The 56,980-nt window shown below is 73.4% G+C and carries 52 protein-coding genes and 1 pseudogene (2 of these 53 cut by a window edge); 30 read left to right on the top strand and 23 right to left on the bottom strand.

Annotation, left to right across the window (positions count from 1 at the left end):
* Window positions 1-269, top strand: the 3' portion of a protein-coding gene (locus CLV34_RS14530) for a hypothetical protein (protein ID WP_157803870.1). The gene continues 244 nt to the left of window position 1, outside the view; only the last 269 of its 513 coding nucleotides appear in the window; its start codon lies off the left edge, out of view; the stop codon is at window positions 267-269.
* A gap of 52 nt (window positions 270-321) precedes the next feature.
* On the top strand, window positions 322-1,896 hold the full coding sequence (locus CLV34_RS14525; protein ID WP_100351006.1) for a recombinase family protein: 1,575 nt from the start codon (window positions 322-324) through the stop codon (window positions 1,894-1,896).
* A gap of 32 nt (window positions 1,897-1,928) precedes the next feature.
* On the opposite strand, the gene metH is transcribed toward CLV34_RS14525, so the two are convergent.
* From metH to CLV34_RS14500, 5 genes are all read right to left on the bottom strand, one after another.
* Window positions 1,929-5,501 (bottom strand): methionine synthase, encoded by a 3,573-nt coding sequence (gene metH / locus CLV34_RS14520; RefSeq protein ID WP_100351005.1) that lies wholly within the window; start codon window positions 5,499-5,501, stop codon window positions 1,929-1,931.
* A gap of 115 nt (window positions 5,502-5,616) precedes the next feature.
* On the bottom strand, window positions 5,617-5,877 hold the full coding sequence (locus tag CLV34_RS14515; RefSeq protein ID WP_100351004.1) for a MafI family immunity protein: 261 nt from the start codon (window positions 5,875-5,877) through the stop codon (window positions 5,617-5,619).
* Entirely contained in the window at window positions 5,867-7,657 is a 1,791-nt protein-coding gene (locus CLV34_RS14510; RefSeq protein ID WP_157803869.1) for a polymorphic toxin-type HINT domain-containing protein, read from the bottom strand. Before CLV34_RS14510 ends, CLV34_RS14515 begins: the two co-directional genes overlap by 11 nt.
* A 125-nt stretch (window positions 7,658-7,782) precedes the next feature.
* Window positions 7,783-8,448 (bottom strand): VanZ family protein, encoded by a 666-nt coding sequence (locus tag CLV34_RS14505; RefSeq protein WP_100351002.1) that lies wholly within the window; start codon window positions 8,446-8,448, stop codon window positions 7,783-7,785.
* Entirely contained in the window at window positions 8,445-9,101 is a 657-nt protein-coding gene (locus CLV34_RS14500; RefSeq protein ID WP_100351001.1) for a M15 family metallopeptidase, read from the bottom strand. The genes CLV34_RS14505 and CLV34_RS14500 overlap by 4 nt, the downstream gene beginning before the upstream one ends.
* A gap of 86 nt (window positions 9,102-9,187) precedes the next feature.
* Between CLV34_RS14500 and CLV34_RS14495 the strand changes: the two genes are divergently transcribed.
* Genes CLV34_RS14495 through CLV34_RS14485 form a run of 3 tightly spaced genes read left to right on the top strand, consistent with a single transcriptional unit; the run spans window position 9,188 to window position 12,141 of the window.
* Window positions 9,188-9,901 carry a response regulator transcription factor gene (locus CLV34_RS14495; protein WP_100351000.1) on the top strand — a complete coding sequence of 238 codons (714 nt, stop codon included), beginning with the start codon at window positions 9,188-9,190 and terminating at the stop codon, window positions 9,899-9,901.
* A complete protein-coding gene (locus CLV34_RS14490; protein WP_100350999.1) occupies window positions 9,898-11,019 on the top strand; it encodes a sensor histidine kinase in 1,122 nt (373 codons plus the stop codon). Before CLV34_RS14495 ends, CLV34_RS14490 begins: the two co-directional genes overlap by 4 nt.
* Window positions 11,020-11,070: 51 nt before the next feature.
* The gene (locus tag CLV34_RS14485; protein ID WP_100350998.1) at window positions 11,071-12,141 is read left to right on the top strand and encodes a GNAT family N-acetyltransferase; all 1,071 of its coding nucleotides are present in this window, start codon (window positions 11,071-11,073) and stop codon (window positions 12,139-12,141) included.
* Between the two features lie 350 nt (window positions 12,142-12,491).
* On the opposite strand, the gene CLV34_RS14480 is transcribed toward CLV34_RS14485, so the two are convergent.
* From CLV34_RS14480 to CLV34_RS14470, 3 genes are all read right to left on the bottom strand, one after another.
* Window positions 12,492-12,920 carry a DUF4279 domain-containing protein gene (locus CLV34_RS14480; protein ID WP_100350997.1) on the bottom strand — a complete coding sequence of 143 codons (429 nt, stop codon included), beginning with the start codon at window positions 12,918-12,920 and terminating at the stop codon, window positions 12,492-12,494.
* A gap of 145 nt (window positions 12,921-13,065) precedes the next feature.
* Window positions 13,066-13,332 (bottom strand): hypothetical protein, encoded by a 267-nt coding sequence (locus CLV34_RS14475; RefSeq protein ID WP_157803868.1) that lies wholly within the window; start codon window positions 13,330-13,332, stop codon window positions 13,066-13,068.
* Window positions 13,333-13,637: 305 nt separating this feature from the next.
* Window positions 13,638-14,588 carry a quinone oxidoreductase family protein gene (locus CLV34_RS14470; RefSeq protein WP_100350995.1) on the bottom strand — a complete coding sequence of 317 codons (951 nt, stop codon included), beginning with the start codon at window positions 14,586-14,588 and terminating at the stop codon, window positions 13,638-13,640.
* Between the two features lie 82 nt (window positions 14,589-14,670).
* Between CLV34_RS14470 and CLV34_RS14465 the strand changes: the two genes are divergently transcribed.
* Window positions 14,671-15,189 (top strand): MarR family winged helix-turn-helix transcriptional regulator, encoded by a 519-nt coding sequence (locus tag CLV34_RS14465; protein WP_100350994.1) that lies wholly within the window; start codon window positions 14,671-14,673, stop codon window positions 15,187-15,189.
* On the opposite strand, the gene CLV34_RS14460 is transcribed toward CLV34_RS14465, so the two are convergent.
* Entirely contained in the window at window positions 15,186-15,461 is a 276-nt protein-coding gene (locus CLV34_RS14460) for a hypothetical protein (protein WP_211289465.1), read from the bottom strand. The two genes, CLV34_RS14465 and CLV34_RS14460, sit on opposite strands and share 4 nt — an antisense overlap.
* Before the next feature lie 102 nt (window positions 15,462-15,563).
* On the opposite strand from CLV34_RS14460, the gene CLV34_RS14455 reads away from it, so the two are divergent.
* The 5 genes and pseudogenes from CLV34_RS14455 to CLV34_RS14435 all read left to right on the top strand — a co-directional run bounded on the left by CLV34_RS14455 (window position 15,564) and on the right by CLV34_RS14435 (window position 18,580).
* Complete coding sequence (locus CLV34_RS14455; protein WP_157803867.1) at window positions 15,564-16,061, top strand: hypothetical protein; 498 nt, start codon at window positions 15,564-15,566, stop codon at window positions 16,059-16,061.
* Window positions 16,062-16,565: 504 nt separating this feature from the next.
* Window positions 16,566-16,910, top strand: a complete 345-nt coding sequence (locus CLV34_RS14445) for an STAS domain-containing protein (protein WP_100350991.1) — start codon at window positions 16,566-16,568, stop codon at window positions 16,908-16,910.
* A 68-nt stretch (window positions 16,911-16,978) separates the two neighbouring features.
* A pseudogene (locus tag CLV34_RS17105) lies at window positions 16,979-17,335 on the top strand (lactate/malate family dehydrogenase); the annotation flags it as partial.
* A gap of 88 nt (window positions 17,336-17,423) precedes the next feature.
* Entirely contained in the window at window positions 17,424-18,113 is a 690-nt protein-coding gene (locus CLV34_RS17100; protein ID WP_245859261.1) for a hypothetical protein, read from the top strand.
* Complete coding sequence (locus tag CLV34_RS14435; protein ID WP_100350990.1) at window positions 18,110-18,580, top strand: ACT domain-containing protein; 471 nt, start codon at window positions 18,110-18,112, stop codon at window positions 18,578-18,580. The genes CLV34_RS17100 and CLV34_RS14435 overlap by 4 nt, the downstream gene beginning before the upstream one ends.
* A gap of 35 nt (window positions 18,581-18,615) precedes the next feature.
* On the opposite strand, the gene CLV34_RS14430 is transcribed toward CLV34_RS14435, so the two are convergent.
* From CLV34_RS14430 to CLV34_RS14420, 3 genes are read right to left on the bottom strand one after another with little or no spacing between them, the layout of a single operon-like run.
* Entirely contained in the window at window positions 18,616-19,209 is a 594-nt protein-coding gene (locus tag CLV34_RS14430; protein ID WP_100350989.1) for a potassium channel family protein, read from the bottom strand.
* Between the two features lie 3 nt (window positions 19,210-19,212).
* Window positions 19,213-21,753 carry a DNA gyrase/topoisomerase IV subunit A gene (locus tag CLV34_RS14425; protein ID WP_100350988.1) on the bottom strand — a complete coding sequence of 847 codons (2,541 nt, stop codon included), beginning with the start codon at window positions 21,751-21,753 and terminating at the stop codon, window positions 19,213-19,215.
* 56 nt (window positions 21,754-21,809) lie between these two features.
* Window positions 21,810-22,322 (bottom strand): DUF2510 domain-containing protein, encoded by a 513-nt coding sequence (locus CLV34_RS14420; RefSeq protein ID WP_100350987.1) that lies wholly within the window; start codon window positions 22,320-22,322, stop codon window positions 21,810-21,812.
* A 165-nt stretch (window positions 22,323-22,487) separates the two neighbouring features.
* Here CLV34_RS14420 and CLV34_RS14415 point away from each other — a divergent pair, with 165 nt between their 5' ends.
* From CLV34_RS14415 to CLV34_RS14400, 4 genes are all read left to right on the top strand, one after another.
* The gene (locus CLV34_RS14415) at window positions 22,488-25,244 is read left to right on the top strand and encodes a GNAT family N-acetyltransferase (protein WP_100350986.1); all 2,757 of its coding nucleotides are present in this window, start codon (window positions 22,488-22,490) and stop codon (window positions 25,242-25,244) included.
* An 84-nt stretch (window positions 25,245-25,328) separates the two neighbouring features.
* Entirely contained in the window at window positions 25,329-25,913 is a 585-nt protein-coding gene (locus CLV34_RS14410) for a DUF5998 family protein (RefSeq protein ID WP_100350985.1), read from the top strand.
* A gap of 2 nt (window positions 25,914-25,915) precedes the next feature.
* Window positions 25,916-27,133, top strand: coding sequence for an alkaline phosphatase family protein (locus tag CLV34_RS14405; RefSeq protein ID WP_245859259.1), 1,218 nt, complete (start codon window positions 25,916-25,918; stop codon window positions 27,131-27,133).
* A 19-nt stretch (window positions 27,134-27,152) separates the two neighbouring features.
* Complete coding sequence (locus CLV34_RS14400) at window positions 27,153-27,860, top strand: thymidine kinase (RefSeq protein WP_100350984.1); 708 nt, start codon at window positions 27,153-27,155, stop codon at window positions 27,858-27,860.
* Window positions 27,861-27,873: 13 nt separating this feature from the next.
* On the opposite strand, the gene sepH is transcribed toward CLV34_RS14400, so the two are convergent.
* Entirely contained in the window at window positions 27,874-29,130 is a 1,257-nt protein-coding gene (gene sepH / locus CLV34_RS14395) for a septation protein SepH (RefSeq protein WP_100350983.1), read from the bottom strand.
* A gap of 123 nt (window positions 29,131-29,253) precedes the next feature.
* On the opposite strand from sepH, the gene CLV34_RS14390 reads away from it, so the two are divergent.
* The 3 genes from CLV34_RS14390 to CLV34_RS14380 all read left to right on the top strand — a co-directional run bounded on the left by CLV34_RS14390 (window position 29,254) and on the right by CLV34_RS14380 (window position 31,477).
* Window positions 29,254-29,916: a trimeric intracellular cation channel family protein gene (locus CLV34_RS14390; protein WP_245859258.1), complete on the top strand. Its 663-nt coding sequence runs from the start codon at window positions 29,254-29,256 to the stop codon at window positions 29,914-29,916.
* A gap of 84 nt (window positions 29,917-30,000) precedes the next feature.
* Window positions 30,001-30,888, top strand: a complete 888-nt coding sequence (locus CLV34_RS14385) for an inositol monophosphatase family protein (RefSeq protein ID WP_342747238.1) — start codon at window positions 30,001-30,003, stop codon at window positions 30,886-30,888.
* A gap of 286 nt (window positions 30,889-31,174) precedes the next feature.
* Window positions 31,175-31,477: a DUF4193 domain-containing protein gene (locus CLV34_RS14380; protein ID WP_100350982.1), complete on the top strand. Its 303-nt coding sequence runs from the start codon at window positions 31,175-31,177 to the stop codon at window positions 31,475-31,477.
* A gap of 142 nt (window positions 31,478-31,619) precedes the next feature.
* On the opposite strand, the gene CLV34_RS14375 is transcribed toward CLV34_RS14380, so the two are convergent.
* A complete protein-coding gene (locus CLV34_RS14375) occupies window positions 31,620-32,147 on the bottom strand; it encodes a DUF3093 domain-containing protein (RefSeq protein ID WP_100350981.1) in 528 nt (175 codons plus the stop codon).
* 111 nt (window positions 32,148-32,258) lie between these two features.
* Here CLV34_RS14375 and dut point away from each other — a divergent pair, with 111 nt between their 5' ends.
* The 4 genes from dut to CLV34_RS14355 all read left to right on the top strand — a co-directional run bounded on the left by dut (window position 32,259) and on the right by CLV34_RS14355 (window position 34,806).
* A complete protein-coding gene (gene dut, locus CLV34_RS14370) occupies window positions 32,259-32,720 on the top strand; it encodes a dUTP diphosphatase (RefSeq protein ID WP_245859257.1) in 462 nt (153 codons plus the stop codon).
* A 105-nt stretch (window positions 32,721-32,825) separates the two neighbouring features.
* Window positions 32,826-33,584, top strand: a complete 759-nt coding sequence (locus CLV34_RS14365; protein WP_245859256.1) for a DUF3710 domain-containing protein — start codon at window positions 32,826-32,828, stop codon at window positions 33,582-33,584.
* Window positions 33,581-33,949: an OB-fold nucleic acid binding domain-containing protein gene (locus tag CLV34_RS14360; RefSeq protein ID WP_100350978.1), complete on the top strand. Its 369-nt coding sequence runs from the start codon at window positions 33,581-33,583 to the stop codon at window positions 33,947-33,949. Before CLV34_RS14365 ends, CLV34_RS14360 begins: the two co-directional genes overlap by 4 nt.
* Window positions 33,946-34,806 (top strand): DUF3159 domain-containing protein, encoded by an 861-nt coding sequence (locus CLV34_RS14355; RefSeq protein ID WP_245859255.1) that lies wholly within the window; start codon window positions 33,946-33,948, stop codon window positions 34,804-34,806. Before CLV34_RS14360 ends, CLV34_RS14355 begins: the two co-directional genes overlap by 4 nt.
* Window positions 34,807-34,826: 20 nt before the next feature.
* Here CLV34_RS14355 and CLV34_RS14350 read toward each other — a convergent pair whose 3' ends face one another.
* Window positions 34,827-35,555, bottom strand: coding sequence for a potassium channel family protein (locus tag CLV34_RS14350; RefSeq protein WP_100350977.1), 729 nt, complete (start codon window positions 35,553-35,555; stop codon window positions 34,827-34,829).
* Window positions 35,555-36,214, bottom strand: a complete 660-nt coding sequence (locus CLV34_RS14345) for a potassium channel family protein (protein WP_100351038.1) — start codon at window positions 36,212-36,214, stop codon at window positions 35,555-35,557. The genes CLV34_RS14350 and CLV34_RS14345 overlap by 1 nt, the downstream gene beginning before the upstream one ends.
* 126 nt (window positions 36,215-36,340) lie before the next feature.
* Here CLV34_RS14345 and CLV34_RS14340 point away from each other — a divergent pair, with 126 nt between their 5' ends.
* On the top strand, window positions 36,341-38,362 hold the full coding sequence (locus CLV34_RS14340) for an APC family permease (RefSeq protein WP_245859253.1): 2,022 nt from the start codon (window positions 36,341-36,343) through the stop codon (window positions 38,360-38,362).
* The gene (locus tag CLV34_RS14335; RefSeq protein ID WP_100350976.1) at window positions 38,362-39,753 is read left to right on the top strand and encodes a class I SAM-dependent RNA methyltransferase; all 1,392 of its coding nucleotides are present in this window, start codon (window positions 38,362-38,364) and stop codon (window positions 39,751-39,753) included. The genes CLV34_RS14340 and CLV34_RS14335 overlap by 1 nt, the downstream gene beginning before the upstream one ends.
* A gap of 7 nt (window positions 39,754-39,760) precedes the next feature.
* Here CLV34_RS14335 and CLV34_RS14330 read toward each other — a convergent pair whose 3' ends face one another.
* Entirely contained in the window at window positions 39,761-40,117 is a 357-nt protein-coding gene (locus CLV34_RS14330; RefSeq protein ID WP_100350975.1) for a VOC family protein, read from the bottom strand.
* A gap of 92 nt (window positions 40,118-40,209) precedes the next feature.
* Between CLV34_RS14330 and CLV34_RS14325 the strand changes: the two genes are divergently transcribed.
* A complete protein-coding gene (locus CLV34_RS14325; RefSeq protein WP_100350974.1) occupies window positions 40,210-42,645 on the top strand; it encodes an HAD-IC family P-type ATPase in 2,436 nt (811 codons plus the stop codon).
* Window positions 42,646-42,760: 115 nt separating this feature from the next.
* Window positions 42,761-45,520 (top strand): aconitate hydratase AcnA, encoded by a 2,760-nt coding sequence (gene acnA / locus CLV34_RS14320; RefSeq protein WP_100350973.1) that lies wholly within the window; start codon window positions 42,761-42,763, stop codon window positions 45,518-45,520.
* A 183-nt stretch (window positions 45,521-45,703) separates the two neighbouring features.
* Here the strand turns inward: acnA and CLV34_RS14315 are convergent, their stop codons facing one another.
* The 3 genes from CLV34_RS14315 to CLV34_RS14305 are packed head-to-tail and all read right to left on the bottom strand — an operon-like array spanning window position 45,704 to window position 48,884.
* Entirely contained in the window at window positions 45,704-46,585 is an 882-nt protein-coding gene (locus tag CLV34_RS14315; RefSeq protein WP_100350972.1) for an aminoglycoside phosphotransferase family protein, read from the bottom strand.
* Window positions 46,586-46,621: 36 nt separating this feature from the next.
* Entirely contained in the window at window positions 46,622-47,371 is a 750-nt protein-coding gene (locus CLV34_RS14310; RefSeq protein ID WP_211289469.1) for an NUDIX hydrolase, read from the bottom strand.
* Window positions 47,372-47,411: 40 nt separating this feature from the next.
* Window positions 47,412-48,884: a GuaB1 family IMP dehydrogenase-related protein gene (locus CLV34_RS14305; RefSeq protein WP_100351035.1), complete on the bottom strand. Its 1,473-nt coding sequence runs from the start codon at window positions 48,882-48,884 to the stop codon at window positions 47,412-47,414.
* A 192-nt stretch (window positions 48,885-49,076) separates the two neighbouring features.
* On the opposite strand from CLV34_RS14305, the gene dxs reads away from it, so the two are divergent.
* From dxs to CLV34_RS14285, 4 genes are all read left to right on the top strand, one after another.
* Entirely contained in the window at window positions 49,077-50,960 is a 1,884-nt protein-coding gene (dxs, locus tag CLV34_RS14300) for a 1-deoxy-D-xylulose-5-phosphate synthase (RefSeq protein ID WP_100350971.1), read from the top strand.
* 4 nt (window positions 50,961-50,964) lie between these two features.
* Window positions 50,965-51,549, top strand: a complete 585-nt coding sequence (locus CLV34_RS14295; protein ID WP_342747237.1) for a DUF1697 domain-containing protein — start codon at window positions 50,965-50,967, stop codon at window positions 51,547-51,549.
* A gap of 525 nt (window positions 51,550-52,074) precedes the next feature.
* Window positions 52,075-52,749, top strand: coding sequence for an HAD family hydrolase (locus CLV34_RS14290; protein WP_157803866.1), 675 nt, complete (start codon window positions 52,075-52,077; stop codon window positions 52,747-52,749).
* Window positions 52,750-52,781: 32 nt separating this feature from the next.
* Entirely contained in the window at window positions 52,782-53,438 is a 657-nt protein-coding gene (locus CLV34_RS14285; protein ID WP_100350968.1) for a GNAT family N-acetyltransferase, read from the top strand.
* Between the two features lie 29 nt (window positions 53,439-53,467).
* On the opposite strand, the gene CLV34_RS14280 is transcribed toward CLV34_RS14285, so the two are convergent.
* The 3 genes from CLV34_RS14280 to CLV34_RS14270 all read right to left on the bottom strand — a co-directional run.
* A complete protein-coding gene (locus CLV34_RS14280; RefSeq protein WP_100350967.1) occupies window positions 53,468-54,541 on the bottom strand; it encodes a glutamate--cysteine ligase in 1,074 nt (357 codons plus the stop codon).
* Between the two features lie 42 nt (window positions 54,542-54,583).
* Entirely contained in the window at window positions 54,584-55,048 is a 465-nt protein-coding gene (locus CLV34_RS14275) for a TIGR03668 family PPOX class F420-dependent oxidoreductase (RefSeq protein ID WP_100350966.1), read from the bottom strand.
* Between the two features lie 155 nt (window positions 55,049-55,203).
* Window positions 55,204-56,980 carry the 3' portion of a 3-hydroxyacyl-CoA dehydrogenase NAD-binding domain-containing protein gene (locus CLV34_RS14270; RefSeq protein WP_100350965.1) on the bottom strand. The gene runs 368 nt beyond the window's last position, so 1,777 of the gene's 2,145 nt are visible here — the last part of the coding sequence; its start codon lies off the right edge, out of view; the stop codon is at window positions 55,204-55,206.

The raw sequence follows: 56,980 nt of genomic DNA, 5'->3' as shown, positions 1-56,980 counted from the left end.
TCCCCGTTGGAGTTGACGTCCGATGGCAGACGTGGGCAGGCGAGGACTGGGGTCGCCTGGAGGCGATCGTCCCGGGTCAGTATCGCGTTCGGGTCAACGCTCGGGGTCGCGATGCGGGGAGCGACGGCGAGTTCGCCGCCGGCGCTGTCGACTGGTACCTGATCGAACTGTGGTCGGCGCCGCCTGCCCCCGACGTGATCGTTCGCACAGGAAGCGACAACGCCGCGTACTGGCACGGGGAGGTCGGCGACAGGGCTGTCACACGCTGAAGTACTTAGCCTCCGGGTGTACATAGGTTCGCAAAGCGGGCATACTGCGGCGATGGTCAGGGGAGCAACGAAGCGAGCTGTCATCTACGCGCGTCTGTCGGTCCAGGGAGATGAGACGTCGACCTCCATCTCTCGACAGGAAGACGACCTACGGGCATTGGCCGCGCGGGAGGGCTGGGGAGTGATCCGCGTGCTCGTCGATGACGGCATCTCGGGGCGAGAGGCGAGGGCCAACGCGACCGAGGCAGTAGCGATGTTGGCGGACGGACGCGCCGACGTGCTCGCCGTCTGGAAGTTCGATCGATTCACCAGGCAGGGGCTCGGTGCACTCGCTGGATTGATGGACGCGCTTGAGTCCCGCCCGGGAACACTCTTCGTCGCGCTCCAAGACGGGCTCCGAAGCGACAGCGCGGCGTGGCGTCTGGTTGCCGGCATGCTGGCTGAGGTTGCCCGGATGGAGTCGGACAACATCAGCCTGAGGATCAAGTCCGACCGTGCCGTACGCCTCCGGGCGGGTCTCTGGGGCGGTGGGAGAGTCCCGTATGGTTACCGACCGGTTGAAGCGCTCGGAGGAAAGCGCCTCGTTCAGGATGCTGAAGAAGTCGCGGTCGTGCGCGAAATCGTCGAGCGCCTGCTGGGCGGCGAGAGCCCCTATAACGTGGCCGGGGATTTGACTGATCGTTGCGTTCCCGCGCCGAATTCCGCCGCTCGCAAGGCACTCATCGCTGGAAAGGACCCGTCCGACCTGGAGATCGGTGCTTGGGGGCACAGTGTCATTGTCCGGATGGTGACCGGTGCGCCGCTTCTGGGCCGTCAGCTCGAGCGGGGTGAGACGGTCTGTGGCGCTGATGGGGAGCCCATCCTCGTCTCGGACCCGGTACTGACGATCGAAGAGTCTCGACGACTGCACGCCATGTTCCCGTGGCGGGACAACGTCGGTACACGGAAGCACCTGCGAAAGGGTGGTCGGCTGCTTTCTGGAGTCGTTCGCTGCCACATCTGCGGCGCGCGCTTCCACATCCGTACTCACAAGCTGCGGGACGCCGTCGACTATCACCATCCCATGCCCGCGAGGGAGGGCGGGAAGTGCCCGGGGCAGACAGGGGTCCGAGCCGTTGACCTCGAGGAAGCCGTCATCGAGCGGTTCCTGAGCGAGGTTGGCTCCCGCCCTCATGTCGTCGAGCAAGTTGTCGAGTCCACCGAGGTCGAAGCTGCCCTCATCGATCTGGAGGCTGCGCTTGCCGCTGCATCCGCGGCACTCCTGGCTGCAGACGGTCTTGATGCGGAGTCCGCCGCACTCGCGAGAATCTCGGCACTCAAGGCCGAAAGGACGCGGATCCGCTCCACGCCGACGGTGCCGCGTCGAGAGTTCGCCCCCACGGGGAAGACGGTGGCGGAGGAGTTCGATTCCGCGGCAACGATGGAGGATCGGCAGCGCCTCCTCACGGCCTGGCTCGCCGCGATCGAGCCGCGACCTGTCGGGTCAGGCCGAGGTCCACGCGGAAGCATTGCGACGGGTCGCATCTTCCTGGTCGTCAAGACGGGGCTTGACGACGACGGAAATGTGCTCACCGAATCAGTTCCTCTCGCGCCACAGGATGTGGCCGAGAATTCGGTTCGAGACTGACCGCTGCAGAATGTCGCACGGTTAGGAGAAGGTCAGACGCTGTAATATTTGGCTTCGGGGTGATGCATGATAAATGCGTCCGTCGACTGCTCCGGGTGCAGCTGCAGCTCCTCCGACAGCACGACCCCCACCCGCCCCGGCTTCAGCAGCTCGACGACCTTCTTCCGGTCCTCCATGTCCGGGCACGCCGGGTACCCGAGCGAGAACCGCGCCCCGCGGTAGTTGAGCTTGAACAGCCCGTCCACGTCGGCCGGCTCCTCCGACGCGAACCCGAGTTCCTCCCGCACTCGTGAGTGCCAGAACTCGGCGAGCGCCTCGGTGAGCTGCACGGACAGTCCGTGCAGCTCCATGTACTCGCGGTACTTGTTGTCGGCGAACAATCGTGCGGTGTGCACGTCGACGGTGTCGCCGACGGTGACGAGCTGCACGGGCAGCACGTCGAACCGCCCGGTCTCTTCGAGGTACGACCTCGGCTTCACGAAGTCCGCGAGGCACAGGTGCCGGTCGCGGCGCTGCCGCGGGAAGGTGAACCGCAGCCACTCCGTCCCGACCTCACCGCCCGAGCCCCCGTCGGGCCCTCCGTGGTGCGCGACCACCACGTCGTCACCCTCCGACCACACGGGGAAGTACCCGTAGATCACAGACGGGTCGAGCATGCCCTCGGTGTGGACGCGGTCGAGCCACTCGCGCAGCCGCGGCCGCCCCTCCGTCTCGACGAGCTCCTCGTAGGTCTTGCCGTCCGCGCCGCGCCCGGGCTTGAGCCCCCACTGGCCCATGAACGTCGCGCGCTCGTCGAGGAACTTCGCGTAGTCGGCGAGCTGCAGCCCCTTGACGATCCGGGTCCCCCAGAACGGCGGCTCCGGCACCGGGTTGTCGGCGGCCACGTCGGAGCGCGCCGGCAGCTCCTCGTCGGGCGTCTCCGCGAGCTTGACGGTCGCGTGGCGACGCTTCTTGAGCGGCGGGAGCCCCACGGTGGACGGATCCTCGCCGCGCGCCACCCGCACGAGAGGCTCCATGAGCCGCAGCCCCTCGAACGCGTCGCGCGCGTACCGGACCTCGCCGTCGAACATGCCAGCCAGGTCGTCCTCGACGTACGTGCGCGTGAGCGCGGCGCCGCCCAGCAGCACGGGCCACCGCTTCGCAAGCCCACGCGACGACAGCTCCTCGAGGTTCTCCTTCATGACGACGGTCGACTTCACGAGCAGGCCCGACATGCCGATGACGTCGGCGTCGTGCTGCTCGGCGGCCTCGATGATCGCGGAGATCGGCTGCTTGATGCCGATGTTGTGCACCGTGTAGCCGTTGTTGGTCAGGATGATGTCGACGAGGTTCTTGCCGATGTCGTGGACGTCGCCGCGCACGGTCGCGAGCACGATCGACCCCTTGCTCCCGGACGAGCCTTCGATCTTCTCCATGTGCGGCTCGAGCAGTGCCACGGCCTTCTTCATGACCTCGGCCGACTGGAGCACGAACGGCAGCTGCATCTCGCCCTTGCCGAACAGCTCGCCGACCACCTTCATGCCCTCGAGCAGCTGGTCGTTGACGATGTCGAGCGCCTTCATGCCCTCGACGAGGCGCGCCTGGTCGAGGTCGTCCTCGAGGCCCTTGAGCTCGCCGTCGATGATGCGTCGCTGCAGGCGCTCGCCCACGGGCAGCGCGGCGAGCTCGGCGGCCCGCTGGTCGCGCAGCTCCGACATGTTCACGCCGGAGAACAGGTCGAGCAGGTGTGCGAGCGGGTCGTGCGTGAGGTTGCCCTCGGCGTCGTACTCGCGCTTGTCCCACACGAGGTCGAGCGCCGCCTGGCGCTGGTCGTCCGGGATCTGGTTGAGGGGAAGGATCTTCGCGGCGTGCACGATCGCGGAGTCCAGCCCCGCCTGCACGCACTCGTGCAGGAACACCGAGTTGAGCACCGTGCGCGCGGCCGGGTTGAGGCCGAACGACACGTTCGACACCCCGAGGGTCGTGTGCACACCGGGGTACTTCGTCGTGATCTCGCGGATCGCCTCGATCGTCTCGATGGCGTCGCGCCGCGTCTCCTCCTGGCCGGTCGCGATGGGGAACGTCAGCGCGTCGACGATGATGTCGTCGCGTCGCATGCCCCACACCCCGGTGAGGTCGTCGATGAGCCGGGACGCGATCGCGACCTTGCCCTCGCGCGTGCGGGCCTGGCCCTCCTCGTCGATGGTCAGCGCGACGACCGCCGCGCCGTGCTCCACGACGAGCGGCATGATCCGCGCGTACCGGGACGTCGGGCCGTCGCCGTCCTCGAAGTTCACCGAGTTCACGACCGCGCGCCCGCCGATGAGCTCGAGCCCCGCCTGCAGGACTGCCGGTTCGGTCGAGTCCATGACGAGCGGCAGCGTCGACGCCGACGCGAGGCGCGAGACGACCTCGCGGGCGTCCGCCACGCCGTCGCGGCCCACGTAGTCGATGCACACGTCGAGCAGGTGCGCGCCGTCGCGCGTCTGCGCGCGCGCGATCTGGACGCACTCGTCCCAGTCCTCCGCGAGCATCGCCTCGCGGAACGCCTTCGACCCGTTCGCGTTGGTGCGCTCACCGATCGCGAGGAACGACGCGTCCTGGCGGAAGTCCACGTGCGAGTACAGCGACGCGACGCCGTTCTCACGCTCGGGCGCGCGCTCCGCGACCGGCTGCGCCCGCACGGCCTCGACGACGCGCGCGAGGTGCTCGGGCGTCGTGCCGCAGCACCCCCCGACGAGCCCCAGCCCGAACTCGCGCGCGAACTGCGTGTGCGCGGCGGCGAGCTCGTCGGGCGTCAGGGGATAGCTGGCGCCGTTCGCGCCGAGGACGGGCAGACCGGCGTTCGGCATGCAGGTCACGGGGATGTCCGCGTGCTTGGCCAGGTGACGCAGGTGCTCGCTCATCTGGTCGGGGCCCGTCGCGCAGTTCAGGCCGATCGCGTCGACGCCGATGGCCTGCAGCGTCGTGAGGGCCGCGCCGATCTCCGAGCCCATGAGCATCGTGCCCGTGGTCTCGACCGTCACGGACACGATGATCGGCACCCGGTGCCCGAGCTCCGCCATCGCGGCCTTCGACCCGTTGACCGCGGCCTTCGCCTGCAGCAGGTCCTGGCTCGTCTCGACGAGGATCGCGTCCGCGCCGCCCTGCACCAGCCCGAGCGCGGCCTGCGCGAACGTGTCCTTCAAGTGCTGGTACGTGGTGTGCCCGAGGCTCGGCAGCTTGGTGCCCGGGCCCATCGAGCCCAGCACCCAGCGCGGGTGGTCGGGCGTCGCGTGTGCGTCCGCCCGCTCGCGGGCGATCCGGGCGCCCGCCTCGGCGAGCTCCGTGATCCGGTCGTCGATGTCGTAGTCCGCGAGGTTGGACCAGTTCGCACCGAACGTGTTCGTCTCGATCGCGTCCACGCCCACGGCGAGGTAAGCGTCGTGCACCGCGCCGATGATGTCGGGGCGCGACACGTTGAGGATCTCGTTGCAGCCCTCGAGGCCCTGGTAGTCGTCGAGCGACGGGTCCTGCGCCTGGATCATCGTGCCCATCGCACCGTCCGCGACGACGACGCGCGTGCGCAACGCCTCGGCGAGAGCCGCGGCGCGGGGGAGGAGGGGCAGGTCGACGTGTGCGGGCATGCGGTCAGCGTAGTGCGGCGAGCCCGTGCGGTGAGGGTGCGTCCGCGGACCGGCACGGAGTCATCACGCCGAGCTCGGCGCGGTCGCAAGGTGGAGTGACGAGCGCATTCTGACGTCACTCTCCTTCAGGGATGAGGTCCCGGATGAAGGCGATGCTGGGGCGATCGAGCTGCATCTCTCGCGCCAGCGCTTGGATGACCTCCACGTCGGAACGCAGAAGCGGCGCCTGCGCGTCGTCAAGGCGGTCGCACAAGATCTCGAGAGCGACCCCGTACTCGCCCGCCCGGACAAGATCGAGGTACTCGTCGAGTGTTTCAGCGGCCGTTCGGAGGGCCAAGTCTTGACCGAGACTGAGCAGTCGAGCCTCAAGATCCATCGGAAGCTCCTTCGATCGGATGAGCAGTAATGACACCTTCGCCAGCTGGCTCGAAGACCACCTTCATCCGGACGCCGCCGCGTTCCGCGATCGCGACGAAGCGGGCTGGCAGACCTCGACGCGTCAGAAGCGCACCTCCCGGCCCTCCACCGGTCCAGGTCGTGCGTGGATCAGTCGCGATATCCATGGCGTGCTCCAGTACATCCTCGTCTGACCACTCCTGCGGAAATGGCGTCTTTCCTTCGGCGCCTGGCCATCGATGTCCGCCGCCGGTCGCGTCCCCATCCAAAATATGTGCACGTCGCCGCTCTGAGATCAGGTCACTGTAGCGGGACACTTGGTCGTGATTTCCCATGTTGTGGACGAGGACGGCGCTGTCGCCTGCGAGGACGTAGTAGGTGTGGTGGGTGCGGACGTGGATGTTGTAGACGGTCACGCCGCCGGGGGTCTCGCCTGCGCTGGCGGGGTCGACGTGTTGGATGTCGATGGTGTCGAGGCGGACGGTGCCGGACTGTGAGTCGCCGGCGGTGACGAGGTGGTCGCCGACGGTGAGGTCGCGTGCCGTGATCCAGCCCATTCCCTGGACCATGAAGGGGTGTTCGTCGGTCGTGGTGACGCGCTGGCCGGCGATGGTCAGGTGGTAGAGGGTCGTGGTGGTCCGGACGAAGGTCTCTTCGATGGTCTCGATGACGTCGAGACCGGCGGCGAGGTCGTGGGTGTAGACCTTGTCGCCGGGGCGGAGGTCTTCGATGGGTTTGTCGCCGTCGGGGGTGCGGATGAGGGTGCCGGCGGTGAAGCAGGTCCCGAACCCGATCTTGCACGCGGGCTTGCGGCCGAAGCCTTCGAGCCCGTTCTTGATCCCGCCCTTCGCGAGCCCCTTCAACCCGGAGAGCGACTCGCGTGCTCCGGCTTTGAGGGCGACCTTGGAGATCCCGGTGGCGGCCTTCGCCGCGGCACCCAGGCCGATGACACTCAGGGCGGCGCCGGCGATCGCGATCCCCGCGTCGAGCCAGGATCTCTCGCCGGTGGCCGCTAACGCGATGTTGGCTAACGCGGACACGATGGCCGCGACCGCCGCGACCACTAAGAGAACACCGGCGAGGGCGGTGCCGACCACGGGGATGAACGCGACCACGATCGCGAGGATCCCCGCGATCGCCGAGATCACATCGGCGATATCGGCGATCGCGGCGACGACCTTCGACCCCCAGTCGTCCCACCACGAGTCGTTCAGATCATCGTGACTGGTGATGTCGGTGATTTGGGCGATGGCGTTGTCCGCCGCGCGGTCCCGGTCGGCGACCGCGGTGTCGATGTCACCCTTCGCCGCGTTCACCACACCATGGGCCGCAGTGACCTGGTCACCCGCCGCATCAGCCTTGTGCTGGTAGACCGTCTTCTCGTGCGGATCCTGGGCGTCGTCTGCGAGCTGCTGCCACCGACTCTTGGTCCCGGTCGCGTCCGCCGACTCGTCCAGCGCGGAGATCGCCGAGTTCAACGCCGCCAGCGTGTCCGACTGGACCCGGTCCAGCACCCCCGCATAGCCCACCAGGGCGTTGCCCGCGGCCTCGTAGCGGCCGTGCGCTTTCCGGATGTCCGCGATGACGTCTTCCTTGCGGTCCATCACCGCATCCACGGCCGCCGACACCGTCCCGTCGACCGACAACTGGTCCAACGCCGACGCCGCGTCATCGATCGCCGTCGCGACGTCCAGGTAGTCCCGACCGCCCGCCAGCACCAGTACCGGATCACCCGGCGTCGGATCGATGTCCAGACCCACCGGCGACCAATCCACCGGACGACCCACGTACGGACCCCCTGACGGGACGCCCCTCGCCCCCGTCAGGAGGATAGCCACGTCCCGTTCTTCCCCGTTCGCGCGTCCACAGCCTGCGTGACACCGCGTCACTTGCCGCCAGGCGGCCCCTGCGAGCCGCTTCCATCGTGCAGGGGTGGCACGCTGTCGGGCCCCTGGCCTGGCCGCCCGTGGTTCCCGGCTCCGGCGAGACCGTTGTGCAGCTGCCCGGGCGCCGCGACGAACGCAGCGACGGCCACTATGGCGATCACGGTCGTGGCAGCGCACACCCGCGCCAGTGCCCGCTCCGCTCGACCGGGGACGGCTCGCCGAACCACCGCCACGACGACGAGTCCCGCCACGCCCCCGAGGGTGTTCGTGACGACATCGGTGACGTCGGAGCGCCCCACCGCGAGGACGTACTCCGCAACCTCCAGCCCCGCGCTCGCCGCTGCGACCGCACGGCACGCCCGACCCCACCGGATCCGCGACCCGAGCAGGCCGAGGTAGAGCCCGAACGGGACGAACAGCAGGACGTTTGCCAGAACCTCACTCGGTCGGCTCGCCCCGTTCCCGCCGGCGGCGACGAACGGCACGAGCTTCACGGTGCGCTCGGCGTCCGGCCCCCGCCAGGGCAGGTCGAACTTCCAGAGCACGAGCCAGACGAGCAGCACGAGGTAGACCGCGAACAGTGCGACGAGCCGCCGCGACCCGGTGTGGCCGGGCGCGTCCTCGGACCCGGCGTCGCCCACGGCCCCCTTCACGACGACGGTCATCGCTGCATCCTCGGGTCGTGCGCGGCGTCCGCGTACGGCGCGGGGCACCCGTTCCGCACGGCGCTCGTGCGCAGCTCGTAGTGCCACGACTCGTTCGCGTACGTCCGGCACAGGCCGTACGCCGCGCCGTGGCGCTCCAGCCAGGTCCTCGCCGTGACGGGTCCGAGGTCGACGGCCTCACCCCGGACGTGCTGGGACGTCTCCGGCGTGGCGACCCAGCGTTGCGCCGCGGCGAGCGACCCGTACGTCACCACGGCGTCGTCGAGGAGCCGCTGCTGGTCGGCCGCCGACCGCCAGCCGCTGTCGACGACGAACCCCACGCCGTCCTGCTCCGCGGCGGTCGCTGCCCGGCGGAGCGCGTCGAGCAGCTCCGGGTCGAGGCGGGTGACGGTCTCCGCGTGACCGAACACCCTCGTCACCCCGGACGTCCCCTCTCCCTCGTCGCTCGAGCGAGCCGCAGCCAGTCGTGGCGGTGCCGCCGCAGGCGCCTGGTCCGTGCCGCCGGCAGACGCTGCCGAGCCCGTCGGGCCGGCGCTCGCAGGCCCGAGGTGTGCGGCGGCCGCGACGCCGCCGGTCCCGAGGACGGCACAGGCGGCGAGAACGGTCGTTCCCCGCCGCCAGCGGCGGCCGGGCGAGACGTGCTGAGAAGTCATGCCCCCAGTCCACGCGGCGGCGTGTTGCGGTGGCGTACGCGGTTCTCGATATGCGCGCGATACGCCCCGCCCGGGAGCATGGGGCCATGCGTGTGCTGATCCTCGAGGACGAGCCGTACCTGGCGGACGCGATCCGCGACGGGCTGCGGCTGGAGGCGATCGCGGCCGACGTCGCCGGCGACGGCGACACGGCCCTGAAGCTCCTGGCCGTCAACGCCTACGACATCGCCGTCCTCGACCGGGACGTGCCGGGGGTCCCCGGCGACCAGGTGGCGCGGCGCGTCGTCGCGTCCGGCACCGGCCTGCCGGTCCTCATGCTGACCGCCGCCGACCGTCTCGACGACAAGGTGTCCGGGTTCGAGCTCGGCGCGGACGACTACCTGACCAAGCCGTTCGAGCTGCGCGAGCTGGTCCTGCGGCTGCGCGCCCTCGACCGGCGTCGGGCCAGCCACCGTCCGCCCGTGCTCGAGGTCGCCGGCCTGCGCCTCGACCCGTTCCGACGCGAGGTGTACCGGGACGGCCGGTACGTCGCGCTCACCCGCAAGCAGTTCGCCGTGCTCGAGGTGCTCGTCGCGGCGGACGGCGGCGTCGTGAGCGCCGAAGAGCTGCTCGAACGGGCGTGGGACGTGAACGCCGATCCGTTCACCAACGCGGTGCGCATCACCGTGTCCGGCCTGCGCAAACGCCTCGGCGAGCCCTGGCTCGTCGCGACCGTGCCGGGCGTGGGCTACCGGATCGACGGGGCACGTGCGGCGGGGCCCTTGGCGCCGCACGCGCCCGCGGCGGAGACCGGACCGTGACCCGCGAGCGGGGCCTCAGCGTCCGGCTCAAGCTCACGCTGAGCTACGCCGGGCTGGTCATGGTCGCGGGCGTGGGCCTGATCTCCGTCGTCCTCGTCTTCCTGCTGCGGTACGTCCCGGCGGAGGCGGTCCTCGTCCCCACGCCGGACGACAGTGGCGGCCGCCCCGGTCCCGCGCTGTTCGTGCCGGGCCGCTCCGACCTCTGGGACGCGTTCGCCCCCAAGGCCCTGCTCATGCTGGGGCTGCTGCTGGTCTTCGGCCTCGTGGGCGGATGGTTCCTCGCGCGCCGCATGCTTGCGCCGCTGACCCGCATCACCGACGCGGCGCGGGTCGCCGCCGACGGGACCCTCTCGCACCGCGTCCGGCTGCCCGGCCGTCGCGACGAGCTCCGCGACCTCGCCGACGCGTTCGACACCATGCTCGAACGGCTCGAGGCGCAGGTCGCCGAGCAGCGAAGGTTCGCAGCCAACGCCTCGCACGAGCTCCGCACCCCGCTCGCCGTCACCCAGGCGATGCTCGCCGTCGCCGAGCAAGACCCTGACCGCGACGTCGGCGCGCTGCTCGCCCGCCTGCGGGTCGTCAACACGCGCGCCGTCGACCTCACTGAGGCGCTCCTCGTGCTCAGCCGCGCCGACCAAGGAGCCTTCGCGCGCGAGCGCGTCGACCTGTCGCTGCTGGCCGAGGACGCCGTCGAGACGCTGCTGCCCCTGGCCGAGCAGCGTCAGGTCGCGCTCGAGGGCGCGGGCGATGCCGGTGCGACGACGATCGGGTCGCCCGCGCTGCTGCTGCAGCTCACCACGAACCTCGTGCACAACGCGATCGTCCACAACCTGCCCACGGGCGGGGACGTGCGCGTGACGACAGCGGCGTCGCCGCTCGGCGTGACGCTCCTCGTCGAGAACACGTGCGACGACCTGCCGCCGGGCCTCGTCGCGACGCTGGCGGAGCCGTTCCAGCGCGGCAACGGTCGCTCCCGGGCGGACCACCCGGGCGTCGGGCTCGGGCTCGCGATCGCCACGAGCATCGTGCGTGCGCACCGCGGGACGCTCGCCCTCGCTCCCCGCCCCGGCGGTGGGCTCACCGTCACGGTGCGGCTCCCGAGAGCAGGCGAGCCGTGACGGCGGCCGCGCCACCATGCCCTCCCCGGCGGGCGCGCCTAGCGTAGGGGGGTGGACGACACCGCTGCCGACGACCTGCAGACCGCTCTCACGGCGACCGGCCTGCGCTGGCGACCTCTCACGCCCGACGACGCCCCCGCGGTCCACGCGCTCGTCGCGATCATCGAGGGCGCCGACCGCTCACCCGGACGCTCGAGCCTCGTCGAGGTGCGCGAATGGCTCGCGACACCCGCGCCGGCGCTCGCGGACGGTTCCCTGCTGGGTCTCGACGTCGACGGCGACCCCGTCGCGTACGCGGTCGTGTCGACGCGCCCCGGTGACACGGGTGTTCAACGGGCGTTCCTGCACGTCGGCGTCCGGCCCGACCACCGCGGCCGTGGGGTGGGGCGCGCCCTGGTGGCGTGGGCGGCCGACGCGGCCCGCATCGCCGCGGGCGACGTCGGCGAGGGTGCGCCCGCCCAGGCCGTCCTCGACGTCGACGACAGCGCCCCCGAGTCGACGCACCGCCTGCTGCGGGACGCCGGCTTCACCGTCCGCCGCAAGTACGCGTACCTGCGGCGCGACCTCGGCACCCCGCCGCCCGAACCGCGGCTGCGGCCGGGGCTGCGCGTCGTGCCCTGGTCCGAGGACCTCGAGGAGCCGATCCGCCTCGCGCACAACGACGCGTTCCGGGACCACCCGGGCAGCGAGCCGCAGGACGACAGCACCTGGCGCTGGTACGGGCGGTCGACGTTCGAACCGGGGTGGAGCTTCGCGGTCGTCACCGAGCCGGACAGCGCCACGCACGCGGCGGCGCTCGCCGCCGGCGGGGACGACACGCTCGACGACGAGACGCGCGGGGCGGTCGACGGGGGAGCGCCGCTCGTCGCCGGGTACCACATCGGACAGCGGCACGGCGGCGACGCCGCGTACACGATGCGGCTAGGGGTCCGACGGGCGTTCCGGGGGCACGGGGTCGCGGTGGCGCTGCTCGACGCGGCCATGCGCGCGTACCTGGCGGACGGCGTGCGGTGGGCCGAGCTGGACGTCGACACCGAGAACCCGAGCGGGGCCGACGGCCTCTACGCGCACCTGGGCTACCGGCCACAGCGCGAGATCTGGACGTACGTGCGCGACCTCTGAGCGGTACCGGTCGCCCGGTCACGCCTCGCGCGGCCAGGTGCTGTGCGGCAAGGCGTCCACCAGCGTGGGGCCGGAGACGGTCTCGGCGCCCGAAGACGTGGAGAGCCGAGCGCAGCCAGTCACAGGTAAGACGGCCTGGCCGCTGAGTCGACGGCGAGGATGCCGGCCCCGGGCTCACCAAGCTCATCCACTCCGCCACGAGGCGCTCGTCGAGGAGGAGGCGTCCCTGGTCGATCTGGGCCGCCGCTTCGACGGCACCGGTCAGGACGTCGGAGATGCTCGGCGTACGTGCTCGCGGGAATCAGTGTCGCAACCGCGACGTCACCAACAGTGGCGGCGGCGCGGGGCCGTCAGAGATCCTCGGAGCAGTCGTGGAAGATGTATTGATCGATGTCGAGAGAGGCGTGTGAGGTTGCGAGCCACGCGAGAAGTTCGGGGCTCAGAAAGATGCCCTTCTCTCGGCTGCTGTCAAGATCGCGAATCTCCTGGACCAATTCCAGGGCGACGAACGCGTCGCCTGCGGTCACGAGGCTCCCCAGTGCGCGCGCGAACTCTGGTCCCCATGCGAGGATCACGGGCTCGAAGTCCTCCGGACGAGCGTCCTCGACGGGTGCGGTCACGTTCCGAGTCCACGTCGTCGTCGTGCGGGGCGGCAGCTCCGGTCGCTTTCGAGAGCCCCTCGCCGTCGCCTCGTCCGGCGGGGACGCGAGGCGGTCGGAGATGTCATCGGGGTCGAGCGTGGAACTGACGACGCGGAGGTAACTGCGAAATGCGCTCACGGGATGTACCTGTAATTGGTAGGGATGAGGATCTTGCCGTCCTTGCTGACCAGGATGATCCGGGAGTCGCCGTCACGCATCGCGTCAAACCGGGCGACATTGGCTTTGCCTACCCAATCAGCCTTGAATCCGTGCGGATCTTCTTCTAGTGCCGAAAGCGCCTTCTCGAGTTGCTTCTCGCGAGCGCGTTCCCCGCGGCCTCGTAGCGCCCGTGCGCCCTGCGAATGTCCGCGATGACGTCCTCTTTGCGGTCCATCACCGCATCCACCGCCGCGGACACCGTCCCGTCGACCGACAGGCGATCCAGAGCCGACGCCGCATCATCAATAGCCGACGCCACATCGAGGTAGTCCCGACCACCCACCAGCACCAGCACCGGATCACCCGGCGTCGGATCGATGTCCAGACCCACCGGCGACCAGTCAGACGGGCGCGTCACCGCACACCACCAGCCACTGCGTCCGCTACCAGCAGCGACGCTTCACACGCCCCCGACCCCCTGCATCCCATGACCCGCGACTGTACCCGCCCGACTGCGTGGCCGTCGATGGGGAGAGCTCCCCTGTGGACACTGGCGGGCGAGTGCTCGCAGGCCACAGCGATGGCTATGCAGGGGAGACGAGTGTCCCGATCGATCGCCGACGTCCGCGACAGCCCGACCTCTGGCTCAGGTCGAGGCATCTGTCCGGTCGGATCCCTGGATTCGCGCCTGGTGCGTCAGGGCACGATGACGACGCGCCGGTCGCTGCCGGTGGCCCACGCCGCGGTGACGTCGTCGAGGGGCACTGGCTGAGCGTCCACTGTGAAGGTGCCGCGGCCGAGCTCATCGGCCAGCGCGCCGAGCTCGCCGACGATTCCGCGCGTCGTGACCGAGCCCTGGCCGCTGCCGACGATCGCGAGCCGCGCGGCCCGCAGAGCGGCGGACGGGATGGTGGCCTCGCGCCCGCCGACCGAGCCGACCTCGACCCAGGTGAGTGGCTTGCCGCGGTCGGCGCGCGCCGTGACGAGAGCGACCATCGCGGCCGCCGTCGTCGCGCCCCACACGTAGTCGACGACGACGTCGACGTCGGCTGCCGCGGCCGCGAGCCGGCCGGCGACCTCGTCGGGGTCGCCGACGAGCGAGACCGTCTCGTCCGCGCCGAGCGCGGGGAGCGCGGCGAGCGACTGCGGGTTGCGCCCGGCGGCGACGACGCGGCCGGCACCGAGGCGCTTCGCGACCTGCACGGCCATGCGTCCGGCGCTGCCCGTCGCGCCGAGGACGAGCACCTGCTGCCCGGCCTCGAACGTGATCCGGCGGCGCAGCGCGACCCATGACGACATCGCCGGGTTCATCGCCGCGGCCGCGACCACGGGGTCGGTGCCGTCCGGGAGCGGGACGGTCCGACGGGCGTCGACGGCGACCCGCTCGGCGAACGAGCCCTGGTCGTCGTCGTCCAGGATGAAGTAGCGCAGCGTGCCCTCGGCATCGCGGCCGACCCCGTCGATACCGGGGACGAGGGGGAGCGCGCCGGTGCTGGTGTAGTGCGAGCCGTCCGCCTGCGACCGGACGCGGGGGTGCAGCCCGGCGGCGACGACGTCGAGGACGACCTGGCCCTCGGCGGCGACGGGGGCGGCGATCTCGGTCGGGGTGGGCGGGGTGTCGAACGCAGTGACGAGTGCGGCCTTCATGATGGCTCCTTCGGCGGAAGATGATTCGTTCTACGAATCAGAGTAGATCGTGGTGCGAACTACTTCAAGGTAGGCTGACGGTATGAGCCCCGCGCAGTCCTCCGTCTCACCTGCCGCCGCGCCGACGGACGGCGCACCGACGGACGGCGCACCGACCGTCGCCGCGTCCGACGACGCGCTCGTCGACGCGCTCGTACAGAGCGCGTTCATGACCACGGCCGTCCTGTCGCGCGTCGCGGCCGAGCACGACCTGTCGCTCACGCTGCTGCGCGTGCTCGGCATCCTGGCCGACCGGCGGCTGCGCATCAGCGAGCTCGCCGACTTCCTCGGCCTGGAGCGCTCGACGCTCTCGGGCCTCGTGGACCGGGCCGAGCGGCGCGGGCTCGTCGAGCGCACCCCGAGCGCCGCTGACGGGCGCGTCGTCGAGGTGTCGCTCAGCGCGGTCGGACGCGCGCAGCACGCCGTCGTCCACGCCCAGGTCGCGGCGGCGCTGGCGCCACAGACCGCCGTGCTCTCCAGCGCCGATCGCCGGCGTCTCGAGCGCCTGCTCACGAGGTCGCTCGTCCCTGCCGTCGGCCGCACGCTCGACGAGAGCCGCTAACCCTCCTCGAGGGCGACGATCTCGGCGTCGAGCCAGCTCCACTGCGCGCTCTGCGTGCGGAGCCTGCGGAGCGCACGGACCAGGCACGCCCGGAGGTCGGCAGACTCCTCGCGGACGGCGCCCTCGGTGCCGATGCCGGCTCCCGAAAGGATGACGGTCCATGGCGCGCCGCCCTCGACGAGGCGCTCGTCGTCGAACTTCACGATCGATGTCACGCCGCACCCACCGAGGCGAGGCATGAGGTCGAGCATCACGTCCTGCTGCCATTCCATGGGCTGTCACCATCCGCAGTGTCGTCAGGGTTGCTCGGTCGTCATACGCTCTGCCCCGCGCAGCGCAAGTGGTTCGACGACGACACGGAGCGAGTCGATGGCATGAACGGGAAGAGCGGAGGCGACGGCGCATGGGTCGCACTGGTTGCTGCGGAGCGCGACGCGGCCCGGCGACGAGCCGGGGTGAACCGTCTCTCGACGCGAAGCGATCTGCTGAATGCGGCGTTGGCGGGCGGATCGGCGTGGGACCGGTCGACTGCGCTCACCTTCTTGCGGACCTTTCCCGGGGACGTTCCCCAGCTGCTCGAGCAGCTTCTCGAGATCGCCCTCGCGGGCGCCTGGGCACGTCCGGTCTCCGACGTGATCCGGGCCGCGGGATCGGCTGTCGACACGGGCCTGTTCGTCGATGTCGTGCTGCGGCAGGTCCGCGACCGCGACGCGGACGCCTGTGCGCGGCTCGCGTGGCTCCTGGTCGACGTCGGGGCACAGGTGCCGCTGGCCGCCTTGCTCGCGGTGGCGCGCGACCACGATGATCCGGCGGTTCGCGATGTCTCTCGTGAGCTGGACGAAGCCGGTGTCACGCCGGGGCATCGTCCGTGACGTCGAAGGGGCTCGGCGGCAGGTCGATTCCGGTGACCTGGGCGATGTCCTCGAGGGCGGTCCACGCCTGGCTGCGCGTCGTCGAGCATGGTGACGAGCACCGGCACGACAGCCCGGATGTCGATCTCGCGGAAGAACGTCGCGACGTGACCGAGGCAGGTCGCCACCGTCGTCCGGACGTCGCGGATGCGGGGGTCCTCGTCGGACAGGAGGCGGAGGTACGTCGTCTCGAGCCACGCCCGGTCGTCGACGCTGAACACCGCCGACACGACGGCTCGCGCAAGGTCCAGGCCGGACTCCTCACGGATCACCTGCTCGAACGCGTCTTTGTCGACGGCGTCCGGCGCCTGGTGGTTGCGTGCCACGGGCACATCCTCGCGCGCGTCCCCCTCTCGTGCGCGGACGTTCCGACGGCGCGTCTCGGTCGACCACGGATGCCCGCGACCGCGTAGCCTTTCCCCGGCTCGGGCGCACGGTGTCGCACGACCGGAGCGGAGGTGTGACATGGGTGATGCGAGCGGCGTGCTCGTGCAGCGCGGTGGCCGACGCTGGGTGATGTGGGGCGAGATCGACTTCGCGCTCACGCACCGCGTCAAGAAGGACCTGCTCGCGACGATCGACGGTCTGCCCAAGACGATCGACCTCTCGCGCGTCACGTTCATGGACTCCTCGGGCCTGCACCTGCTGCTCATGAAGGTGACGCCGACGTCGAAGCCGCGCCTGGTGCGTGCCCCGGCCCAGGTCGTCGCACTGCTCACCACGTCCGGCGTGCTCGACATGGTCGAGCTGGTCGACCACGACGACAGCCCGGACGACCCGCCGCCCGCTGCGCGCGCCGTCGCCGGGTAGCCGCTCCGGCGGTCGGCGGGCGTTGCGGCTGGGCCGCCGCAACGAGCGCGCAACACGCGAGGGCTACGGTGCGGAACGTGGACGTAGCAGTGCTCGGGGCAACAGGTGACGTCGGACGACAGGTCTGCACGCAGCTCGTCGAGCGGCGGCTCCTGCCGCCGAGCTCGCGGCTCCAGCTGGTGGGGCGGGAGGACGGTCCGTCGGCCCGCGCGACCCACGGGCTGCGCACCGACCTCGTCGACGCCTACGACGAGCACGCGCCGCTGCTCGACGTCGCGCTGCGTCCCGAGGACGTGGTCGCGGACGTCGTGGTGCTCGCCGCCGGGCGGACGGCGCCCGCCCGGGCCGGCGCGCCCGTCTCGCGAGCCGACCTCGCCGCCGACAACGCGGCGGTGTTCGACGCCCAGGCGCGGGCGATCGCGGAGCACGGCTCGGGCCACGAGGTCGTCATCGTCGTGTCCAACCCCGTCGAGCTCGGCGTCGCAGCGGTCGCGCCACCTCGACCGGCACCGCGTGATCGGCATGGGCGCCTGGCTCGACACGCTGCGGTTCCGGCGCGAGCTCGCGACGTCGCTCGGCGTGCGGCGCCAGCGGGTCGGCGGGTTCGTCGCCGGCGCGCACGGCGAGGGTCTCGTGCCGCTGTGGTCGACCGTGCGGGTGCGCGGCCTGGACCCGGACGAGCGTCGCCGCGCCACGGACGCCCTGCGCACCCCGTCCGGACCGAGCCCCCGGACGCTCGACGCCTTCCCCGCCGAGATCGTCGCCGCGCAGCAGACCCTCGCCCGCGTCGGGGCCGACGACATGGCGGCCGCGTTCGAGGCCGTGGATGCGTGGCCGCCCGACCTGCGCGTCGTCGCGCGCCCCTGGCTCACGCACCAGAGCGGCGCGAAGACCGCCGCCGGGACGGCCGCCGCCACCGTCGACCTCGTCGAGGTCGTCCTCGACGGACGGGACATCGTCGTCGCCGGGCAGGTGGCCCTCGAGGGTGAGACCGCCCTCGAAGGACGACCGGTCCACGGGGTGCTGGGCGTGCCCGTCGTCCTCGGACCCGAAGGGTGGACCCACGTGCTGCTCGACCCTCTCGCGCCCGACGAGGAGCGCCTCCTCGCCGCGTCGGCGCGGGCCATCGATGCGATGGTCGCAGGAACCCTCGTGCCGCCCGGCCACGCACCCGACGTGAGCTCACCGGCGGTGCAGCGGTGAGCGGCCTGGACGTCCGCTGGGTCGCCGTCGTCCACGGCGTCGACCGCACCGGCACGCTGACCGCGATCGCCGGGGTGTTCTCGAGCCGCGGGGTCGGCTTCGAGTCGTTCGCGACGACCGCCGCGTCCGAGGGCCTCGGCGAGATCGTCGTCGTCTTCACGGCGAGCGACCGGCTGCAGCGGGTCCTGGTGCGGACCCTGGAGCGGCTCGCGGCCACACGGTCGGTGCTGGCGCGGCCCGCCGACGACCCGCGAGTGCGGGCGGCGGCCGTCGTGCGCGCGCCGGGGTTCCGGCCGGCGCCGGACGCCCCCGTCACCTGGTCGGCTGGCGACCATGCGGCGGACGGCCCGGTCCTCGTCGAGGGCCAGCTCGAGGCCGTCGAGGCGGTCGTCGCCGCGGCGCGCGCGGCCGGTGCGACGCAGGTCGCGGCGATGGTGCTGCCGTTCGAAGAACCCGACGAACCGTAGTTCGGCCACGCGTTCGAGGCGTGGCCGTCGCGACCTCAGGACGCGTCGGCGTCCCCGTCGCCCGCCCGGCGACCGTGCCCGGTGCGCTGCCGCGGACCGTTCTCGCGGCTGAGCCTCGCGGCCGCCATGAGCAGCCGGACGACCAGCCCGATGAGGACGAGGTCGAGGACCATCTGGACGGTCACCAGCGCGCGTGTGAGGTCCCCGACGGCGGTGATGTCGCCGAACCCGACCGTCGCGAACGTCGTCACGGTGAAGTAGAGGGCGTCGACGTGGTCGATCGGCTGGGTGAACCGGCTCGGGTCGGCGTGCGACAGGGTGAGGTACGCGCTCGAGAACACCGCCAGGAACACGACGAGGATCGTGCCGAGCGCCTGCCCGGCCCGCAGCGTCGGGACGTGCGAGTCCAGCACCTTCGAGACCTGCCACGCGACGAGCAGGGCCAGGAGCACGAGGGCGACGAGGAGCCGCACCAGCTCGTCCGACCACTGGTCGCGGTCGAACGGCAGCAGGAAGTAGACGAGGAGCACCCCCGCCCAGCTGAGCAGCACGTGGACGAGGCTCAGGGCGACCTCGGCCTGCCGCTGGCGCAGGGTGAGGTCCGCCCAGGGCTTGATCGCGCGCGGCACCGGTCAGCCGATCGCGGCGACCGGCGCGGCGAGCGCCTGCCCCGAGCCGTCGCGGCGCACGTCGGACGCGGGCAGGTCGAGCGCCTGCCCGCCCGAGCCGGTCGCGCGGGGGGGAGCGGCCCCCACCCACGCGAGGTGGAGCGTGTCCTCGCCGCGCAGGAACCGCTGCGCCCGGACGCCGCCGGTCGCGCGCCCCTTGCCGGGGTACAGCTCGAACGGGGTGACCTTCGCGGAGCCGGCCTCGGTGCCCGGCAGGGCGGACGACGACCCCGCGACGGTGACGACGACCGCTCCCGCGAGACCCTCCTCGCTCGCGTCGCCGTCGCGCAGCCGCGCGGGTACGACGCCGAAGAACAGGGCCCGCTCGCCGGCCGCGAGCTTGATGCCCGCGATGCCGCCGCCCGCCCGGCCCTGGGGTCGCACGGACGACGCCCCGAAGTGCAGCAGGCTCGCGTCGGACGCGACGAAGACGATCTCGTCGTCGTCGGCGCACGGCGCCGCGCCCACGACCTCGTCGCCGTCCTTGAGTGTCACGACGTCGAACGCGTCCTTTGCGGGCGCCTCGCCCGACGTGACGCGCTTGACGACGCCCTGCGCGGTGCCGAGCGCGAGCGTCGGCGCGTCAGGGGCCAACGACACGAGCGCGAGCACCCGTTCGCCGGGCGCGAGGTCGACGACCTCGCTGACCGGGACGCCGCCCGCGAGGCTCGGCGGCCCCTGCGTGGGCGGCAGGCCCGGCAGCTCGAGCACCGAGAGACGCACGACCCGGCCGCGGTTCGTCACGGCGCCCACGTCGGCGCGGGCCGTCGTGGCGACCGCCGAGCGCAGGACGTCGTGCGCGTGCCGCGCTCCCGACCGCGCGGGCGCGGTCTCGTCGGACGACCTCGCGAGCAGGCCCGTCGCGGACAGCAGCACCCAGCAGGGCGTGTCCTCGACCTGGAGCGACAGGGTCGGCACGCCACGCCCCTTCGGACCGGCGGTCGCGGTGGCGACCGACGTCGCGCCGGACACCCCCGTGCCCGCGGAGTCGAGCAGGATCGTGCGGCGCGGGGTCCCGAACGTGCGCGCGACCGCCCCCATCTCGTCGCTCACGAGCGTCCGCAGGCGCTGCTCGTCGTCGAGGATCGCCTCGAGCTCGTCGATCTCGCGCTTCAGCTCGTCCTGCTCTTTCTCGAGCTCGAGGCGCGAGAACTTGGTGAGGCGGCGCAGCTGCAGGTCGAGGATGTAGGTGGCCTGCGCGTCCGACAGGTCGAACACGCCCATGAGGCGCGTCTTGGCGGCCTGCGCGTCGTCGGACGAGCGGATGATCTCGATGATCTCGTCGATGTCGACGATCGCGAGCAGCAGCCCCTCGACGAGGTGCAGGCGGTCCTTGCGCTTGGCGAGGCGATACTGCGAGCGGCGGCGCGTCACGTCGACGCGGTGGTCCACCCACACCCGGAGCAGCTCGCGCAGCCCGAGGGTGCGCGGCTGGCCCTCGACGAGCGCGACGTTGTTGATGCCGAACGAGTCCTCGAGCGGCGTGTACTTGTACAGGTGCTCGAGCACGGCGTCGGGGTTGAAGCCGGTCTTGATCTCGATGACGAGGCGCAGGCCGTGCTGGCGGTCCGTGAGGTCCTGGACGGACGTGATGCCCTGCAGCTTCTTGTTCTGGACGCCCTCCTTGATCTTCTCGATGACCTTCTCGGGGCCGACGAGGTAGGGCAGCTCCGTGACGACGATCCCGCGGCGGCGCGGCGTGATCGACTCGACCTTGGCCGTCGCGCGGGTGCGGAACGTGCCGCGGCCCGTCCGGTACGCGTCGCGGACGCCGTCGAGCCCGACGATCTTGCCGCCGGTCGGCAGGTCGGGGCCGGGTACGAACCGCATGAGCGCGTCGAGGTCGGCGTCCGGGTGCTTGAGCAGGTGCTGCGCGGCCGCGACGACCTCCACGAGGTTGTGCGGCGCCATGTTGGTGGCCATGCCGACGGCGATGCCCGACGCGCCGTTGACCAGCAGGTTCGGCAGCGCGGAGGGCAGCACCTCGGGCTGCGTCAGCTTGTTGTCGTAGTTGGGGACGAAGTCGACCTCGTCCTCGTCGAGGCCCTGCGTCATCGCCGTGGCCGCGGACGCCATGCGCGCCTCGGTGTACCGGGGGGCGGCCGGACCGTCGTCGAGCGACCCGAAGTTCCCGTGCCCGTCCACCAGCGGGAGACGCAGCGAGAAGTCCTGCGCGAGGCGCACCAGCGCGTCGTAGATCGCGGTGTCGCCGTGCGGGTGCAGCTTGCCCATGACGTCGCCGACGACGCGCGCCGACTTCACGTACGGGCGGTCCGGACGAAGGCCCATGTCGGACATCTGGAACAGGATGCGCCGCTGCACCGGCTTGAGACCGTCGCGCGCGTCCGGCAGGGCACGCGCGTAGATCACCGAGTACGCGTACTCGAGGAACGAGCCCTCCATCTCGGCGGAGACGTCGATGTCGACGATCTTCTCGTCGACATCGGACGGGTCGAAGGGTGCGGACGAGCCTGGACCGGACGAGCGGGACGACGAGCGTGGCATGCGCGCATTCTCCCGCATGCCACCGACGCCCGTGCGCAGGCGCGGCGCGTCGCCGGTCAGCGCGTGAGCGTGACGGCGACGATCGCCGTGCTCGCCATCGCGCCGATCGTCCCGGTGGCGAGCCCGAACCATGCCATCGACCGCCCGATGCCGTGCGTCGCGGCCCGCTCGAGCCCGCGGGCTCCCGACCACACCACCACCAGCGTCGTGCAGGTCATGCCCGTTCCCAGCAGGGCGCCCCACCAGGTCGGCGCGCCGGTGACCAGCACCGTGGTGCCGATGAACAGCACGGCGCAGAGCTGCAGGACGCCCTGACAGGCGGCGTTCCACGCGTACGTGTTGCGGCCGAGCGCGCTGTCGAGATCCGCGTCCTCGCGCCAGCCCTTCGGGGTGCCCACGAAGAGGCGCTCCAGCCCGCGTTGCCGGGGTGCGACGCGTGCCGTCCAGCGGTCGCCGTCGGACCAGCGCAGCCGCGGGAGCCCGTCCGGGTCGGGGTGCCAGCCGCGTGCCGGCGGTCCGTCGGACAGCGCCGGCGAGCCCGGTGGCAGGGTGTGGGGAGCGTCGGTCATCGTCGCCTCCGGCGGGGACCGGTCCCGACCGGCTGCGGCCGCGGTCCACGACCGCGCAGCGCGACAGTAGCGGTCGCGACACCCCCGCACCAGACGTCGTGTGACGTTCGCCGCCCCGCGCGCCGGACCCTCGCGACCCGGTGCCCGCCCGCCTAGTGTGGCGGTGTGAGCGACAGCGCCGCACCGACCGCGTCCGACGGGCCGGCCGACACCCCCCGGTACCCCGTCGAGTGGGAGGCCGACGTCGTCCTGCGCGACGGCAGCACCACGCACGTGCGTCCCATCCGCCCCGAGGACGCGGACGCCCTCCAGCGCTTCCACATGGGCCAGTCGGAGCGGTCCGTCTACCTGCGCTTCTTCTCCGCGATGGAACGGCTGTCCGACCGGGACCTGCGCCGGTTCACCCACGTCGACCACCGCGACCGCGTCGCCCTCGTCGCCGTGGCAGCGAACCCCGACGCCCCCGGCACGCCCGACGCCGACGAGATCATCGCCGTCGCCCGGTTCGACCGGACCGCGCCGCACGAGGCCGAGGTCGCGTTCAACATCTCCGACGCGCACCAGGGCCGCGGGCTCGGGTCCGTCCTGCTCGAGCACGTCGCCGCGGCGGCGCGCGAGCGCGGCATCGAGCGCTTCACGGCGGACGTCCTGCCGCAGAACGGCAAGATGCTCGCCGTGTTCCGCGAGGCGGGGTACGAGCTGACGCAGCGCGTCGACGACGGCGTCGTCCTCGTGAGCGTCGACCTCGACCCGACGGAGCGCTCGCGGGCCGTGATGATCGACCGGGAGCGACGGGCCGAGGCCCGCTCGATGCAGGCCATCCTCACGGCGCGCGACGTCCTGCTGCTCACGTCGCCCGCCCACGGGCCGGGCAGCGTGGAGCGGATGCTCGCCGAGCAGGTGCTGGCGGGAATGGTCGCGGACCCCGGTGACGCGTACGTCGACGTCGTCGGGCTGCCCGACGCGGTCGACGTCCCCGGCACCGTGCGGACGCACGCGGCGCTCGCGGACGTCGAGGGTCCGGTCGAGATCGCGGTGGTCGCCCTCGCGCCCGACGCCCTGCTCGCCGCCCTGCCCGCGCTCGCGCGGCTCGGGGTGCGAGCCCTCGTGATCCTCTCGGGCGGCTACGCGGAGGCGGGCGCCGCAGGCGTCGAGCGGCAGCGCGAGCTCGTCCGCCGGGCGCACACGGCCGGCATGCGGGTCGTCGGACCGACGTCGTACGGGCTGCTGCGGCAGGAGCCGGGGCACCGCGTGTCGCTCGTCGCGTCGGGCGAGCCCGTCGAGGCCGGCCCGGTCGGCCTCTTCTGCCAGTCGGCGCCCACGGCGGTGACGCTCCTGCGGACGGTCGCCCGACGCGGCATCGGCCTGTCGACGTTCGTGTCGGCCGGCCACCGCGCGGACGTGTCGGGCAACGACGTCATGCAGTTCTGGACCGAGGACCCCACGACGACGGTCGCGTGCCTCTACCTCGAGTCGATCGGGAACCCGCGCAAGTTCTCCCGCGTGGCACGCCGGCTCGCTGCGGCCAAGCCCGTGGTCGTCGTGGCGGCCGGCCAGTCGGGCGCCTTCGCCCCGGCGGGTCACGCTGTGCGGCGGGGTCGTGCCCCGCGCCGCGTGCTCGAGGAGATCATGCGGCAGGCCGGAGTGATCCGTGCCGAGAACACGCACGCGCTCGTCGACGTCGCCCAGCTCCTCGCGCACCAGCCGCTGCCCGCGGGGCGGCGCGTCGGGATCGTGGGCAGCTCGCCCGGACTGGTCTCCGTCGTCGCGGACGTCGCCGAGTCCGCGGGGCTCGTCGTCGCGGAGGCGCGCTCGGTCGCCCGTCAGGACGCCGGGCCGGACGAGATCCGCGCCACGCTCGACGCGGTCTACGCGGACGGTGCGTGCGACGTCGTCGTCGCGGTCTACGTGCCCACCGTCCCCCTCGAGCTGGGCTGGCTCGCGCAGGACCTCGCGGCGCGCGCCACCGCGTCCGGCCGCCCCACGGTCGTGAGCGCGCTGGGCTACCACGGGGTGACGGACGCGTTCACGTGCGTGGACGACGACGGGGTCCCGCACCGCGTCCCCGCCTACTCGACGCCCGAGGACGCGGTCGCGGCGGTCGCGGCCGTCGTCCGGTACCGGCAGTGGCGCGACACCGACCACGGCACGCACGTCGCGTTCGACGACCTGGACCGCGACCGTGCCCGCGCCATCGTGGAGCAGACGGTCGACGGACCGCTCGACGTCGCACGTCTCGCCGAGCTCCTCGGGTGCTACGGCGTGCCCGTCGCCGCGACCGTCGGGGTGAGCGACGTCGCCTCGGCGCAGCACGCCGCCGCGACCCTCGGCTACCCGGTCGCGGTGAAGGCGACCCCGCCCGCGCTGCGGCACCGGGCGGACCTCGGGGGGGTCCGGCTCGACGTCCGCTCGCCCGACGAGCTCGCCGCCGCGGTCGAGTCCCTGCGCGGCACCATCCTCGACAAGCTCGGCCCCGGGGCCTTCGACGAGGTCGCCGTCCCGTTCGAGGTGCAACGGATGGCGACCGCCGGTGTCGCGTGCACGATCCGCACGACCGAGGACCCGCTGTACGGGCCCCTCGTCTCGTTCGGGCTCACCGGCGACGCCGTCGACCTGCTGGGCGACGTCGCCTACGGCGTGCCGCCGCTGACCGACGCCGACGTCGCCGCGATGGTCCGGCGCGTGCGCGCCGCACCCCGCCTCTTCGGGTACCGCGGCGCGCCCGCCGCCGACACCGCCGCGGTCGAGGACCTCCTCGCCCGGGTGAGCGTCCTGGCCGACGACCTGCCCGAACTGTTCTCGCTCGAGCTCGACACGGTCGCGGCGCCGCGCGGCGTGACCGTCCTCGCCGCGCGGGCGACCGTCGCGCGGGCCCGCCGGACCGACGCCCTGCGACGCGCGCTCGGTGCGACCGTCGGGTGACGCGCCCGCCGCGGGCATCGAGGCAGTGACGAGGACGTTCCGGGACGAACGGGCCGCCTGGCCCGGAGGTGGGAGGATGTGCGGGTGCGCCAGCCAGCAGAACCCGCCCTCAGCCCCGCGCTGCGTGAGGACCTCGTCCGCACCGGCTACTACCCGACGCTCGTCGAGGACGTCGTCGACGTCGCGGTCGCCGGGGAGCCGTGCGCCGCGCACCTCGTGCACGCCGAGACGACGTTCGACGGCGAGGAGATCCGGCGCCACGTCACCGTCCTGGTGCTCACCGCGACCCGGCTCGTGACCGTCCACGTGGACGACCAGCCCGCCGACTCCGAGCGCCCCGCCGCGAACGCGGTCGCCACGAGCGAGTCCGTGCCGCTGCGCGAGGTCCGCTGCGTGAGCCTCACGCACGTCGTCCCGACGCCGGAGAAGCACCGCGTCGGCGACGTGCCGGTCGAGCTCACCGTCGCGATCGGCTGGGGTGCCGTGTCCCGGGTGGAGCTCGAGCCGGCCGGGTGCTCCGACCCCACGTGCGAGGCCGACCACGGGCTCACCGGCCAGATCCTGCCCGACGACCTCGTCCTGCGGGTCAGCGCGGAGGCCGAGGGTGCGGACGCGGTGCGTCGCGCCGCGACCTTCGCCCGGGCGCTGTCCGCCGCGACCGCCCGCTGACCGTGCGCCTCACCGCAGCCGCCGGCCCGTCCACCGCGCCGTCCGCCGACGGGTCCGTCGGCGCGCTGCCCGACACGCTGGTCGACCCCGCGGCCCCCGGCCCGCGGCTCGCCGACGTGCTGCCCGCCGCCCACGGCGCGCTGGCCGCCGCCGGCCGGGCGTCGCGCGAGGCCCGGGCGGTCGACGCCGCACGGCGTATCGGGCTGCCGGCCGCCGACCGCGTCTGCGTCGTCCTGTGCGACGGGCTCGGTCTGGAGAACCTCACCGAGCGCGCCGGCCATGCCCCGTTCCTCCGGGGACGGCTCGGCGACCTGCGCCGGCTCGTGACCACCTACCCGTCGACGACCGCCGCCGCACTCGGCACGTTCGGCACCGGTGCGCCCCCCGGCCGGACCGCCATGCTCGGGTACACCGTGCGCGCGCCCCAGACCGGCCGGCTCGCCAACCTCGTCTCGTGGGACGGCGCGCCCGAGCCCCGCACCTGGCAGCGCGAGCCCACGGTGCTCGCCGACCTCGCGTCCGAGGGCGTCGAGGTGACGTCGGTCGGGCCGGGCCGGTTCGCCGGCTCCGGCATGACGCTCGCTGCGCTGCGCGGCGCCACGTACGTCGCCGCGGAGTCCTGGACCTCGCGCGTCGAGCGCGCCGCGGCCGTGCTGCGCCGCCCCGGCCTGACGTACCTGTACTGGGGCGACGTCGACAAGGCCGGCCACCACCACGGCTGGCGCTCCGCCGAGTGGGGGCACGAGCTCGAGGCGTTCGACGCCGGGCTGGCCCGCCTCGCGCGCTCCCTGCCGACGGGCACCCTGCTGCTCCTCACCGCCGACCACGGCATGGTCGACGTCGACCTCGAGCAGCGCTGGGACGTCGCCACCGACGCGGTGCTGCGCGACGGCGTCCCCCTCGTGGCCGGCGAGCCGCGCGCCCTGCACCTGCACCTCGACGACGACACCGACCCGGACGTCGTCGCCGACCGCTGGTCCGAGCACCTCGGCGACGCCGCGCTCGTCGCCACGCGCGACGAGGCGCTCGCCGCCGGGCTGTTCGGAGACGTCGCCCCGCACGTGCGGCCCGTCGTCGGGGACGTGGTCGTCGCCACGACCGGGCGCGCGACCGTCGTCGACTCCCGCACCCAGACCCCCGCGAGCCTCACCCTCGTGGGCGTCCACGGGTCGCTCACCCCGCACGAGATGCACGTGCCGCTGCTCGCGACCGTCGTCTGACGACCCCCGGAGGACCCCCGTGGCCGAGCTCGTCTTCTTCACCGGCACCATGGACTCGGGCAAGTCCACGCTCGCCCTCCAGACGCACCACAACCACACGTCGCGCGGCCGCCGCGGGCTCGTGTTCTCCCGGCACGACCGCGCGGGGGAGGCGCGCCTCTCGTCCCGGCTCGGCCTGTCCATGGACGCCCTCGAGGTCCGCGACGACACCGACTTCTGGACCGTCGTCGCGGGCCGCCACGTCGAGTACCTCGTGTGCGACGAGGCGCAGTTCTACGCGCCCGAGCAGGTCGAGCAGCTCGCCCGGCTCGTCGACGAGGCCGGCGTGGACGTCTACGCGTTCGGGATCCTCGCCGACTTCCGCACGCGCCTGTTCCCCGGGTCGGCCCGGCTCGTCGAGCTCGCCGACCGGGTGGAGACCCTGCAGGTCCAGGCGCTGTGCTGGTGCGGCGCCCGTGCGACCCACAACGCCCGCACCGTCGGCGGACGCATGGTCGTCGAGGGCGACCAGGTCGTGGTCGGCGACACCGGCGCGTCGGAGGACGGCCCGGGCGCCGGTGCGGGCGGTGGTGTGGCGCAGACCGTGGCGTACGAGGTGCTGTGCCGCCGTCACCACGCCCGCCGCATGACGCTCCGCGCGGCGTCCGTGCACACGAGCGGCGCCGAGATGCTGCCGCTCGACCTGCCGGTGCCGTCCCTGCCGTCGACCGCGCTGCCCTCGGCGTGACGGGCCGCGCCGACTACTGCTCCGGCCGCGCCCCGAACATGATCTCGTCCCAGCTGGGGATCTTCGTCCGGCTGCGTCGCCCGCGGCGCTGACGGTCGTGCGTGACGTGCCCGGAGGCGGCGTCGTGGCCGCCCGCCGCGTCGGGACCGGTCGAGCCGGCTGACCCGGGAGCTCCGGTGCTGCCGTCCCGGTCGTCGACGTCGTGCTCACGACCGGCCGCGACGACCGTGCGGTCCTCCTCCGCCGGCGCGACCTCGGGCTCGTCGTCGTCCTGCGCGTCCGCGACCCGGCGCAGGGGCAGCGCGACGACCTGGGCGCCGCGGTGCCCGGTCCCGTCCGGCGTGCCCGACCTCTCGGCGCCGCGCTGGTCCGGACGGTCGCGGCCGGCGTCATCGGTACCGCCAGTACCGCCGGTGCCGTCCCCGGCACGCTCCTCCTCCGCGCACTCGGCGGCCCCGGTGGGCTCGCTGTCGAGGTGCGGCAGGTCGACGGTCATCGCGGGGCGCGTCCGGGACGGGTGCCGGGTTCCTTCCTGACGCGGGCGCTCCTCGTCGGCGCGCCGGCCGCGCCGGCGGCCCAGGTCGTCGAGCAGGGCGTCCGTGGTGACCGCGTCGGGCGACGCGTCGCGCTCGTCCACGGGGGACAGCACCGCACGCACCACCTCGGTCTCGCGTGCCGACGCCGCCGACCGCGGGAGCACGTCGCGCGTCTCGACCTCCGACTCCGAGAGCCAGCGCGCCTCGTCGTCCCGCGCCGTGACGTCCCGAGCGCCCGCGTCGTAGCGCCACGTCGCCGTGCGGTCCACGCCGCCGGCCGCGAACACGGCCGTGACGTGCCAGTCGCCCGACGCGTCGCGCGCCGAGTCCCAGGCGACGTCGAGCGGGTCGACGCCGCGCGCCGCGAGCCGGTCCGCGACCAGCTCGTCGAGCGACGGCGAGCCGTCCGGCCCGACGAGCGACGCCCGGGCACGCGACACGACGTGCTCACGCTCCGCGAGCACCGGGCCCTCGTAGCGGCGCACCCGCTCGAGCTGCAGCCCCGAGACCGACGCGACCTCCTCGGCGGTCGCGCCCGCGCGGATCCGTGCCTGGATCTCGCGGACCGACATCGCCCCCGTGTCCTGGGCGCGCTCGCGCTCGAGCTGGGGCCGGTCGCGGCGCACCGCGGCACGCAGCGCGTCGTCGATGTGCAGCGTGTAGCGCTGCCCGGCGCACTCGAGGACCAGGCACTCCCCGTCCTCGTGCAGACCCACCAGGTTCAGCTCGTTCATCACGCCTCCCGTTCGTGTCGCGCGTGCGTGCGTCTCGAGCGTGCCATCTCCGTGCGCGCGGACCGCGCAGGCGCGTCGGTGTGCCGCCGATCGGCCTGTGCCCGAGCCTGCCATGATCGGGGGGTGCTGCTGCCCTCGGACCTCCAGAGCGCCCTCGAGGTCGCCGGGGTCTTCTTCGCCGCCCTGTCGGGCGCGCTGTCCGCGGTCCGCAAGCGGCTCGACCTGTTCGGGGTGCTCGTCCTGGCGTGGGTGACCGGGCTCGGGGGCGGGATCCTGCGCGACGTGCTGATCGGCGCGGTGCCGCCCGTGGGCATCGCCGACCCGGCCCTCGTGCTGACGGTGCTCGTCGCCGGCTTCGCGACGTCGTTGTTCCACCTGCGCATCGAGCGCCTGCGCCGCGCGGTCGTGGTGCTCGACGCGTTCGCGCTCGGCCTGTTCGTCGTCGTCGGGACGCTCAAGGGCCTCCAGTACGACGTGGGCTGGCTCGCCGCGCTGTTCGTCGGCACGATCACGGGGATCGGGGGCGGTGTCGTCCGCGACGTCCTCACCGGGTCGGTCCCGCTCGTGCTGCAGGACCGTCAGCTCTACGCGATCCCGGCGCTCGCGGGCTCCGGTGCGGTCGTCGTGCTCTGGGAGACCGGCACGCTCAACGGCTGGACGGGCATGGGCGTCGTCGCGGGCGTGGTCGCGTTCCGCATCCTGTCGTTGTGGCGAGGCTGGGTCGTGCCCGAGGCGGCGACCGGCGGCTGGCCCTCCCTGTGGCAGACGCGCCGCCGCAAGCCCTGAGGCGCGGAGGCGGCCGACGGGCCGACCGCCGAGCGCGCCGGTCCCCGGTCGCGGCCGGGTCGGTCGCGCTGGGAGGATCGGGTGGTGACGTCTCCCGCCGGCCCGGCCGCGCCCCTGCCCCCTGAGGACGCCGCCGCCGTCCTCCCGCCCGAGGCGCGCCGCGACCTGCGCCGCCTCGCGGAGCGGCTCGCGCAGACCGCGGGCGACCTCGTGCGCGGCGCCCGCCCGGCGCGGGTCGAGGTGGCCGCCACCAAGTCGACGCCCACCGACGTGGTGACGCGCATGGACCGGGACGTCGAGGACCTGCTGCGGCGCGAGCTCGCCGCGGCGCGGCCGGGCGACGCCGTGCTGGGTGAGGAGGGCGGCCTGGACGAGCGGGGCCGCACGGGTCTGACGTGGGTGGTCGACCCCGTCGACGGCACGGTGAACTACCTGTACGGGCTGCCCGGCTACGCCGTGTCGGTCGCGGTGGTCTCGGGGCCGCCCGACCCGGCCACCTGGGTGGTCGAGGCGGGCGCGGTGCACGACGTGGTGGGCGGGCGGACCTGGTCGGCGCACCGTGGGGGCGGGGCGACGTGCGACGGCGTGCCCCTCGACCCCGCGTGGGCGCGGGACGACCCGGACCTCGCGCGGTGCCTGACCGGGACCGGGTTCGGGTACGACGCGGCCCGGCGTCGACACCAGGCGGAGGTCCTCGTCGGCGTCCTGCCCGTGGTGCGCGACATCCGGCGGCTCGGCGCGGCTGCGGTCGACCTGTGCCGTGTCGCGAGCGGCGAGCTCGACCTGTACTTCGAGCGCGGCCTCCAGCCGTGGGACCACGCGGCGGGCGGTCTCGTCGCGGTCGAGGCGGGCGCGGTGGTGCGCGGGCTGGGCGCGGACCGGCCGACGGACCGCATGGTGGTGGCCGGTTCGCCGCGGGCCGCGGGCGAGCTCGCGACCCTGCTGGAACGGCTCGACGCCGGTCGCGACTGACGCGCGGCCGAGCAGCTTCCACCGCAGGATGTTTCCTGGGTCACACGCCCTCTGACCTGCGCAGACGCGCGCCGGAGGGCTCGGGACGGGTGAGATCTGACACATTGACCCGGCTGTCTCGTCCTCCGTGCTGCAGACCCGCCGGGCATGGTGCAGAATCACCCTTCGCGAACCGGGAATGAAACCCCGGTCCTGCGCATTGAACGTGGCCCGGGGGCCGGACGGGGACCGGCCTCGCTCACGACACCACACACCCCACCATCCGACGACCGGAGTGACCACATCCATGGCAACTGACTACGACGCCCCGCGCAAGACCGACGACGAGCTGTCCGAGGACTCCCTCGAGGAGCTCAAGGCCCGCCGGTCCGACAAGAGCTCGGGTGTTGTGGACGAGGACGAGGCGGAGGCCGCCGAGGGGTACGAGCTCCCCGGTGCCGACCTGTCCGGCGAGGAGCTGTCTGTCCGAGTCCTGCCGCGGCAGGCCGACGAGTTCACCTGCTCGAAGTGCTTCCTCGTGCACCACCGCTCCCAGCTCGCGTACACCGGCAAGGACGGCCAGCCCGTCTGCACGGAGTGCGCTGCCTGACACCAGCTTCACGCCGGCCCACCACCGGGAACGACCCGTCCAGCTCTCGCCACGGTCGCCCACCCGGCACGCCGAAGGCCACCACCCGTGACGGGTGGTGGCCTTCGCGTCTCCCGCGCCCGGGTGCCCAGGTGGGGCACGCTCAGGCCGGTACGTCCCCGGCTGCGGCGTCCCCGGTCTCGTGGCTGCCCGCGCCTGCGGCGACGAGGGCGGCGCCGAGTCGCTCCGGGTGCCGCGTCCCGACGATCCACGCGGGCGTCGGATCCTGCGGGTCGTGCACGGCGCACCGGACCGCTCGCGTCACCCAGGGGCGCAGGCAGGCGAACGTCCGCGCGTCGGAGCCCGGGCCGAACGCTGCCCGCAGGCCCGCCGCGTCGAGCGTCTCCGGCGTCCCCAGGAGCGTCGCCGGGATGTGCGCGTGGCCCGCGGCCAGCTCGTCCCCGACCACGGCGACGACGGGAGCGGCCGCCCAGAGCCCGACGGCGGACCCGACGGCGGCGAGCCCGCCGACCACCACGGCCCACAGGGGCGACACGATCCAGAGGATGACGCCGAACATGAGGCCGAACGCCACGGCGGCCGTGAGCGAGCCCGCACCGGGCGCGAGGCGCTCACGGTAGGTGGTGGCGTGCGCGGGCGCGGTGGCCGGTGGCGGCCCGGAGGTCTGCATGCCTCCAGGATGCCACCCCCGCACCGCCGTGCCGGCGCGGCTCCGGCGGCCCCGGCACGGCACCGGCCCGTCGTGGACCGCACGGCGGCGGAACGGTTAGGCTCACGCCTCGTGCCCGAGAACACCGTCGACGTCCTCCTTCGCCGCCTCGACCCCGACGTGCCCGTGCCGGGCTACGCCCACCCGGGCGACGCCGGCGCCGACCTCGTGACCACCGAGGACGTCGAGCTGGGCCCGGGGGAGCGGCGCACCGTCCCGACGGGGGTCGCGATCGCCCTCCCCGACGGCTACGTCGCTTTCGTGCACCCGCGCTCGGGCCTCGCCGCCCGGCACGGTCTGACGGTCGTCAACGCGCCCGGCACCGTCGACGCGGGGTACCGGGGCGAGATCCGCGTGACCCTCCTGAACACGGATGCCACCACCCCGGTCGTGCTGCACCGCGGCGACCGCATCGCGCAGCTGGTCGTGCAGCGCGTCGAGCGGGCGCGGTTCGTGGAGGCCGAGACGCTGCCCGGCTCGCACCGGGCCGAGGGCGGGTTCGGGTCCAGCGGCGGGTGGCACGGGGCGTCCTGACGACCCCCCGCGAGGACTACTGTTGAGGATGTGCAAGGTGTTCCCCCGGGGGCACTCGACCGACGTGTTCCGGGCGTGGAAGCGCCCCACGACGAGGAGATGAACGTGGCTCTGTTCCGCCGCAAGCCGGCCACCGGCGACGACGCCGACCCGCAGATCGACGAGCCCACGGTCACGGAGGTCGGCGCCGACGGCGCCGACGGTCCCTCCCAGGGGGTCACCGAGGACGCAGCGGCGGGTTCCGGGCGCGAGTCCGGCCCGTACGACTCGTCCGAGACGGAGCAGGGCGGGCGCCTCGACCTGGGTGCCCTGCAGATCGCGGGCGTGCCCGGCATGAGCCTGCGCCTCGAGATCGACCGGCGTACGGGCCGCTGCACGGGCGCTGCGTGCGCCGTCGACGGGTCGGTCCTGCAGCTCCAGGCGTTCGCCGCGCCGCGCAGCGAGGGCATCTGGGACGAGATCCGCGAGGAGATCGCGGCGTCCGTGGGCGAGCAGGGCGGCGCGGTGGACGAGGTCCCCGGCCCGTTCGGTCGCGAGCTGCTCGCCCGCCTCCCCGTCGTGGGCGAGGACGGTCGCCGCGGCTTCCGCCCGGCCCGGTTCGTCGGCGTCGACGGTCCGCGCTGGTTCCTGCGCGGGGTCATCACCGGCCGGGCGGCCGTGGAGCCGCAGGCGGCGGAGCTCCTGGAGCTCGTGTTCCGCAACACGGTCGTGGTGCGCGGCACGGACGCGCGCCCGCCGCGTGACGTCCTCGAGCTCACCCCGCCGCAGCAGCCGGACGAGGGCGACGAGCAGGCGCCCGCCGCGCCGCAGCCGGGCGACTTCGACCCGTTGCGCCGCGGCCCCGAGATCACGGAGATCCGGTGAGCCTGCGGGCCGGACTCCGCGCCGTCTTCGCGTCGCGTGACGACGTCGAGGCCGACGAGGAGCGTGACGACGCGGCGCGGCAGCACGGTTGCACCGCGATCGCCGCGGTGCCGTCGCGCACCCGCGGACAGGTCAGCGGGGTGGTGCGCTCGGTGACGATGCGGCCCCGCGAGGGTGCCCCCGCGCTCGGCGCCGAGCTCTACGACGGCACCGGCACGCTCGACCTCGTGTGGCTGGGTCGCCGCCGCATCGCCGGTATCGAGCCCGGCCGCCGGGTGCGCGTCGAGGGCCTGGTCTGCACGATCGACGGTCGCCGCACCATGTACAACCCCCGCTACGAGCTGCGTCCCGTGGTGTCCGCGTGAGCACCCCCGGACAGCCGGCGCCTGCGGGGCGTCCCGCACCTGCGACCGATCCGGGTGGCCACGGCGTGGTCGCGGACGCGGCCGCCGACGGCGAGCAGGACGTCCGCGGCCTGCGCGCCCTCGACGCCGAGAGCTTCTCCGTCCTGGACTCGGTCGGCGGCGTGCGCGGTCTCGTCGAGTCGATGCTGCCCGGCACGGTGTTCGTGGTCGTGTACGTCGCGACGCAGAGCCTGCGCCCCACCCTGTGGGCGTCCGTCGGCGTGGCCGTCGCCCTCGTGGTCGCGCGGCTCGTCGCCCGCACCCCGCCGACGCACGCGTTCGGCGGCCTGGTGGGCGTCGGCATCGGCGTCGTGTGGGCGGCGACGTCCGGGAAGGCCGAGAACTACTACGCGGTCGGGCTCCTGACGAACGCGGCCTACCTCGTCGCGTGCGTGGTCTCGATCCTCGTGCGGTGGCCCGCGGTCGGCCTGGTCGTCGAGGGGCTGCGGTCCGGGTTCGGCGGGACGCGTGTGGTCCGTCCCGCGCCGGACGCGACGCCCCGCGCCGACGCCGGGTCGACCGGGCCGGGCGAGGAGCCCGCGGCGCCGTCCGGGCAGGCCGTGCCGTCCGTCCGCGCGATGCTGCCGACCGCGTGGCGCGCCGACGCCGAGCTCGTGCGCCGGTACGCGCTCGCGACGTGGCTCTGGGTCGGCATGTTCGGCCTGCGGCTCGCCGTCCAGGTGCCGCTGTACTTCCACCACGAGGTCGGGTGGCTCGGGACGGCCCGACTCGTCATGGGGCTTCCCTTGTGGGGCGCGACCCTCTGGCTGACCTGGGTGGTCGTCCCGCACCTGCGGCGCGCGACTCCCGCGACCTGACCCCGCCGCGGGCTGGACGCTCAGCCTGCGGCGGGCTCGCCGTCGGCCGCGTCGACGCCGTCGTCAGCCTCGGGCTGCTCCGCGTCGGCCGTCGGCACGAGCAGCTCCTGCAGGCTCGCGCCGTCGACCTCGCGCCCCGCGACGAACAGGAGCTCGTCGCCCGCCTCGAGCGTGTCGTCGTTGCTGGGCGCGAGCGGCGAGGTGCCACGCACCACGGCGGCGAGCACGGTGTCCGCCGGCCACGGGACGCGCCCGATCCGCTGGCCGACGAGCGGCGAGTCCGGCGGCAGCGTCAGCTCGAGGATGTCGGCCCCCGACTGGTGGAAGGTGAAGATCTTCACGAGGTCGCCGACCGCGACGGCCTCCTCGACCATCGCCGTCATGATGCGCGGCGTCGAGACGGCCACGTCGACGCCCCACGAGTCGTCGAACATCCACTCGTTCTTCGGGTTGTTGACACGCGCGACCGTGCGCGGCACCCCGTACTCCGTCTTGGCGAGCAGGGAGATGACGAGGTTCGCCTTGTCGTCGCCCGTGGCGGCCACGACGACGTCGCACTCGTCCACCCGTGCCTGCGTGAGCGTGGACAGCTCGCACGCGTCGGCGAGGAGCCAGTCGGCGTCGGCGACCGACGCGACGCGCATCGCGGACGGCTGGCGGTCCACCAGGGTGACCTCGTGCCCGTGACCGAGCAGCTCGCGGGCGATCGAGCGCCCCACGGACCCGGCCCCGGCGATGACGACGCGCATCAGCCCTCACGCTCCTCGTGACGGGGCGCGCGCGAGAGCACACGCTCGACGGTGTCGACGTCCGCGGCCTGCACGAGCAGGTGCAGCACGTCGTTCTCCTGCAGGACGAGCGCGGCCGACGCGATCACCCCTTCGCCGTACCGGGTGAGGTACGCGGCGCGCGTGCCCGTCGCGCGCTCCACGACGTCGAGCGACAGGCCGGCCCACTCGGGGTGGTAGTCGATCTGGCACAGGCGGACGCGTCCTGACGGGTCGCGGTACTCGTCCGAGGCGCCCAGCGGGAGCATGCGGCGCAGCACCTGGTCGCTCGTCCAGCGCACGGTCGCGACCGTCGGGATGCCGAGCCGCTGGTAGATCTCGGCGCGGTGCGGGTCGTAGATGCGGGCGACGACGTTCTCCACGCCGTACGTCTCGCGCACCACGCGCGCCGCGAGGATGTTCGAGTTGTCGCCGTCGGAGACGGCCGCGAAGCCGTAGGCCTCCTCGATGCCGGCCTGGTCGAGCGTGTCGCGGTCGAAGCCGAGGCCGGTGACCTTCTTGCCGTCGAAGTCCGACGGGAGGCGGCGGAACGACTCGGACGCCTGGTCGATGACGGCGACCGAGTGGCCGCGCGCCTCGAGCGACTGGGCGAGCGTCGCGCCCACGCGTCCGCAGCCCATGATGACGAAGTGCACGGGGCGACGCTATCAGCGCGGCACCCCCCGCCGCCCTCGCCGACCCCGGACGGTCCACAGACCTGCGCCCGCCGGTCCGCGCCGGTCGCGGCACGCGTAGCATGATGCCTCGTGTCAGAACTTGCAGGCAGCCTGACCGACACGGCCAAGCGCGTGCTGCTCGGCCGGCCGGTCCGCAGCGACCACCTCGGTCACACGCTGCTGCCGAAACGCATCGCGCTCCCGGTCTTCGCCTCGGACGCCCTCTCGTCCGTGGCGTACGCGCCCGACGAGATCCTGCTGACCCTCGCGCTCGCCGGGTTCGCGGCGACCGCAGTGTCGCCGTGGATCGGCATCGCGGTCGTCGTCGTGCTCGTGACGGTGGTCGCGTCCTACCGCCAGAACGTGCGCGCGTACCCGTCGGGCGGTGGTGACTACGAGGTCGCGACGACCAACCTGGGCCCGTCCGCGGGTCTCGGCGTCGCGTCGGCGCTCATGGTCGACTACGTCCTGACCGTCGCCGTGTCGATCTCCTCGGGGACGCAGTACGCGGCGTCCGCCATCCCCGCGCTGCGGGGGCACGAGGTCCCGTTCGCCGTGATCGTCGTGATCCTGCTCGCCATCGTGAACCTGCGGGGCGTCAAGGAGTCGGGCAAGTTCTTCGCGGTCCCCGTCTACCTGTTCATGTTCGCGATCGGGGGCACGGCCGTCGTGGGCTTCGCGCGCCTGCTGTTCACGGGCGGGCTGCCCGACGCCGAGTCGGCCGGGTTCGACATCGTGGCGAGCCCGCAGCTCGACTCCGGGCTCACGGGCCTCGCGGGTGCGTTCCTCGTCGCGCGCGCCTTCGCGTCCGGCTGTGCCGCGCTCACCGGCGTCGAGGCGATCAGCAACGGCGTGCCCGCGTTCCGCAAGCCGAAGTCCCGCAACGCGGCGACCACGCTCGCGCTCCTCGGCGGGATCTCCGCGGTGATGATCATGTCGATCCTGCTGCTCGCCCGCGACATCGGCGTGCACTACGTCGAGGACCCGGCGACCCAGCTCACCCACGCCGGGCAGCCGCTGCCCGAGGACTACGTGCAGCACCCCGTCATCGGCCAGATCGCCCAGTCGGTCTTCTCCGGCCTGCCGGTCGCGTTCTACGTCGTCGCGGCCGCCACCGGCGTCATCCTCGTGCTCGCGGCGAACACCGCCTTCAACGGCTTCCCGGTGCTCGGGTCGATCCTCGCCAAGGACGGCTACCTGCCCCGCCAGCTCGACACGCGCGGCGACCGGCTCGCCTTCTCGAACGGCATCGTGCTGCTCGCCGGCGGGGCGATCGTGCTGATCGTCGCGTTCGACGCGACGGTGACCCGGCTCATCCAGCTCTACATCGTGGGCGTGTTCGTGTCGTTCACCCTGTCGCAGCTCGGCATGGTCCGGCACTGGACGCGTGGCCTGCGCACCGAGGCCGACCCGGACGCCCGCAAGCGGATGCTGCGCTCGCGGGCCGTCAACGCGTTCGGGTTCCTGCTCACGGGCGTCGTGCTGATCATCGTGCTCGCGACCAAGTTCACGCGCGGCGCCTGGATCGCGATCGTCGCGATGGCGGTCCTCTTCGTCCTCATGCGGGCCATCCGCCGCCACTACGACCGGGTGGCGCGCGAGCTGGCGCTCGGGGACGACCCGGCGTCTGCGCGCGCCCTGCCCAGCCGGGTACACGCCATCGTGCTGGTCTCCAAGCTGCACAAGCCCGCGATGCGCGCCATCGCGTACGCCCGGGCGTCCCGCCCCTCGGTGCTCGAGGCCGTGACCGTGGGCGTGCACGCCGAGGAGGTCGCGGCGCTCACCGACGCGTGGGACCGCCTCGAGCTCCCGCTCCCGCTGCGCGTCCTCGACTCACCCTTCCGCGAGATCACCCGGCCCGTGCTCCAGTACGTGCGCTCGATCCGCCGCGAGTCGCCGCGCGACCTCGTGGTCGTCTACATCCCCGAGTACGTCGTCGGGCACTGGTGGGAGCAGATCCTGCACAACCAGTCGGCCCTGCGCCTCAAGGGGCGCCTCCTGTTCACCCCCGGCGTCGTCGTCGCGTCCGTGCCCTGGCAGCTCGAGTCCATCGAGGGTCAGACCGGGCTCGAGAGCACGCGTGTCGCCCCGACCTGGATCCACCGCGTCTGATGCCGTCGAAGAAGAAGTCCCGTCCCTCGTCCCGCCGACCCTCCGGCCGGGGCGACGCATCCCGCGCCGCGCGCCCGAACGCATCCGCCCCACCCGACCTGCCGCCCGTCGAGCTCGAGGTGGGTCCCGTCGCCCACGGCGGGCACTGCGTGGCCCGCCACGAGGGACGCGTCGTGTTCGTCCGGCACGCCCTGCCCGGCGAGCGCGTGCTCGCCCGGCTCACGTCCGCCGAGGACGACGCCCGGTTCTGGCGCGCGGACGCCGTGGAGGTGCTCGAGGCGTCACCCGACCGGGTGCCGTCCGCGTGGCCCGCGGCCGGCCCGGGCGGGGTCGGCGGGGGAGAGCTCGCGCACGTCGCCCTGGCGGCGCAGCGTCGCTGGAAGCAGACGGTGCTCGCGGAGCAGCTCGAGCGTCTCGCCGGGGTGACGGAGGTCGACGGCGTGCCCGTCGCCGAGCTGCCCGTCGCGGCGGCGCCGGGTGACGACGAGCGCGGCGGCCTCGGCTGGCGCACCCGCATCGAGCTCGTCACGGACGCGCAGGGCCGCGCGGGCATGCACCGGTACCGGTCGCACGACGTCGTCCCGCTGGACGACATGCCGCTCGCGAGCGACGAGGTCCGCGCGCTGTGCGAGACCGAGGGCGTGTTCACGCGGCTGTGGCCCGCCGGCGTACGGCTCGACGTGATCGCCCCCGCCGACGGATCGGCGCCCCTCCTGCTCCAGGACGGCGAGCCGCTGCGCGGCGGCCGGACCGACGAGCGTCCCAACGCGCGGCGGACCGTCACCGAGACGGTGGCGCTGCCGGACGGCCGGACCGGGACCTACCGCCTGCGGGGGGACGGCTTCTGGCAGGTGCACCGGGCCGCGCCCGCCGTGCTCGTCGGCGCGGTGCTGGACGCGCTCGCCGGCACCGGCGCCGGGGCGACCGTGCTCGACCTGTACTCGGGCGCCGGCCTGTTCACCGCGCCGCTCGCCGACCTCGTCGGGCCCGCGGGCCGTGTCGTGGCCGTCGAGGGCTCCGAGCAGGCCGTCAAGGACGCCCGACGCTCGTTGCACGACGTCCGGCAGGTCGAGCTGCACGCCGGCCGCGTCGAGACGACGCTCACGGCGCTGCGGGCCGCGGCCGGCAGCAGCGGGGGACTGCGCGCGGCCGACGCCGTCGTGCTCGACCCGCCGCGTGCCGGAGCGGGTCGCCAGGTCGTCGAGCAGGTCGCCCACCTGGCGCCCGCCACGATCGTCTACGTCGCGTGCGACCCTGCCGCGCTCGCCCGTGACGTCGCGTACCTCGCCGACCAGGGCTACCGGCTCGCCGCCCTGCGGGCGTTCGACCTGTTCCCGATGACCCACCACGTCGAGGCGGTCGCGACGTTCGTGCCGGCGGTCGAGCGCTGACGCCCCGCTAGTCCTCGGCGGGCTCCCAGAGCTCGACGGGCAGCCCCTCGGGGTCCTGGATGCGCGCGAACCGCCCGAAGCCGCCCGCGTCCCACTCGGCCCGGCGCTCGACGGCGACCCCTGCCGCCTCGAGGCGTGCGACGAGCGTGTCGAGGTCGCGCACGCGCAGGTTCAGCATGAGCGGCTGGTCCGGCGCGAAGTAGTCCGAGTCGGCCGGGAACGGTGCGAACACGGTGCCGCCCGCCTCCTGGTGCCACGTGCCGTCGGCGCCCGGGCCGACCCCGAGGTGCTCCTCGTACCACGCGGCGCGCGCCGCAGGGTCGGCGCTGCGGACGAAGAGCCCGCCGATCCCGGTCACCGTCATGACTTGCCTCCGTCCCGACGTGCGCCGATATCGGGCACATCGCAGTGATGTCACGATATCCGCACGCGGATGACGGCCACTAGACTCGGCCCATGACGACGCTCGCCGACCTGGGCGCCCTGACCACCGCACAGGTCGACGAGCGGACCGCCGCCGGGAAGGTCAACGTCGCCGCCGACACCACCTCCCGCAGCCTCGCCGCGATCCTGCGCGCCAACGTCTTCACGCTCTTCAACCTCATCCTCACCGTCGCGGCCGTGCTCGTGCTCATCACCGGGTCGTGGCCCGACGCCGTGTTCGCCGGGGTCATGGTCGTCAACGCCGCCATCGGCGTCGTCACCGAGTACCGCGCCAAGCGCACCCTCGATCACCTCAGCCTGCTCAGTGCCGCCCCCGCCCGCGTCGTCCGCGACGCCGGCACAGGCCCGACCGAGGCCGAGATCCCGCTCCAGCAGCTCGTCGAGGACGACGTCCTGCTGCTCGCGACCGGCGACCAGGTCCCCGCCGACGGCGTCGTCCTGCGCTCCACCGGCCTGGAGATCGACGAGTCCGTCCTCACCGGCGAGTCGCAGCCCGTCCACAAGCACCCCGAGGACCCGGTGCTCTCCGGCACCGCAGTCGTCGCCGGGACCGCGTCCGTCCGGCTCACCGCCGTCGGCGAGGAGTCCTACGCCCACCGCATCGCCGCCGAGGCCAAGAAGTTCTCCGTCGCACCCTCCGAGCTGCGCGACGGCATCAACCGCGTCCTGCGGGTCGTGTCCTTCGGCATCATCCCCATCGCCGTCCTGCTCGCCTGGGCACAGGTCCGCGCCACCGGCGGGTGGAGCGACTCGATCTCGTCCGGCGCCTGGCGCGACGCCGTCGTCGCCGGCGTCGCGGGCGTCATCGGCATGGTCCCCGAAGGGCTCGTGCTGCTCACGTCCCTCAACTTCGCGCTCGCCGCCCTGCTGCTCGCCCGGCAGAACGTGCTCGTCCAGGAGCTCCAGGCCGTCGAGGTGCTCGCGCGCGTCGACGTGCTGTGCCTCGACAAGACCGGCACGCTCACCGACGGGACCGTCGGGCTCGCCCGCCGCGACCTCGTCGGCGCAGGCTCCCCGGCCGACGGCCCTGACGGGATCGCGCCCCGTCACCGCGCCGCGCTCGGTGTCCTCGCCGCGCTCGCGGTCGCACCCGACGCGAACGCCACCGCGCGCGCCGCCGGTGACGGGATCGACGCCGCCGACCTCGCGGACGTCCTCGAGACCGTCCCGTTCTCCAGCGCCCGCAAGTGGAGCGCCGTGCGCACCGCCGATGGTGCCTACGTCTTCGGCGCCCCCGAGATCCTCCTCGCCGGGCGCGACGACGCCCCCGCGACCGACGTGCTCGCGTCGGTACGCGACGCCGCCGCCGACGGGTCCCGTGTCGTCCTGCTCGCCGCCGCCCCCGCCGGCCTGCCCGCCACCGACGCGCCCCTGCCGGGCGACCTCGACCCCCTCGTCGTCTGCGTGCTCGGCGAGCACGTGCGCCCCGACGCCGCCCAGACCCTCGCCTACTTCCACGCCCAGGGCGTCCGCACCGTCGTGATCTCCGGCGACAACCCCACCACGGTCGCCGCCATCGCCGCGTCCGTCGGGTCGTCCGGCCCGGACGCCGCGCCCGACCCCGGGTTCGACGCCCGCGACCTGCCGGACGACGCCGAAGCGCTCGCGGACGTGCTCGACACCCACGGCGTGTACGGGCGGGTGCGACCCGAGCAGAAGCGCGCGATGGTGCACGCGCTGCAGGCGCGCGGCCACGTCGTCGCCATGACGGGGGACGGGGTGAACGACGCGCTGGCGCTCAAGGACGCCGACCTCGGCATCGCGATGGGTTCGGGCGCGGCCGCGACGAAGGCAGTCGCCCGGATCGTGCTCGTCGACGGCCGGTTCGCGACGCTGCCGGGCGTCGTCGCCCAGGGCCGCCGGGTCATGGCGAACATGGAGCGCGTCGCCGGCCTGTTCCTCACCAAGACGACGTACGCCGCGCTGCTCGCGGTGGCGGTCGTCCTCATCGCGGTGCCGTACCCGTTCCTGCCGCGCCACCTCACGCTGATCAGCTCGCTCACCATCGGGATCCCGGCGTTCTTCCTGGCGCTGCCGCCGAACGACACGCGGTACCGGCCCGGGTTCCTGCCGCGCGTGCTCACGTACGCGGTGCCGTCCGGACTGGTCGCCGGCGCGGGCGTCCTCGTGGCGTACCTCGTCGTGCGGGACCGGCTCGGCACGACGGACGCACGCTCGGCGGCCACGCTCGTGCTGCTCGGCCTGGCGCTGTGGGTCCTGGGGATCGCGGCCCGGCCGTGGCGGGGGTGGCGGGGCTGGCTCGTCGTCGCCCTCGGGCTCGCCGGGGCGGGGGCGTTCGCCCTCCCGGTCACGCGCCGGTTCTTCGCCCTCGAGGTGCCGGACGCGTGGACGCTCGAGGTCGTCGCGACGACCGTCGTCGTCGGCTGGGTGCTCATCGAGGTGCTGTTCCGGCTGATCGGCGCGCGCCACCGCGCGCCGATATCTTGACGTCAAGATAACTGCGGTATGCTGGCGTAGGCTCAGCCCAAACCCCCCAACGACGCCACGTGACGCGGCACTCCCGCGGGTCCGTGCGTCGCCGTACCGCAGTGAGGAGCGCACCGTGAGCAGCGTCGACACGTTCGGGTCCAAGGGGACCCTCGAGGTCGGTGACAGCACCTACGAGATCTTCCGCCTGTCGGCCGTGCAGGGCCTCGAGCGCCTGCCGTACAGCCTCAAGGTCCTGGCCGAGAACCTGCTGCGGACGGAGGACGGCGCCAACATCACCGCCGACCACGTGCGCGCGCTCGCCGGGTGGGACCCGGACGCCCAGCCCGACACGGAGATCCAGTTCACGCCCGCCCGCGTGATCATGCAGGACTTCACCGGCGTGCCCTGCGTGGTGGACCTCGCCACCATGCGCGAGGCCGTCGCGGACCTCGGCGGCGACCCGCAGCGGATCAACCCGCTCGCGCCCGCCGAGCTCGTCATCGACCACTCGGTCCAGATCGACGTCTACGGCCGCGCCGACGCGTTCGAGCGCAACGTCGACATCGAGTACCAGCGCAACCGTGAGCGCTACCAGTTCCTGCGCTGGGGCCAGACCGCGTTCGACGACTTCAAGGTCGTCCCGCCGGGCACCGGCATCGTGCACCAGGTCAACATCGAGTACCTGGCCCGCACGGTCATGACCCGTGAGGTGGGCGGCGTCCTGCGCGCCTACCCCGACACCTGCGTCGGCACCGACTCGCACACCACGATGGTCAACGGCCTCGGCGTGCTCGGCTGGGGCGTCGGCGGCATCGAGGCCGAGGCCGCGATGCTCGGCCAGCCCGTGTCGATGCTCATCCCGCGCGTCGTCGGCTTCAAGCTGGCGGGCTCGATCCCGGCCGGCGTGACCGCGACCGACGTCGTGCTCACCATCACGCAGATGCTCCGCAAGCACGGCGTGGTCGGCAAGTTCGTCGAGTTCTACGGCGACGGCGTCGCCCAGGTCCCGCTCGCGAACCGCGCCACCATCGGCAACATGAGCCCCGAGTTCGGCTCGACCGCGGCGATCTTCCCCATCGACGACGTCACGCTCGAGTACCTGCGCCTCACCGGCCGCAGCGTCGAGCAGGTCGCCCTCGTCGAGGCGTACGCCAAGGAGCAGACGCTCTGGCACGACCCGTCGCGCGAGCCCGTCTTCTCCGAGTACCTCGAGCTCGACCTGTCCACGGTCGTCCCGTCGATCGCCGGCCCGAAGCGCCCGCAGGACCGCATCGAGCTGTCGCGGGCCAAGGAGCAGTTCGCCCGCGACCTGCCGACGTACGCGCCCGAGGTCGGCAACGGCGTGGACGAGGCCGAGCGCGAGTCGTTCCCGGCGTCCGACTCGCCGACGTACTCCACGGCGGGTGCCCGCCGCGTCGAGGTGACCGACACCGAGGGCAACACCTTCGAGCTGTTCCACGGCGCGGTCGCGATCGCGTCGATCACGTCGTGCACGAACACGTCCAACCCGTCGGTCATGATGGCCGCCGGCCTGCTCGCGAAGAAGGCCGTCGAGGCCGGGCTCGAGCGCAAGCCGTGGGTCAAGACGTCGACCGCGCCGGGCTCGCAGGTCGTCACCGGCTACTACGAGAAGGCCGGCCTGTGGCCGTACCTCGACAAGCTGGGCTTCAACCTGGTGGGCTACGGCTGTGCCACCTGCATCGGCAACTCGGGCCCGCTCGACGAGAACGTGTCGGCGGCCGTCAACGAGCACGACCTCACGGTGGTGTCGGTGCTGTCGGGCAACCGCAACTTCGAGGGTCGCATCAACCCCGACGTGAAGATGAACTACCTCGCGTCGCCGCCGTTGGTCATCGCGTACGCGCTCGCCGGCACCATGGACTTCGACTTCGAGTCCGACCCGCTGGGCCGCGACGCCGACGGCAAGCCGATCTTCCTCGCCGACATCTGGCCGTCCGCCGAGGAGGTCCAGGCGACCATCGACCGGTCCATCGACCGCGACATGTTCACCGAGGACTACGCCAACGTGTTCGCCGGCGACGAGCGCTGGCAGGGCCTGCCGACGCCCCAGGGCTCCACCTTCGAGTGGGACGGCGAGTCGACCTACGTCCGCAAGCCCCCGTACTTCGAGGGCATGGCCGCGGAGCCGTCCCCGGTCACCGACATCGCCGGCGCGCGCGTCCTCGCGAAGCTCGGCGACTCGGTCACGACCGACCACATCAGCCCTGCCGGTGCCATCAAGCCCGACAGCCCGGCCGGTCGCTACCTCGCCGAGCACGGCGTGGAGCGCAAGGACTTCAACTCCTACGGCTCGCGCCGCGGGAACCACGAGGTCATGATCCGCGGCACGTTCGCGAACATCCGGCTCAAGAACGAGCTCGTCGCGACCATGAACGGCGGCACGGTCGTCGAGGGCGGCTTCACGTACAACTTCGTGAAGGGCGCCCAGGACACCATCTACGACGCGGCGCAGGACTACGCGGCGCAGTCCACCCCGCTCGTCGTCCTCGGCGGCAAGGAGTACGGCTCCGGCTCGTCGCGCGACTGGGCGGCCAAGGGCACCGCGCTCCTCGGCGTGAAGGCCGTCATCTCCGAGAGCTTCGAGCGGATCCACCGCTCCAACCTCATCGGCATGGGCGTCCTGCCGCTGCAGTTCCCCGAAGGCGAGTCGGCTGCGTCGCTGGGCCTCGACGGCACCGAGACGTTCGACATCGCCGGCGTCACCGAGCTCAACGAGGGCACGACGCCCCGCACGCTCACCGTGACCGCCACGAAGGAGGACGGCACGTCCGTCGAGTTCCAGGCCGTCCTGCGGATCGACACGCCCGGTGAGGCGGACTACTACCGCAACGGCGGCATCCTGCAGTACGTGCTCCGGTCCCTCGTGGCCTGAGCCGCCCGCCCGGCGTGCCGGGCAGCGAGTACGGCGAGAGGCGTCCACCCCACCCGGGGTGGGCGCCTCTCGCCGTCCCGCGCCCTCCGGGCCCGGTGCCGTCGCCTACGCAAGGTCGCTTCGCGCCCGTTGCGGCGCACGCGAAGCGCCGCAACGCACGCGGAGCCGAGCGGGGGAGGGCGGTCAGCCGGCGAGCAGCTCGCCGACGGCGTGCTCGCCGACCCCCGCGAGCAGCGGGTGCTCGTCCGGGAACGCGAGCATCACGAGCGCGAAGGACGCCGCCCAGGCGCGGGCGCGCACCCACCGCGGACCGTCGCCCCCGTGGACGTCGTCGTACACGGCGCGGAACGACGCACGCCCCGCGGCGTCGAAGGTGAGCCACGCCGTCGCGAGGTCCGAGGCGGGGTCGCCGGACGTCACGTCCCCGAAGTCGACGAGAGCGGCCAGCCGGTCGGGTGCGCCCGGCCGGACGACGAGGTTGGCGGGGTGCGGGTCGCCGTGCAGCCACCGGGGCACGTCGTCGTAGGGCGCGGCGTCGAGGCCGGTGTCCCAGATCTGCGACAGGTGTCGCGCGTCGCGGTCCGGGACGATCTCGAGCCGCTCGCGGAAGACCTCGGTGCGCTCCGCGAGCGGCACGCCGCGGTACGGGTTCGGGGGAGCGTCTGCCGGCGCGGGGGTGTGCAGCGCGGCGAGCGTGTTCGCGAGGTGCGCCGCCCACGCGGAGCGCTCCGGCACCGGTGTCGCGGCGGCCGCGACGCCGTCGAACCACGGCACGACGCTCCACGGGTACGGGTAGCCGTCCGTCGGACGGCCGACCCGGACGGGGAGGGGCACCGGGACCGGCAGCGTCGGCGCGAGCACGGGCAGGACGGCCTGCTCGTGCTCCACCAGGTGGGCGGCCACCTCGCGACGCGGCAGCCGAAGGGCCAGGTCGTCGCCGAGCCGCATCACGACGGTGTCCCACCCGTTCGCGACGACCCGCAGCGGGCGGTCGGCGAGGTCCGCGTGCTGGGCACGCAGGAGAGCGTGCGCGAGGCCGGTCGTGATCTCGATGTCGGCTTCCATCGCCGTCCTTCCGGGTCGTGTCGGCCTGCGGTCGTGTCAGAGAGGTGCCGGGACGACCCGGTCTCGGTCCCACGGCTGCGTCCACCCGAGCTCGTCGAGCAGCGCGTCGAGGATGCCGGCGGTGAAGCCCCACACGACGTGCTCGCGGTCGCCGTCCGCGACGAGGAACCCGGGTCCGTGCCAGCGCCGGTTGCCGCGCCGCACCTCGACGGTGCGCCGGCGCTCCGGGTCGATCAGCCCGGCGACGGGTGCGCTGAAGACGTGGGCGGACTCGCCGGGGTCGACGACGCGCACGGGGGACCGCCTCGCCCACCACCCGAGCACGGGCGTGACGAGGTGGTTGCTCACCGGCAGCGGCAGGGGGTCGTACGTCCCGAGGACGTCGACCCCGGACGCGTCGAGGCCGGTCTCCTCGGTCGCCTCCCGCAGCGCGCACGCCACGGGACCGTCGTCGCCCGGGTCGACGCGCCCGCCGGGGAAGGCCACCTGGCCGGGGTGGCTGCCGAGCGTCGCTGCGCGGGCGAGGAGCAGGACGTCGAGCCCGGCCGGCACCCCCGTGCGCACCGACGTGCGCGCGTCCGCAGGCACCGTCGACGGTGCCGCACCGGGCGCCCCGTCGAGCACGCCGAACAGGACGAGCACGGCGGCGTCGCGCGCGGTCGCGGGGTCGAGAGCGCCGACGGCGTGCCGCCACGGCGTGGTCCACGCCCCGCCGCCGTCGACGAGCCGGGCGAGCGCGTCGCGCGCCGAGGCCGGCGACGCCGGGACGCCGGACGTCGACGCCACCGACGGCGACGCCGCGGGGGCCGCCCCCTCGGTCAAACGCTCACCAGCTCACGGGGACGGGCGCACCCTCGGCGTAGCCCGCGGCCGACTGGATCCCGACGACCGCACGCTCGGAGAACTCCTCCAGGGACGTCGCACCGGCGTACGTGAACGAGCTGCGCACCCCTGCGGTGATCGAGTCGAGCAGGTCCTCGACGCCGGGCCGTGCCGGGTCGAGGTACATGCGGCCGGTCGAGATGCCCTCCTCGTAGAGACCCTTGCGGGCCCGGTCGAACGGTGCGCCGCCGACCGTGCGCGCCGCGACGGCACGCGCGGACGCCATGCCGAACGAGTCCTTGTACAGCCGGCCGGTGCCGTCGTCGTGCAGGTCACCGGGAGACTCGTGCGTGCCGGCGAACCAGGAGCCCACCATGACCTGCGACGCGCCGGCCGCGAGGGCGAGCGCGACGTCGCGCGGGTGCCGCACCCCGCCGTCGGCCCACACGTGCTTGCCGAGCTCGCGCGCCGCGGCGGCGCACTCGAGCACCGCGGAGAACTGCGGACGCCCGACGGCCGTCATCATGCGGGTCGTGCACATGGCGCCAGGCCCGACGCCGACCTTCACGATGTCGGCGCCGGCGGCGACGAGGTCGCGCACCCCGTCCGCCGTCACGACGTTCCCGGCCACGACGGGCACCTGCGGGTCCAGGGACCGCACCGCCTCGAGGGCCTGCAGCATCTTGACCTGGTGACCGTGCGCGGTGTCGACGACGAGCGTGTCGACGCCCGCGTCGAGCAGGGCCTGCGCCTTGCCGGCGACGTCGCCGTTGATGCCGACGGCCGCGGCGACGCGCAGGCTACCGTTCGCGTCGAGCGCGGGGGCGTACACGGACGAGCGCAGGGCACCGCGCTGCGTCAGCACGCCGACGAGCAGACCGTCGCGCACGACCGGGGCGAGCTGGTGGCGCCGCTCGTGCAGCTGCGTGAACGCCTTCTCGAGCGCGCCGGAGTCCGCGTACCCGTTCGCCCCCACCGGGCCGAGGACGTCGGCGTCGAGCGTCGTCGGGTCGGGCGTCATGACGTCGTGCACCTGCGTGAACAGGTCGACGCCGTGGCAGTCCGCCGTCGTCACGACGCCGACGGGGCGCCCGTCCGCCACGACGACCGCCGCACCGTGGCTCCGCTTGCCGAGCAGCGACAGCGCGGTCTGCACGGTGTCGCCGGGTGCCACCACCACGGCGGTCTCGACGACCGGGTCCTTGGACTTCACGTCCGCGACGACGTCCGCGACGACATCCACGGGGATGTCCTGAGGGATGACGACGATGCCGCCGCGCCGCGCGACCGTCTCCGCCATCCGGCGGCCGGCGACCGCCGTCATGTTGGCGACGACGATCGGGATCGTCGTGCCCGTCCCGTCGCCGCTCGACAGGTCGACGTCGAAGCGGGACGTGACCTCCGAGCGCGCGGGCACGAGGAACACGTCGCCGTAGGTGAGGTCGGTCGTCGGGGTCTGCCCGGGCAGGAAGCGCATGAACCCGATTTTACCGGCCGGCACACCCGGGCGGGGGCGCCGGGCCGTGACCTGCGTCTCCGTGCAGGCCGACGCGCCGCACAGCGGGGGCACGGGACCCGGCACGTAGACTCGTGCGATGCGCGTGTCCCCGCCCGGGGCGACTCCCGGGAGGACCGTCAGGGACCGCGCGACGAGAGGAGCTGCGCGCCGATGGGGCTGCTGGACCGGATCGACGAGCCGCGGGACCTCGACGCACTCACCCCCGAACAGCTCACGGCGCTCGCGGGCGAGATCCGCGAGTTCCTCGTGCAGGCGGTGTCGCGCACGGGCGGTCACCTGGGCCCGAACCTGGGCGTGGTGGAGCTGACGATCGCGATGCACCGCGTGTTCGACTCGCCGCGCGACACGCTCGTCTTCGACACCGGGCACCAGTCGTACGTGCACAAGCTGCTCACGGGCCGCCGCGACTTCTCGACGCTGCGGCAGGAAGGCGGCCTGTCGGGCTACCCCAGCCGGGCGGAGAGCGAGCACGACGTCGTCGAGAACTCCCACGCGTCCACGGCGCTGAGCTGGGCTGACGGGATCGCGAAGGCGAACGTGGTCCGCGGCCACAGCGACCGGAACGTCGTCGCCGTCATCGGCGACGGCGCGCTGACGGGCGGCATGGCCTGGGAGGCGCTGAACAACATCTCCGCGGCGCGCGACCGTCGCCTCGTGATCGTCGTGAACGACAACGGACGGTCCTACTCGCCGACCATCGGCGGGGTGGCCCACCACCTCGACACGCTGCGCACGACGCAGGGCTACGAGCAGTTCCTCGACTGGGGCAAGCGCACCCTCAACCGGTCCGGGCCGCCCGGGCGGTTCGCGTACGAGTGGCTGCACGGGCTCAAGAAGGGCCTCAAGGACGTCGTCGCCCCCCAGGGCATGTTCGAGGACCTGGGCATGAAGTACATGGGTCCGGTCGACGGGCACGACGAGCAGGCCGTCGAACGGGCGCTGCGCGTCGCGAAGTCGTACGGCGCCCCCGTGATCGTGCACGTCATCACCGAGAAGGGCCGCGGCTACCGCCCCGCCGAGGAGGACGTCGCCGACCGGTTCCACGGCATCGGCCCCATCCACCCCGAGACGGGCCTGCCGATCGCGCCGTCCCGCTTCGGCTGGACCAAGGTGTTCGCCGACGAGATGGTGCAGATCGGCCGCCGCCGCCCCGACGTGGTCGCCGTGACCGCCGCGATGCTGCAGCCCGTCGGGCTGCTCCCGTTCTCGCAGGAGTTCCCGGACCGCACGTTCGACGTCGGCATCGCGGAGCAGCACGCGGTGACGTCCGCCGCCGGCATGGCGTTCGCCGGCCTGCACCCGGTGTTCGCGGTGTACGCCACGTTCCTCAACCGCGCGTTCGACCAGGTGCTCATGGACGTCGCCCTGCACCGCGCGGGCGTGACCTTCGTCCTCGACCGCGCGGGGGTCACCGGCGCGGACGGCGCGAGCCACAACGGCATGTGGGACGTCGCGATGCTCCGCATCGTGCCGCGGCTGCGCCTCGCCGCGCCGCGCGACGAGTCGACCCTGCGGGCGGCCCTGCGCGCCGCCGTCGACGTCGACGACGCGCCCACGGTGGTCCGCTACCCCAAGGGCTCGCTCGGCCTGGACGTAGCCGTCCTCGAGACGGTCGACGACCTCGACGTGGTCGCGGTGACCGGCCCGGAGGACGCCACGCGGCGCGTGCTGCTCGTGGGCGTCGGACCGATGACGCAGACGGCGGTCGATGCCGCCGCGACGCTCGGCGAGCACGGGGTGCGCACGACGGTCGTCTCGCCGACGTGGATCCTGCCCCTCCCGAGCGCCCTCGTGAAGCTCGCCGGCGAGCACGACCTCGTCGTGACGGTCGAGGACGGGATCGCGTCGGGCGGCTTCGGCGCCCTGCTCGGGGAGCACGTGGTCGCGCAGGGGCACCCGACTCCGGTCCTGCCCCTCGGCCTGGGCACCGAGTTCCTCGACCACGCGGAGCGCCCCGACATCGTCGCGGCGCAGAGGCTCACGCCGGCGGACGTGGCCGGGACGGCGCTCGCGGCCTTGACCCGGGAGAGCTGAGCCGGTGGCCGCGCGCGGGGGAGCGGCGTCCGCTGCCGCACCGCGTGGGGTGCGCTGGGTCGCGCTGCTGCGCGGCGTCAACGTAGGGGGCGTGACGGTCCGATCGGCGGACCTGCGCGCGTGCGTGGAGGGCCTCGGCCTGGACGACGTCCGGACGGTCCTCGCCACGGGCAACGTCCTGTTCTCGGCGCCCGGCGGCCACGGCGCGGCGCGCCGGCGCGAGCTCAAGGCGCTCGTGGAGGAAGGGCTGCGGACCACGTTCGGGTATGACGCGTGGATCGTGCTGGTGACCCGTGACGAGCTCGCGACGGTGGTCGACGACTTCCCGTTCGCGGGGCGGGACGGCTGGCACGACTACGTGACGTTCGTGTCCGAGGACGCGGTGCTGGCCGAGCTGTCGGACGCCGTGGCCGATCTCGGCCTGGACGACGCGACCGCCCCGCTGTCGGTGGGGGAGGGCGTCGTGCGCTGGCAGGTCGAGAAGGGCGGGACGCTCGACGCCCCGTTCTCGAAGCTGTCGTCGAAGGCGCGGTACCGCGCGACGACGACCACCCGCAACCTGCAGACCCTCCGCAAGCTGCTGGCCTAGCGCCGGCGCCGCCGGACCGAGCGCACGCGCCGCTCCATCGAGACCGCCGACAGGGCGCATCGAGAAATACTGTGCCAAGCACGCGGAACCAGCACGGCCGCGGTCGGGGACCACGTGGGAAGAGCGGCCAGGACGACCCCGCCACTGTGCACCGCCACACCCCCGCCGCACCGACCACGTCGACCCCGCGCGTGCGCGCGTGGGAGGGGTTCGGCGGGGGAGCGTGGTGCGACCACGTCGACGTCCGGTCGGTCAGCTCCAGCCCGGACGGGGTGACGCGGCGCTCCTCGCCGCGGTGTAGGAGCAGAACGGTGCGGCGACGTCGCTGTCCGGCGCATCACGGACGAGCGCGCCCAGGAGCCCCGCCGAGCCGCACGTTCTCTCCCTCACTCGCCACGCATGGCGTGCGAAACGTGCGACTCGAGAGACAGGGTAGAAAATAGTGTGCCAAGCCGCCTGCACCACCCAGCGGACCGCGGGATCAAAGAAAACAAGCCCGGAGGGAAGGGGCCGTACGGTGGTCCTGTGATCTGGCTCTTCGACCTCGACAACACGCTCGTCGACCGCGCCGCGGCGTTCCACGGCTGGGCGAGCGACCTGGTGGCGTCCCACGGCGGCACACCCGACGACCTGGCGGCGCTGCTGACCGCGGACGGCGGCGGTCACGCCCCCAAGGACCACGTGGCGCACGCGGTCCAGGACCGGTTCGGCGTGGACGACGACGTGGACGCGCTCGTCGCGACGATGCGCGCCGGCATCCGTGACCGCATCGCGCCCTACGACGGGGTGCTCGAGCAGCTCGACGCGCTGCGGGCCGCCGGCGACCGCGTCGGCGTGGTGACGAACGGCACGTCGCACCAGCAGCGCGGGAAGCTCGCGCTCACAGGTCTGGCGGACCGGGTGGACGTGGTGGTGGTCTCGGGCGAGGCGCGTGTCGAGAAGCCGGACCCCAGGATCTTCGACCTGGCGCTCGAGGCGCTCGGCGTCGCACCGGAGGAGCGTGGCGACGTCTGGATGGTTGGCGACGCCGAGGGACCGGACGTCGAGGGCGGACGGCGCGCCGGCCTGCGGACCGTGTGGCTTGCGCACGGACGTCGGTGGACCGGCGAGGCCGAGCCCGACGTGGTGGCCGAAGGGCCGGTCGAGGCCGTCGCCGCTGTACGCGCCCTGGTGGCGGCGACCGCCACCGCATCTCGTTGACCGAGGCACAGGCGGCCGGCGAGGGTACGGGCATGGCACCGGACCCCGTCCTCTGGCCGTTCCCCGCGCTGCGCGTCGTGAGCGGCGACCTCGAGCTGCGCTACCTCGACGACTCGACGCTGGACGAGCTCGCACACCTGGCCGCGGACGGGGTGCACGCGCCCGACGCCATGCCGTTCCTGGTCCCGTGGTCGCGCGGTACACCGAGCGAGGTGGCCCGTCGCGTCCTCGCGTTCCAGTGGCAGACACGCGGCGCGCTCGCGTCCGGCGAGGGGCCGCTCCGGCTCGAGCTCGCGGTCTTCCACCGCGGTGCGCCGGTCGGTGTCCAAGGCTTCTCGGGTCGGGACGTCCCCGTGGTGCGGACGGTCGAGACCGGCTCGTGGCTCGGGCGGCGACACCAGGGTCAGGGCCTCGGTACGCGGATGCGACGCGTGATGCTCCACCTGCTGTTCGAAGGATTCGGCCTCACCGAGGCGACGACGACTGCGTTCGTCGACAACGCGCCGTCGAACGGCGTGACCCGGCGCCTCGGCTACACGCCCGAGGGGACCGAGCTCGTGGCGCGCGACGGCTCACCGGTGGTCGTCAACCGCTACCGCCTCACGCGGGAGGCATGGCTCGCCCAGCCCGGACGCCCCGATGTCGTGATGCACGGTGTCGAGCCGGTCCGGTCGTTCCTCGGGCTCTGAGGCTGGTGGCGGCGGACGCCTGAAGCAGGTCAGCCCATCGCAGCGGCGGCCCGCCGGAGCAGCGCGCTCGTGCCGTCGCCGCGCCAGCGCCGTTGAGCGTCCGCGCCGGTGCCGTCGGCAAGCACCCGATCCACCCCCGCGCGGACGAGGTCGAGATCACCGTGGTCCGCCAGCGCCTCGTGCACGTGCCGGACGAGGGTGCGCAGGGCCTCGGCGGCCGGGACGGGGCGGTGGGTGCGGGGGTCGAGGAGCTCGTCGCGCAGCCCGGACCGCGCGGCGCGCCACGTGGCGGCACGCAGGAGCTCGACGCGCACGTCGTCGGCGGGGTCGCCGGCGGACCAGGCGCGCGCCGCGGTCTCGACGAGCCCGCGGGCGAGCGCGGCCAGCAGCACCGTGTCGCGCACGTCGAGCGGGACGTCGGCGACGCGGATCTCGACGGTCGGGTACGCGACGGCGAGCCGGGCGTCGAAGTAGATCATGCCGCGGTCGAGCGCGACGCCCGAGGACAGCAGGTCGTCGACGGTGCCGTGGTAGGCCGATGCGGAGCCGAAGAGCGGGGTCGGACCGGCGGTCGGCCAGCGCTTCCAGACCTGCGAGCGGTAGCTCGCGTAGTGGGTGTCTGCGCCACCCCAGAACGGCGAGTTGGCGGTCAGTGCGAGGAGCAGCGGCAGCCAGGCGCGGACGCGATCGATGACGGCGACGCCTTCTTCGTCGCCGGCGACGTGGACGTGGACGTGGCATCCACAGGTGAGCTGCTCCTGGGCGGTGCGTGCGAAGAGGTCCGTCATGGCGCGGTAGCGCCGTCCGGGGGAGACGTGGGTGGGGCCGGCGACCGGCGAGGTGCCGAGCGGGAGGGCCCGCGCTCCGGCCGCACGGGCCGCGGTGGCGGCGAGGGCGCGTCCGGCGCGAAGGTCCTGCTCGATCTCGGCGAGGGCGTCGTGCGGCGCCGTCGCGGTCTCGACCTGCTGCTGCTTGAGCTCGGGCTCGAGCTCACCGTCTCCCGGAGCGTCGTGCGCCGCGGCCACGGTGTCGCGTGCGGCCTTGGCCGGCCGACCGTCGTGGTCGACCAGCAGGTACTCCTCCTCGACGCCCACGGTCCGCATCCCGAAAGTCTGGGGTGAAGGGCGTGCCGACGCGCGCCCGGGTCACCCGATCGGGGTCGCGGACCAGCCCGTCCACCGGTCGACCTGCAGCCGGAGGACCGCGTCGGTCGGGCGGTGCTGCACGTACTGGGGGTACTTGCCGGCGAGGACGTCGATCGCGGCGGACCACCTGGCGTCGGTGTCCGTGGTGTCGTCGGCGGTGTCGGAGGGGAGGCGCTCGACGGTGATCGTCCCCGTCGCGCGGACCCACCAGAGCTGCGACCAGTCGTCGTCGTAACGGTCGACGAGCAGCGCGGCCCGCGGGTTCTCGGCGACGTCCCGGAGGCGTCGGAGCGCGCTCGTGGTCTTGGGCTTGTGGTCGACGGCGGTGACGATCTCGTCGGTCGCGGGGACGAGGGCGAACGTCACGGGGACCACGCGCGGCTGCTGGTCGTCCCCGGCGGTCGCGAGGTAGCCGTGGCGTGCTGCGGCGAGCAGACGTCGGCACGTCGCGTCGTCGATCCTCACCAGTGGTCCTCGACGGTTCGCAGACGTCATTGTCGCCCGGGGTGCACGACGCCCGCGCCTCAGCGGGGGCTGCGGCGCGGGCGTCGGTGCGGTGCGGGGGCCGTGACGGGTCAGACGGTGACGGGTCAGCCGGTGACGATCCAGACGGTCACGGATCAGGCGGAGACGTTCGCCAGACCCGCGGGCAGGAGCCGCCGGCCGAGCACCCGTTCGCTGTACCCGGCGCGGTCGAGGTACGGCGTGATCCCGCCGAGGTGGAACGGCCAGCCGGCGCCGAGGATCATGCAGAGGTCGATCTGCTGCGGGGTCGCGACGACGCCCTCGTCGAGCATGATCCCGATCTCGCGGGTCAGGGCCGTCAGGGTCGCGTCGAGCACGCCGGCGGCGTCGAGCGCCTCGCCCGCCTGCCCCGTCCCGTCGCCGTCGAACACCGCCTGGATGGCGGGGTCGACCGGCTTCGGCAGTCCCTTGGCGGGGGCGTCGAGGACGACCCGCGTGCCGTCCGCCACGATCTTCTCCAGGCCGGGGGACGCGGGGAAACGGTCGCCGAGGTCCTCGCGGAGCGACTGGAGCACGTGGAGCCCGACGGCCGGGCCCACGAGGTCGAACAGCTCGAACGTCGGCATGGGGAACCCGAGCGGGTCGGTCGCGTGGTCGGCGACCTCGACCGGGGTGCCGTTCTCGACGGCCTCGATGATCTTGCCCATGACGAGCACGAGCAGGCGGTTGACGACGAAGCCCGGGCGGTCCTTGACGAGCACCGCGGTCTTGCGCAGCTTCCTGGTCACCGCGAACGCCGTGGCGAGCGCCGCGTCGGACGTCTTGTCGGCACGCACGACCTCGACCAGCGGCATGGCGGCCACCGGGTTGAAGAAGTGGATGCCGACGACGCGCTCGGGGTGCTCGAGGTCCGCGGCCATCTCCGTGACGGACAGCGCGGACGTGTTCGTCGCGAGGATCGTCTCGGGCCCGACGACGCCCTCGAGCTCGGCGAAGACGCGCTTCTTGAGCGAGAGGACCTCGGTGACGGCCTCGATGACGAGGTCGCAGGACGCGAACTCGCCGATGTCGGTCGTCCCGGACACCTGGGCGGTGATGCGCGCGGCGTCGTCCTTGCTCATGCGCCGCGTCGAGACGAGCTTGTCGAGCTGCCCGCGGACGAACCCGAGGCCCTTCTCGACGCGCTCGGCGTCGAGGTCGCGCAGGACGACCGGGACCTTGAGGCGCTGTGCGACGAGGAGGCCGATCTGCGCGGCCATGAGTCCGGCGCCGACGATCCCGACGCGCGTGACCGGACGGGCGAGCGACGCGTCCGGCGCGCCGACGGGCTTCTTGCCGTGCGAGACGAGCTGGAACGCGTACACCGACGCGCGCATCTCGTCGCTCATGATGAGGTCGGCGAGCGCCTCGTCCTCGGCGGCGAACGCGTCGTCGCGGTCGGCGGTGCGGGCCGCGGCGACGAGGTCGAGGGCGCGGTAGGGCGCCGGACGGGAGCCGTGGACGGTGGCGTCGAGCCGCTGGCGGGCGAAGGCGACGGTGGCGTCCCAGGTGGCCTGGTCGTCGAGGGCGCGGCGTTCGACGTGGATCTCGCCGGCGAGCACCGCCGCGGTCCATGCCACGGACTGCTCGAGGAAGTCGGCGGCGTCGAAGAGCGCGTCGGCGAGCCCGATCTCGGTGGCCTCGACGGCCTTGAACGGCTTGTTCTGCGCGGGCCGGGTGAGGATGACGTCGAGCGCCTTCTGGACGCCGACGAGGCGCGGCACGAGGTAGGCGCCGCCCCACCCGGGGACGAGGCCGAGGCCCGTCTCGGGGAGCGCGAGGGCTGCGACGTCGGACGCGACCGTGCGGTAGGTGCAGTGGAGGGCGACCTCGAGGCCGCCGCCGAGGGCGACGCCGTTGATGTACGCGAACGTGGGCACGCCCATGTCGGAC

The organism is Luteimicrobium subarcticum (genome assembly GCF_002798015.1).
Taxonomy (GTDB): Bacteria; Actinomycetota; Actinomycetes; order Actinomycetales; family Cellulomonadaceae; genus Luteimicrobium; species Luteimicrobium subarcticum.
Note: the sequence above shows the minus strand (reverse complement) of the source record. Positions and strands in the feature narration are given on the sequence as shown.

Bases quoted from the DNA above. Each gene is read 5' to 3' on its own strand.
- CLV34_RS14525 (WP_100351006.1), top strand. From the start codon at position 322: ATGGTCAGGGGAGCAACGAAGCGAGCTGTCATCTACGCGCGTCTGTCG.
- metH (WP_100351005.1), bottom strand. From the start codon at position 5,501: ATGCCCGCACACGTCGACCTGCCCCTCCTCCCCCGCGCCGCGGCTCTC.
- CLV34_RS14515 (WP_100351004.1), bottom strand. From the start codon at position 5,877: ATGGATCTTGAGGCTCGACTGCTCAGTCTCGGTCAAGACTTGGCCCTC.
- CLV34_RS14505 (WP_100351002.1), bottom strand. From the start codon at position 8,448: ATGACCGTCGTCGTGAAGGGGGCCGTGGGCGACGCCGGGTCCGAGGAC.
- CLV34_RS14500 (WP_100351001.1), bottom strand. From the start codon at position 9,101: ATGACTTCTCAGCACGTCTCGCCCGGCCGCCGCTGGCGGCGGGGAACG.
- CLV34_RS14495 (WP_100351000.1), top strand. From the start codon at position 9,188: ATGCGTGTGCTGATCCTCGAGGACGAGCCGTACCTGGCGGACGCGATC.
- CLV34_RS14470 (WP_100350995.1), bottom strand. From the start codon at position 14,588: ATGAAGGCCGCACTCGTCACTGCGTTCGACACCCCGCCCACCCCGACC.
- CLV34_RS14465 (WP_100350994.1), top strand. From the start codon at position 14,671: ATGAGCCCCGCGCAGTCCTCCGTCTCACCTGCCGCCGCGCCGACGGAC.
- CLV34_RS14460 (WP_211289465.1), bottom strand. From the start codon at position 15,461: ATGGAATGGCAGCAGGACGTGATGCTCGACCTCATGCCTCGCCTCGGT.
- CLV34_RS14455 (WP_157803867.1), top strand. From the start codon at position 15,564: ATGAACGGGAAGAGCGGAGGCGACGGCGCATGGGTCGCACTGGTTGCT.
- CLV34_RS14445 (WP_100350991.1), top strand. From the start codon at position 16,566: ATGGGTGATGCGAGCGGCGTGCTCGTGCAGCGCGGTGGCCGACGCTGG.
- CLV34_RS14425 (WP_100350988.1), bottom strand. From the start codon at position 21,753: ATGCCACGCTCGTCGTCCCGCTCGTCCGGTCCAGGCTCGTCCGCACCC.
- CLV34_RS14420 (WP_100350987.1), bottom strand. From the start codon at position 22,322: ATGACCGACGCTCCCCACACCCTGCCACCGGGCTCGCCGGCGCTGTCC.
- sepH (WP_100350983.1), bottom strand. From the start codon at position 29,130: ATGAACGAGCTGAACCTGGTGGGTCTGCACGAGGACGGGGAGTGCCTG.
- CLV34_RS14380 (WP_100350982.1), top strand. From the start codon at position 31,175: ATGGCAACTGACTACGACGCCCCGCGCAAGACCGACGACGAGCTGTCC.
- CLV34_RS14375 (WP_100350981.1), bottom strand. From the start codon at position 32,147: ATGCAGACCTCCGGGCCGCCACCGGCCACCGCGCCCGCGCACGCCACC.
- CLV34_RS14350 (WP_100350977.1), bottom strand. From the start codon at position 35,555: ATGCGCGTCGTCATCGCCGGGGCCGGGTCCGTGGGGCGCTCGATCGCC.
- CLV34_RS14345 (WP_100351038.1), bottom strand. From the start codon at position 36,214: ATGGGCTGCGGACGCGTGGGCGCGACGCTCGCCCAGTCGCTCGAGGCG.
- CLV34_RS14335 (WP_100350976.1), top strand. From the start codon at position 38,362: ATGCCGTCGAAGAAGAAGTCCCGTCCCTCGTCCCGCCGACCCTCCGGC.
- CLV34_RS14330 (WP_100350975.1), bottom strand. From the start codon at position 40,117: ATGACGGTGACCGGGATCGGCGGGCTCTTCGTCCGCAGCGCCGACCCT.
- CLV34_RS14325 (WP_100350974.1), top strand. From the start codon at position 40,210: ATGACGACGCTCGCCGACCTGGGCGCCCTGACCACCGCACAGGTCGAC.
- CLV34_RS14315 (WP_100350972.1), bottom strand. From the start codon at position 46,585: ATGGAAGCCGACATCGAGATCACGACCGGCCTCGCGCACGCTCTCCTG.
- CLV34_RS14305 (WP_100351035.1), bottom strand. From the start codon at position 48,884: ATGCGCTTCCTGCCCGGGCAGACCCCGACGACCGACCTCACCTACGGC.
- dxs (WP_100350971.1), top strand. From the start codon at position 49,077: ATGGGGCTGCTGGACCGGATCGACGAGCCGCGGGACCTCGACGCACTC.
- CLV34_RS14285 (WP_100350968.1), top strand. From the start codon at position 52,782: ATGGCACCGGACCCCGTCCTCTGGCCGTTCCCCGCGCTGCGCGTCGTG.
- CLV34_RS14280 (WP_100350967.1), bottom strand. From the start codon at position 54,541: ATGCGGACCGTGGGCGTCGAGGAGGAGTACCTGCTGGTCGACCACGAC.